Annotated in this window: 49 protein-coding genes, 1 tRNA gene and 3 pseudogenes (1 of these 53 cut by a window edge); 20 read left to right on the top strand and 33 right to left on the bottom strand. The window is 67.5% G+C overall.

The window, feature by feature from the left end:
• Both AB0M47_RS08890 and AB0M47_RS08885 read left to right on the top strand, forming a co-directional pair.
• A protein-coding gene (locus AB0M47_RS08890) for a hypothetical protein (protein WP_363410732.1) crosses the window boundary here: on the top strand, positions 1-266 show its final stretch. The gene continues 1,057 nt to the left of window position 1, outside the view; 266 of the gene's 1,323 nt are visible here — the last part of the coding sequence; its start codon lies off the left edge, out of view; the stop codon is at positions 264-266.
• A 14-nt stretch (positions 267-280) separates the two neighbouring features.
• The gene (locus AB0M47_RS08885; protein WP_363410729.1) at positions 281-1,126 is read left to right on the top strand and encodes a rhomboid family intramembrane serine protease; all 846 of its coding nucleotides are present in this window, start codon (positions 281-283) and stop codon (positions 1,124-1,126) included.
• Positions 1,127-1,263: 137 nt separating this feature from the next.
• On the opposite strand, the gene AB0M47_RS08880 is transcribed toward AB0M47_RS08885, so the two are convergent.
• Positions 1,264-1,746 carry a peptidase inhibitor family I36 protein gene (locus tag AB0M47_RS08880; protein ID WP_363410726.1) on the bottom strand — a complete coding sequence of 161 codons (483 nt, stop codon included), beginning with the start codon at positions 1,744-1,746 and terminating at the stop codon, positions 1,264-1,266.
• Positions 1,747-1,805: 59 nt separating this feature from the next.
• Entirely contained in the window at positions 1,806-2,729 is a 924-nt protein-coding gene (locus AB0M47_RS08875) for a hypothetical protein (protein ID WP_363410723.1), read from the bottom strand.
• A 117-nt stretch (positions 2,730-2,846) separates the two neighbouring features.
• Here AB0M47_RS08875 and AB0M47_RS08870 point away from each other — a divergent pair, with 117 nt between their 5' ends.
• The 3 genes and pseudogenes from AB0M47_RS08870 to AB0M47_RS08860 all read left to right on the top strand — a co-directional run bounded on the left by AB0M47_RS08870 (position 2,847) and on the right by AB0M47_RS08860 (position 7,711).
• Positions 2,847-5,555: a BTAD domain-containing putative transcriptional regulator gene (locus AB0M47_RS08870; protein ID WP_363410720.1), complete on the top strand. Its 2,709-nt coding sequence runs from the start codon at positions 2,847-2,849 to the stop codon at positions 5,553-5,555.
• 46 nt (positions 5,556-5,601) lie between these two features.
• A pseudogene (locus tag AB0M47_RS08865) lies at positions 5,602-5,697 on the top strand (IS5/IS1182 family transposase); the annotation flags it as partial.
• Between the two features lie 415 nt (positions 5,698-6,112).
• Positions 6,113-7,711 carry an MDR family MFS transporter gene (locus AB0M47_RS08860; protein WP_363410717.1) on the top strand — a complete coding sequence of 533 codons (1,599 nt, stop codon included), beginning with the start codon at positions 6,113-6,115 and terminating at the stop codon, positions 7,709-7,711.
• A 46-nt stretch (positions 7,712-7,757) separates the two neighbouring features.
• On the opposite strand, the gene AB0M47_RS08855 is transcribed toward AB0M47_RS08860, so the two are convergent.
• Complete coding sequence (locus AB0M47_RS08855) at positions 7,758-8,189, bottom strand: GNAT family N-acetyltransferase (RefSeq protein ID WP_363410714.1); 432 nt, start codon at positions 8,187-8,189, stop codon at positions 7,758-7,760.
• Between the two features lie 32 nt (positions 8,190-8,221).
• On the opposite strand from AB0M47_RS08855, the gene AB0M47_RS08850 reads away from it, so the two are divergent.
• Positions 8,222-8,965, top strand: a complete 744-nt coding sequence (locus tag AB0M47_RS08850; protein ID WP_363410711.1) for an anti-sigma factor — start codon at positions 8,222-8,224, stop codon at positions 8,963-8,965.
• Here the strand turns inward: AB0M47_RS08850 and AB0M47_RS08845 are convergent.
• Positions 8,952-9,467, bottom strand: coding sequence for a cupin domain-containing protein (locus AB0M47_RS08845; protein ID WP_363410708.1), 516 nt, complete (start codon positions 9,465-9,467; stop codon positions 8,952-8,954). The genes AB0M47_RS08850 and AB0M47_RS08845 overlap by 14 nt on opposite strands.
• 92 nt (positions 9,468-9,559) lie before the next feature.
• Positions 9,560-10,333, bottom strand: a complete 774-nt coding sequence (locus tag AB0M47_RS08840) for a maleylpyruvate isomerase family mycothiol-dependent enzyme (RefSeq protein ID WP_363410705.1) — start codon at positions 10,331-10,333, stop codon at positions 9,560-9,562.
• 76 nt (positions 10,334-10,409) lie between these two features.
• Between AB0M47_RS08840 and AB0M47_RS08835 the strand changes: the two genes are divergently transcribed.
• Positions 10,410-10,688: a hypothetical protein gene (locus AB0M47_RS08835; RefSeq protein WP_363410702.1), complete on the top strand. Its 279-nt coding sequence runs from the start codon at positions 10,410-10,412 to the stop codon at positions 10,686-10,688.
• A 97-nt stretch (positions 10,689-10,785) separates the two neighbouring features.
• Here the strand turns inward: AB0M47_RS08835 and AB0M47_RS08830 are convergent, their stop codons facing one another.
• The 3 genes from AB0M47_RS08830 to AB0M47_RS08820 all read right to left on the bottom strand — a co-directional run bounded on the left by AB0M47_RS08830 (position 10,786) and on the right by AB0M47_RS08820 (position 16,018).
• Entirely contained in the window at positions 10,786-11,592 is an 807-nt protein-coding gene (locus tag AB0M47_RS08830; RefSeq protein ID WP_363410699.1) for a helix-turn-helix domain-containing protein, read from the bottom strand.
• Positions 11,593-11,630: 38 nt separating this feature from the next.
• Positions 11,631-13,544 carry an NACHT domain-containing protein gene (locus tag AB0M47_RS08825; protein WP_363410696.1) on the bottom strand — a complete coding sequence of 638 codons (1,914 nt, stop codon included), beginning with the start codon at positions 13,542-13,544 and terminating at the stop codon, positions 11,631-11,633.
• Between the two features lie 77 nt (positions 13,545-13,621).
• Positions 13,622-16,018 carry an acyltransferase family protein gene (locus tag AB0M47_RS08820; protein ID WP_363410693.1) on the bottom strand — a complete coding sequence of 799 codons (2,397 nt, stop codon included), beginning with the start codon at positions 16,016-16,018 and terminating at the stop codon, positions 13,622-13,624.
• 195 nt (positions 16,019-16,213) lie between these two features.
• Here AB0M47_RS08820 and AB0M47_RS08815 point away from each other — a divergent pair.
• Positions 16,214-16,287: transfer RNA gene (locus tag AB0M47_RS08815), tRNA-Pro, on the top strand.
• A gap of 203 nt (positions 16,288-16,490) precedes the next feature.
• Here AB0M47_RS08815 and AB0M47_RS08810 read toward each other — a convergent pair.
• From AB0M47_RS08810 to pglX, 5 genes are read right to left on the bottom strand one after another with little or no spacing between them, the layout of a single operon-like run.
• Complete coding sequence (locus AB0M47_RS08810; protein WP_363410690.1) at positions 16,491-18,611, bottom strand: DEAD/DEAH box helicase; 2,121 nt, start codon at positions 18,609-18,611, stop codon at positions 16,491-16,493.
• Positions 18,612-18,617: 6 nt separating this feature from the next.
• Positions 18,618-19,931: a BREX system ATP-binding protein BrxD gene (gene brxD, locus AB0M47_RS08805; protein WP_363410687.1), complete on the bottom strand. Its 1,314-nt coding sequence runs from the start codon at positions 19,929-19,931 to the stop codon at positions 18,618-18,620.
• Positions 19,928-22,612, bottom strand: coding sequence for a BREX-2 system phosphatase PglZ (gene pglZ, locus AB0M47_RS08800; RefSeq protein ID WP_363410684.1), 2,685 nt, complete (start codon positions 22,610-22,612; stop codon positions 19,928-19,930). Before pglZ ends, brxD begins: the two co-directional genes overlap by 4 nt.
• On the bottom strand, positions 22,609-26,298 hold the full coding sequence (locus AB0M47_RS08795) for a phage resistance protein (protein WP_363410681.1): 3,690 nt from the start codon (positions 26,296-26,298) through the stop codon (positions 22,609-22,611). Before AB0M47_RS08795 ends, pglZ begins: the two co-directional genes overlap by 4 nt.
• A complete protein-coding gene (gene pglX / locus AB0M47_RS08790) occupies positions 26,295-29,792 on the bottom strand; it encodes a BREX-2 system adenine-specific DNA-methyltransferase PglX (protein ID WP_363410678.1) in 3,498 nt (1,165 codons plus the stop codon). Before pglX ends, AB0M47_RS08795 begins: the two co-directional genes overlap by 4 nt.
• 118 nt (positions 29,793-29,910) lie before the next feature.
• Between pglX and AB0M47_RS08785 the strand changes: the two genes are divergently transcribed.
• A complete protein-coding gene (locus AB0M47_RS08785; protein WP_363410675.1) occupies positions 29,911-30,126 on the top strand; it encodes a DarT ssDNA thymidine ADP-ribosyltransferase family protein in 216 nt (71 codons plus the stop codon).
• A 147-nt stretch (positions 30,127-30,273) separates the two neighbouring features.
• Positions 30,274-30,621: pseudogene (locus AB0M47_RS08780) on the top strand (DarT ssDNA thymidine ADP-ribosyltransferase family protein); the annotation flags it as partial.
• Between the two features lie 3 nt (positions 30,622-30,624).
• Here the strand turns inward: AB0M47_RS08780 and AB0M47_RS08775 are convergent.
• The 5 genes from AB0M47_RS08775 to AB0M47_RS08755 form a co-directional block, all read right to left on the bottom strand.
• On the bottom strand, positions 30,625-32,370 hold the full coding sequence (locus AB0M47_RS08775) for a DUF262 domain-containing protein (protein ID WP_363410672.1): 1,746 nt from the start codon (positions 32,368-32,370) through the stop codon (positions 30,625-30,627).
• A 9-nt stretch (positions 32,371-32,379) separates the two neighbouring features.
• Positions 32,380-33,225 (bottom strand): hypothetical protein, encoded by an 846-nt coding sequence (locus AB0M47_RS08770; protein ID WP_363410669.1) that lies wholly within the window; start codon positions 33,223-33,225, stop codon positions 32,380-32,382.
• Positions 33,215-34,477 (bottom strand): DUF3696 domain-containing protein, encoded by a 1,263-nt coding sequence (locus AB0M47_RS08765; RefSeq protein WP_363410667.1) that lies wholly within the window; start codon positions 34,475-34,477, stop codon positions 33,215-33,217. The genes AB0M47_RS08770 and AB0M47_RS08765 overlap by 11 nt, the downstream gene beginning before the upstream one ends.
• 59 nt (positions 34,478-34,536) lie before the next feature.
• Complete coding sequence (pglW, locus tag AB0M47_RS08760; RefSeq protein WP_363410664.1) at positions 34,537-38,643, bottom strand: BREX system serine/threonine kinase PglW; 4,107 nt, start codon at positions 38,641-38,643, stop codon at positions 34,537-34,539.
• Between the two features lie 232 nt (positions 38,644-38,875).
• Positions 38,876-39,103 carry a DNA-binding protein gene (locus tag AB0M47_RS08755; protein WP_363410661.1) on the bottom strand — a complete coding sequence of 76 codons (228 nt, stop codon included), beginning with the start codon at positions 39,101-39,103 and terminating at the stop codon, positions 38,876-38,878.
• Positions 39,104-39,188: 85 nt separating this feature from the next.
• Here AB0M47_RS08755 and AB0M47_RS08750 point away from each other — a divergent pair, with 85 nt between their 5' ends.
• A complete protein-coding gene (locus AB0M47_RS08750; RefSeq protein WP_363410658.1) occupies positions 39,189-39,806 on the top strand; it encodes a helix-turn-helix transcriptional regulator in 618 nt (205 codons plus the stop codon).
• A 126-nt stretch (positions 39,807-39,932) separates the two neighbouring features.
• Here the strand turns inward: AB0M47_RS08750 and AB0M47_RS08745 are convergent, their stop codons facing one another.
• The 8 genes and pseudogenes from AB0M47_RS08745 to AB0M47_RS08710 all read right to left on the bottom strand — a co-directional run bounded on the left by AB0M47_RS08745 (position 39,933) and on the right by AB0M47_RS08710 (position 45,555).
• On the bottom strand, positions 39,933-41,282 hold the full coding sequence (locus AB0M47_RS08745; protein ID WP_363410865.1) for a MucR family transcriptional regulator: 1,350 nt from the start codon (positions 41,280-41,282) through the stop codon (positions 39,933-39,935).
• A gap of 141 nt (positions 41,283-41,423) precedes the next feature.
• Positions 41,424-41,636, bottom strand: a pseudogene (locus AB0M47_RS08740) (MucR family transcriptional regulator); the annotation flags it as partial.
• 242 nt (positions 41,637-41,878) lie between these two features.
• Complete coding sequence (locus AB0M47_RS08735) at positions 41,879-42,391, bottom strand: hypothetical protein (protein ID WP_363410655.1); 513 nt, start codon at positions 42,389-42,391, stop codon at positions 41,879-41,881.
• On the bottom strand, positions 42,388-43,128 hold the full coding sequence (locus AB0M47_RS08730; protein ID WP_363410652.1) for a hypothetical protein: 741 nt from the start codon (positions 43,126-43,128) through the stop codon (positions 42,388-42,390). The genes AB0M47_RS08735 and AB0M47_RS08730 overlap by 4 nt, the downstream gene beginning before the upstream one ends.
• Positions 43,129-43,264: 136 nt before the next feature.
• A complete protein-coding gene (locus AB0M47_RS08725; protein ID WP_363410650.1) occupies positions 43,265-43,726 on the bottom strand; it encodes a hypothetical protein in 462 nt (153 codons plus the stop codon).
• A complete protein-coding gene (locus AB0M47_RS08720; RefSeq protein WP_363410647.1) occupies positions 43,723-44,478 on the bottom strand; it encodes a hypothetical protein in 756 nt (251 codons plus the stop codon). The genes AB0M47_RS08725 and AB0M47_RS08720 overlap by 4 nt, the downstream gene beginning before the upstream one ends.
• A gap of 58 nt (positions 44,479-44,536) precedes the next feature.
• On the bottom strand, positions 44,537-44,857 hold the full coding sequence (locus AB0M47_RS08715) for a hypothetical protein (protein ID WP_363410644.1): 321 nt from the start codon (positions 44,855-44,857) through the stop codon (positions 44,537-44,539).
• Entirely contained in the window at positions 44,854-45,555 is a 702-nt protein-coding gene (locus tag AB0M47_RS08710) for a hypothetical protein (RefSeq protein WP_363410641.1), read from the bottom strand. The genes AB0M47_RS08715 and AB0M47_RS08710 overlap by 4 nt, the downstream gene beginning before the upstream one ends.
• A gap of 468 nt (positions 45,556-46,023) precedes the next feature.
• Here AB0M47_RS08710 and AB0M47_RS08705 point away from each other — a divergent pair, with 468 nt between their 5' ends.
• Genes AB0M47_RS08705 through AB0M47_RS08695 form a run of 3 tightly spaced genes read left to right on the top strand, consistent with a single transcriptional unit; the run spans position 46,024 to position 48,319 of the window.
• Positions 46,024-47,166 carry a DUF932 domain-containing protein gene (locus tag AB0M47_RS08705; protein WP_363410638.1) on the top strand — a complete coding sequence of 381 codons (1,143 nt, stop codon included), beginning with the start codon at positions 46,024-46,026 and terminating at the stop codon, positions 47,164-47,166.
• Complete coding sequence (locus AB0M47_RS08700; RefSeq protein ID WP_363410635.1) at positions 47,166-48,119, top strand: DUF4192 domain-containing protein; 954 nt, start codon at positions 47,166-47,168, stop codon at positions 48,117-48,119. The genes AB0M47_RS08705 and AB0M47_RS08700 overlap by 1 nt, the downstream gene beginning before the upstream one ends.
• Before the next feature lie 2 nt (positions 48,120-48,121).
• The gene (locus AB0M47_RS08695; protein ID WP_363410632.1) at positions 48,122-48,319 is read left to right on the top strand and encodes a hypothetical protein; all 198 of its coding nucleotides are present in this window, start codon (positions 48,122-48,124) and stop codon (positions 48,317-48,319) included.
• A gap of 5 nt (positions 48,320-48,324) precedes the next feature.
• On the opposite strand, the gene AB0M47_RS08690 is transcribed toward AB0M47_RS08695, so the two are convergent.
• Both AB0M47_RS08690 and AB0M47_RS08685 read right to left on the bottom strand, forming a co-directional pair.
• Positions 48,325-49,062 carry a CbrC family protein gene (locus AB0M47_RS08690; RefSeq protein WP_363410629.1) on the bottom strand — a complete coding sequence of 246 codons (738 nt, stop codon included), beginning with the start codon at positions 49,060-49,062 and terminating at the stop codon, positions 48,325-48,327.
• 116 nt (positions 49,063-49,178) lie between these two features.
• On the bottom strand, positions 49,179-49,565 hold the full coding sequence (locus AB0M47_RS08685; protein WP_363410626.1) for a hypothetical protein: 387 nt from the start codon (positions 49,563-49,565) through the stop codon (positions 49,179-49,181).
• Positions 49,566-50,037: 472 nt separating this feature from the next.
• Here AB0M47_RS08685 and AB0M47_RS08680 point away from each other — a divergent pair, with 472 nt between their 5' ends.
• On the top strand, positions 50,038-51,516 hold the full coding sequence (locus AB0M47_RS08680; protein ID WP_363410623.1) for a ParB/RepB/Spo0J family partition protein: 1,479 nt from the start codon (positions 50,038-50,040) through the stop codon (positions 51,514-51,516).
• A 33-nt stretch (positions 51,517-51,549) separates the two neighbouring features.
• Here AB0M47_RS08680 and AB0M47_RS08675 read toward each other — a convergent pair whose 3' ends face one another.
• Complete coding sequence (locus AB0M47_RS08675; protein ID WP_363410620.1) at positions 51,550-51,966, bottom strand: hypothetical protein; 417 nt, start codon at positions 51,964-51,966, stop codon at positions 51,550-51,552.
• An 83-nt stretch (positions 51,967-52,049) separates the two neighbouring features.
• On the opposite strand from AB0M47_RS08675, the gene AB0M47_RS08670 reads away from it, so the two are divergent.
• Positions 52,050-52,511 carry a hypothetical protein gene (locus AB0M47_RS08670; protein ID WP_363410617.1) on the top strand — a complete coding sequence of 154 codons (462 nt, stop codon included), beginning with the start codon at positions 52,050-52,052 and terminating at the stop codon, positions 52,509-52,511.
• 376 nt (positions 52,512-52,887) lie between these two features.
• Here AB0M47_RS08670 and AB0M47_RS08665 read toward each other — a convergent pair whose 3' ends face one another.
• Positions 52,888-53,190, bottom strand: a complete 303-nt coding sequence (locus tag AB0M47_RS08665; protein WP_363410614.1) for a hypothetical protein — start codon at positions 53,188-53,190, stop codon at positions 52,888-52,890.
• 340 nt (positions 53,191-53,530) lie between these two features.
• On the opposite strand from AB0M47_RS08665, the gene ssb reads away from it, so the two are divergent.
• The 3 genes from ssb (at position 53,531) to AB0M47_RS08650 (ending at position 54,640) form a co-directional block, all read left to right on the top strand.
• Positions 53,531-53,983, top strand: a complete 453-nt coding sequence (ssb, locus tag AB0M47_RS08660; protein ID WP_363410611.1) for a single-stranded DNA-binding protein — start codon at positions 53,531-53,533, stop codon at positions 53,981-53,983.
• A 71-nt stretch (positions 53,984-54,054) separates the two neighbouring features.
• Complete coding sequence (locus AB0M47_RS08655) at positions 54,055-54,435, top strand: hypothetical protein (RefSeq protein ID WP_363410608.1); 381 nt, start codon at positions 54,055-54,057, stop codon at positions 54,433-54,435.
• Positions 54,425-54,640: a hypothetical protein gene (locus tag AB0M47_RS08650; RefSeq protein WP_363410605.1), complete on the top strand. Its 216-nt coding sequence runs from the start codon at positions 54,425-54,427 to the stop codon at positions 54,638-54,640. The genes AB0M47_RS08655 and AB0M47_RS08650 overlap by 11 nt, the downstream gene beginning before the upstream one ends.
• A 21-nt stretch (positions 54,641-54,661) precedes the next feature.
• Here AB0M47_RS08650 and AB0M47_RS08645 read toward each other — a convergent pair whose 3' ends face one another.
• The 3 genes from AB0M47_RS08645 to AB0M47_RS08635 all read right to left on the bottom strand — a co-directional run bounded on the left by AB0M47_RS08645 (position 54,662) and on the right by AB0M47_RS08635 (position 56,320).
• Positions 54,662-55,300: a hypothetical protein gene (locus tag AB0M47_RS08645; RefSeq protein WP_363410602.1), complete on the bottom strand. Its 639-nt coding sequence runs from the start codon at positions 55,298-55,300 to the stop codon at positions 54,662-54,664.
• Between the two features lie 114 nt (positions 55,301-55,414).
• Positions 55,415-55,852, bottom strand: a complete 438-nt coding sequence (locus AB0M47_RS08640) for a hypothetical protein (protein ID WP_363410599.1) — start codon at positions 55,850-55,852, stop codon at positions 55,415-55,417.
• A gap of 39 nt (positions 55,853-55,891) precedes the next feature.
• A complete protein-coding gene (locus AB0M47_RS08635) occupies positions 55,892-56,320 on the bottom strand; it encodes a hypothetical protein (protein WP_363410596.1) in 429 nt (142 codons plus the stop codon).
• A gap of 364 nt (positions 56,321-56,684) precedes the next feature.
• On the opposite strand from AB0M47_RS08635, the gene AB0M47_RS08630 reads away from it, so the two are divergent.
• Positions 56,685-57,097 (top strand): relaxase domain-containing protein (locus AB0M47_RS08630; protein ID WP_363410593.1); only part of this gene is annotated, 413 nt, incomplete at its 3' end.

The following is a 57,097-nucleotide window of genomic DNA, read 5'->3' as shown; positions in this document are numbered from 1 at the left end:
CCATCGAGGCCATCGCGAGCCTGTTGTCGGTCGTCGGCCTGCCGATCTTCTTCCTGCTCGCGTACTTCGGAGTGAACGCGCGTGAGGTCGACCAGGACGCGTCGATGTTCAGCGGACGATACTGGCCCGCGTACGCCGGGGCGGCGCTGCTCGGCCTGCTCGCCCTCGCGCTGATGTGGCCTCGGCTGCGCCGAGCTGCCGGTCGAACCGTCGGCGGCGGACGCCGGTGGTGGCCCGCTCGGGGGATGCCGCGATCGCGGCGATAGGGCACAGTGAATCCATGGTCATCCCGATCTATGACGTGAACCCCGTCCGGCGTACGCCGTGGGTCACCTACGGGTTGATCGCCGCGAACGTGTTGGCGCTGCTGTTCACGCCGGTCTTCGCGAACATGGGGATCGGCAGCGAGGCGGTGTCGGACCTGTGCCATCAGACGGCGTTCTTCCAGCACTATGCGGCCATCCCGAAGGAGCTGATCACCAACACCCAGTTGCCGCTGGTGGCGACGGGCGCGGTCGGGCGGATGGCGAACGGGCTCGGCTGCGTCGTCGACGCCCCGAGCTATACGAAGCAGCCCGCGCTGTCGGTGCTGACCTCGATGTTCCTGCACGGTGGCTGGCTGCACCTGCTGGGCAACATGCTGTTCCTGTGGGTGTTCGGCAACAACATCGAGGACCGGTTCGGGAAGATCGGCTACCTGCTGGTCTACGTCGCCTCCGGGTACGCCGCCGCGTACGGGTTCGCGCTGGCCAACCCGGACACGACCGAGCCGCTCATCGGCGCTTCCGGGGCGGTGTCCGGCATCCTCGGGGCGTACCTGGTGCTGTTCCCGCGTGCCCGCGTGTGGAGTCTGGTGCCGATCCTGTTCTTCATCCCACTGCGGCTGCCCGCTTGGATCGTCCTCGGCACCTGGTTCGTGCTGCAATGGCTCTACTCAGCCGGGCTGGCCGTCACCGGCGGGGGTGAGGTGGCGTACCTGGCGCATGTGCTGGGCTTCCTGGTCGGGGTGCTGGCCGCGCTGCCGTTCCGGGGCCGGCGGCGGGGGCCACCGGTGCCACGCCAGTTGGCCGGGTACGCCGAACCGCAGGTCATGTGGCGCAAGACCGACCGGGGCGGCTGGCGCTGACGAAACCCTACCGGCAGGGCCCCGGCCGCCGACAGCAACCGGTGACCGGATCACCGAATGATCGCTTCGATGAAGTCCAGGTCGGGAAATCGAGCGGTACACGGTGCCGGACTTGGTCCGGCACCGCGCGGGTCGCATCAGCTACAAGTGGTGGCCCACTTGTGTGAGGCGGCGTCGTTGGTCAGGTACTCGCCCCAACCAGGGGCCCCGGTGCCGCCGAAGTTGAACGACGCCTCGTCGGCCGAGAGCCAGTACGTGCCGCGGTGCAGGCAGGCCCACGCGCCGGTGTGGTTGCTGCCCCAGTAGATGCGTACGTTGTTGTAGCCGTTCGGGTCGTTGATGCCGTTGTTGTACAGCGTGCGGTCGCGATTGGCACAGTTGGCGCCCCAGTAGCTGCTGCTTTTCGGGGTGGCGAGGCAGCGGGTGCCGCCGCCGTTCGGCAGCGTCCAGACGCAGAAGTCGCCAGATGGGCAGCCTGCGGGGGCGGAGAGCGGGGTGACGATCGCGCTGGACACCGAGTTCGGCGCGGCGGACGGTGCGGCCTGGGCTGTGGTCGAGAACGCCATGGCGGTGACGGCGCCCACCAGGGCGATCGCGCACGCTTTGAGCAGTCGGGACATGGACTCTCCTTGGGCGGATGGTGTGGCATCGCCGGATTCGCGCGGCGATGAGGGCGGGGTCAGGCCCGCGCCCCGTATTTCAGGACGGCCTGCGCGCGCGGGATCGCGTCCTGCGCAAGCCTCCGGTATTCGTCGAGCTGTCGGAGGTCCGGTGTGGACATCCGCGCTCGGTACGCCGCGTCGAGCTGCCGGGCCAGGGCCGCGAGACCGGTCTGCTGTGCGCAGGTCGCCTCGGCGACGGCCGCGCGTACCTGGTCGGGGGTGGGGTCGGTGCCGCTCGCGTACTGGCGGGCGGTTTCAGCCGGGCTGGCCACCTGCAGCCCGGCCGCGCTCATGCAGTCCACCCAGGTATGCACCCCGGCCGTATACGCGGGGTCGGCCACAACCTGTCGCTGCCGGCGGGAGATCAGGAACTGGGCCGCGTTGGTGGCGGTGAACCACGCCGGGAAGTCGCCGTACAGCTGCCCTTCGGCTGTCGCTTCGCAACCGTTCGTGCTGTGCCCGAGTACGTCGCCGCCGGGCAGCGTCACCTGCACGTCGGTTCCGCCAGGACCGCCGTTGAGCGCCTGTGCGTACGCCGCCCGGCGGCTGTCGGGCATCGCGGCGAGCACGGGATTGGCAGGCTCCGCGCTCGTGCCGCCGGCGAAGTAGGCGTGTGCCCGGGCCCAGGCCACGTCGTCGAGGACGTAGGGGAACAGCTGGCTCGTTGTGGCCGGTGGTGCCGCCGCCACCTGATATGGATAGCCCTGCGCCGCCATGCACCGGCGGATCAGCTCCTCGTTCGCGGCGTAGAGCAAGGCGGCGGTCTGCGGCGGCAGCGTGTCGCTCTGCGCCTCGGCCGGGCGGGCGGCGTCGTGGGCGTGGCGTCCCTCGCCGACCGCGACCGCGATCAGCGCGACGACAGCGGCGATGCCGGCCAGCCCCGCGGCAATCCGCCGGCGCACGATCGCATCCGGCTTGACCAACGTCGACAAGCTGCGCATCACTGCCCCCGGTGGACTCGTCTGATGAGAACGCCGCGGCTCCCGCCCGGCAGTACGAGAATTTCGACGGCCGCCAAAGATCTGCTAATCGGGCACCAATCGCGTACCTTCGATCTGATGGATTTTCGAATCTTGGGCCGGATGGACGTGCGTAGCTCCGGTGCGGCGATCGACGTGCGTCAGCCGCAGACGAAGTTGGTCTTGGGTTTACTGTTGCTCGAGGCGAACCGCATGGTCCCGACCAGCAGCATCGTCGACGCCCTGTGGGCGCAGGCGCCCCCGGCCACCGCCAAGGCGATCATCCAGAACCGGATCGCGGAGCTTCGCCGCCTGCTCGCGGAGTCCAGCGCCACGATCATCACCCACCATGGCGGGTACGCGCTGAGCGCCGACGTGCGCTCCATCGACGTGTGGGTGTTCAAAGACCAGATGGAGCAGGCGCGCCGGGAAAGCGATGCCCGCGTGCGCGTGAAGCTGCTCGACGGCGCGCTCGGCCTGTGGCGAGGGCCACTCTTGGCTGACGTGGCGGCAGGCGCCGACGGATACGCGCCGGCGCTGGAGGAGGCGCGGCTGGCGGCCGAGGAGTGCCGGGCGGAAGCGCTGCTGAGCTTGGGCGAACACGAGCCTGTCGTCCACCGGCTGCTCGGCTTGGTGGCCGATCATCCGGCACGTGAGCGGCTGGTGGCCAGTCTGATGACGGCCTTGGCGCGGGCCGGGCGGCTGGGCGAGGCGCTGGAGGTCTACCGGCGTACGTGGCGATGGCTCGACGCGGAACTGGGCATCCGGCCAGGCCGTGATCTCGCCGAGCTGCACGACCGCCTGCTCACCACAAACGCCGACGCGCCAGCCGTCCCGACAGTGTCGGTGCCCGCGCAACTGCCCCGTGACCTCAAAGCGTTCGCGGGCCGCGCCGACGCGCTCGCGTGCCTCGACGAGGCCCTGGCGACCGCGCAGATCGTCGTCGTCTCGGGCACGGCCGGAGTGGGCAAGACCGCGCTGACCGTCCACTGGGCACATCGCGTCAAGGACCATTTCCCCGACGGGCAGCTATACGTGAACCTGCAGGGCTTCGATCACACGCAGGTGCCGATGCGCCCGGAACAGGCGTTGCGCCAGCTGCTGAGCGCGCTCGCCGCCCACCTTCCGCTGCCCGGCGACTACGAGGCGCAACGCCGGCGATACCACGACATCCTGCACGGGCGGCGTGTGCTGATCGTGCTCGACAACGCCGCCGGCGCCGACCAGGTCCGCCCGCTGTTGCCGCCGGCCTCTGGCTGCCTGGTCATCGTCACCAGCCGCTACCAATTGCCGAGCCTGGTCGTCACCGAGTCCGCCCATCCGGTCGAACTCGACGTCCTGCCCGCGCCGGAGGCACGACTGCTGCTGACGTACCGGCTGGGGCGCAAGCGAGTCGACGCGGAACTCGACGCCGTCGACGACATCGTCGCCCGGTGCGCACGGCTGCCGCTGGCCCTGGCGGTGGCGGCGGCGCGGGCGGCCACCTATCCGGCGTTCAGCCTGCGCACGCTCGCCGAGGACCTGTCCGACAACCTTTCCGCGCTCAGCGGAGGTGAGCACGACACCGACATCCGCGCCGTTCTGGCCACCTCCTACCGGGTGCTGAGCGCCGACGCCGCGCGGCTGTTCCGGCTCGTCGGGACGCATTGCGGCGCCGATTTCACGCTGTGGGCCGCGGCCAGCGCCGGAGGCCTGCCGGTCCGCGCGGCGCGTCCACTGCTGGCGGAGCTGACGCGGACACACATGATCATCGAGACACGGCTCGGCCGGTACACCATGCACGACCTGCTGCGCTCCTACGCGCGGGAACTGTGCGACGGCCCGCAGCCCGACGTGATGCGCCGCCTGCTCGACTATCGGCTGCGCTCGGCCCTCGCCGCCGATCGGAGCCTCCTGGCCGACCGTTACCAGGTGGAACTCACCCCGCAGCTCGACTCCGTGACATCGGAGTCGTTCGCCGGGCTGACCCAGGCCGTCGAGTGGCTCAACGCCGAGCGCACGTCGCTGGTGTCCGCGGTGACCTGGGCTGCGGACAACGGCTTCGACGCGTACGCCTGGCAGCTGGCCTGGGCGCTGCGTACGTTCCTGGAATGGCGGGGGCACACCCCGGACTCGCTGGAGGCCATGAACGCGGCGTTCAGCAGCGCGGATCGACTCGGTGACGCCACCGCGAAGCTGCACCTCCACCGCGCCCTGGCAATCGCGGCGCAGCGGCTCGGCGATGGGACCACAGCGTCGGCGCACGCCGAGCACGCCCTCCGGCTCGCGCCCACGGTGGACGATCTTGGGATGCTCGTGCGTACGCACCGCGACGTCGCCCGCTTCTTTGAAGACGCCGATCGCCTGGAGGAGGCGTTCCGGCACGCACAGCAGGCGCTTGACGCGGCGCGGGCAGGCGCCGATGACTACATCGCAGGCCGGATGCTCAACATGGTCGGCTGGTTCCACTCGGCGCTGGGCCGCCACGACATCGCGCTCATCTACTGTCGACAGTCATTGGACATGCTCGGCGAGACCGGCCGGGAAACGCAACGAGCCTGCACTCTCGACAGCATCGGCTTCGCCCTCCATGGCTTGGGCGACTACGCCGAGGCGGCCGCGTACTACGAGCGCGCAGCCGACCTGAACCATACGATCGGCGACTTGCACACTGCGGCGTCGGTACTGGTCAACCTGGGCAACACGTACGAGGCGTCGGGCGACCTCGCCTCCGCGCACAACGCGTGGCACCGGGCCGCGGCTATCTTCGACGAGCTCCGCGACACCCGGTCCACGGAGGTACGCGACCAGATCGCCCGCTTCCGCTGAGCCGTCCAGCGGTCCCGGGCGGCCGGCCCGTCGTCGGCCTTGATCGATCAGCAGAAAGTCGCCTGGCGGAGTCCACGAGGAGCCCTCCGATCACGGCCTGGGCCAGTCCCGCGGTGGCCTGACGACCAAAACGCGCCTGGCCTGAGTGGCGCAGCCCGCAGTTCTACCCGTGCTGAACGCTCCGGCGAGCCGGCTGGTCGTTGGCCGGCCCACCTGCGCTCACTGGCCGACACCGGCAGATAGCGATCGCCGCAAAGCCACTCGCGGTAGCGGGCCCAACAGACGCGTGAAAGCGCCTTGGCCAGTGTTCGGTTCTAGGAGCCGACCGCCGGTTGGAAGTGGGCCATGGCCGTGACTCCATCTGCGAGCGGCGCCTGCAGCCGCCGCGCGCGAACCGTCCAGGCCCTCCGGGCGGGATGAATTCCGACAGAACTCCCTGGAATGTGGACCAGATGCGATGAGTTTTGTCGGTGGGATCAGTCAGTCTTGGTATGCCAACGAACATGAGTACGACCGCTGACCGTGACCGTCTGTCCACCAACCTTGATCGAGGTACCGTGTCTGTCCAGCAAATAGAGTCACCTGCCGAGTCCGCGACCCAAGCGATCTCGGGTCGAACACCGCCCGTCATCCGGCTGCTCGTGCTGGCCACGTTCGTCGTCATTCTCAATGAGACGATCATGATCAACGCGATTCCGAAGTTGATGAGCGCGTTGAGCATCACCGAGCAGACCGCGCAATGGCTGTCGACCGCGTTCATGCTGACCATGGCCGCGGTCATCCCGATCACCGGCTGGTTCCTGCAGCGCGTGTCCACCCGCACCGCGTACGCGACGGCGATGGGGTTGTTCCTGCTCGGCACGGCGGTGGCCATCGTCGCGCCGACCTTCGAAGTGCTGCTGGGTGCTCGCATCGTGCAGGCGTCGGGCACGGCCGTGATGATGCCGCTGCTGATGACCACACTGATGCACGTGGTGCCTGACCAGCATCGGGGCAAGGTCATGGGCAACGTCAGCCTCGCCATCTCCGTCGCGCCCGCCATGGGCCCGGCGATCGCCGGCGTGATCCTCAACTTCGGGTCCTGGCGCCTGCTGTTCGCGGTCGTGCTGCCGATCGCCGCGCTGATCACCTGGGGCGGCTTGAAGCAGCTCAAGAACGTGGGGGAGCCGCAGGTCAGCGCCATCGACTGGGTCAGCGTCGGGCTGGCCGCGTTCGGCTTCGGCGGCCTGGTCTACGGGCTCAGCCGGTTCGAGGGCGGCCACGCCGGAGTGGCCACCGCGATCGTCGGCATCGGGCTGGTCGCCATCGGCGTCTTCGTCGTACGCCAGCTGATGCTGCAGAAGCGCGGTACGCCGCTGATGGACCTGCGTACGCTCAAGCACCGCACCTACACGGTCGCGCTGACCCTGATGTCGGTCGCCTTCATGGCGATGCTCGGCTCGATGATCTTGCTGCCGCTCTACCTGCAGAACGTCCGCGAGCTGAGCGCCCTGCAGACCGGACTGCTCGTGATGCCCGGCGGCCTCGCGATGGGCCTGCTCGGCCCGACCGTGGGCCGGCTGTTCGACCGGTTCGGCGGCCGGGTACTGGTCATCCCCGGCGCGATCGCGATCTCCGTCTCGCTCGCTGGATTCACCCAGGTCTCCATGACGACGCCGTTCTGGCAGCTCCTGGGCCTGCACTCGCTGATGATGGTGGGCCTGGCCGCCACTTTCACCCCGGTCTTCACCCTGGGGCTCGGCGCGGTCCCGCCGCACCTGTACTCCCACGGCAGCTCGATCCTGGGCACATTGCAGCAGGTCGCGGCGGCCTTCGGCACCGCGCTCGTGATCACCGTGATGGGTGCGCGAGCCGACGCGCTGAAGTCGCAGGGCGTCGCCACCGTGGCCGCCAATCTCGACGGCATGCGGCTGGCGTTCGTCGTCGGCGCGGTCCTGTCCATCGCCGTGATCGTCACCGCGTTCCTCCTGCCGGCCCGCGCGGAGAACGCCGCAGGCCATGGCGACCACGCCCCGGCGGGTGCGGAGAACGCCGCGGGCCAGGGCGACAGCCTCCCGGCCAGGGCAGACAGCGCTGTGGCTCACCGCGACAACCGACCGGCCAGAGCAGGCAGCCGCACGGCCGGCACGGACAACGCCGCAGGCCACGGCCACTGAATAACGGAGACAGACCCGGCGTCGTCCAGGCGGCGCCGGGTCACCCTCAGCGCGGCTGTCGGACCATCCACACGTCGACCGCGTCCTCGGCGTACGCGGTGAACCCGTGCCGCTCGTAGAGGCGGCGGGCCGGACTGCCCTGAAGGACCTGCAACCGGACAGGTGAGTCGCACTCGGACAGCACCTGTTCCAGCACGGCCGACCCGACGCCGCGGCCCTGCACGGACGGGTCGAGGTAGAAGTTCTCCAGCCAGTGGCCGTCCTCGTCAACGCGAAGCGCCACGTTGCCGGCGAAGACCCCGCCGACCTCGATCACCTGGTTGTCCTCGGGATTCCAGCGCTCCCGCAGGCGTTCGCGGACGCGGTGCTCGTCGTAGCGGCCGACCCGTTCCAGGTCCGGTCGCAGCACCACCGCGCGCAATTCGGCGACGGCATCCACGTCGCCTGCCGTCGCCGGGCGCAGCGTCCAGTCTCCCATGATCACGATCCTACGGCGTATCATCGTCTTCAATGACCGCGGACCTGCACGCACTCTCCGGGGCGTACGCGCTAGACGCCCTGGACGATGCCGAGCGCACGGCGTTCTCGCGTCATCTGGACGAGTGCGAGCCGTGCCGGACCGAGGTGGCCGGGTTCCACGAGGTCGCGGCGAATCTGGGTGAGCCCTACGAGGCGCCGCCGGCGAGCATGCGAGCCACTGTCCTGACCGCGATCAAGCACACGCCGCAGCTGCCCCGCCAGCGTCAAGCCCCGATCGTCGTCCGCATCCCGCCGGTGAAGAGCGCCGAACGGTGGCGGCGTGCTGCCCTGGCCATCGCCGCCGTGGCCGTGCTGGCCGTCGGCGGCCTGTACGCGGTGCTGAACCACCAGCTGTCGCAGCAGCAGACGCAGGTCGAGACGTTGAAGTCCGAACGCGACCGGATCTACGCCGTGATGAACGCGCGCGACGTCGTCATGAAGGGCGCGGACATGCCCGACGGCGGCCGGATCGCGGCCGCGGTCTCGGCCTCCGAACACGGCGGGGTCGCCATGCTCGCCGGGCTGACCCGGCCGCCCGCCGGCCAGACGTACCAGATGTGGGTCTTCACCAACGGCACGCCGACCTCGGCCGCCATCCTGCCGGTGGGCATCGAGGGCGGGACGCTGGCCTTCGACTGGCAGCCGGGATCCACCGCGTTCGGCATCACCCGCGAACCCGCCGGCGGCTCGCCCGCCCCCACGATGGCCCCGCTGGCGACCGTCAACTTGTCGTGATCGGCGCCTCGTACTGGTCGTGCCGGGCCCACAACTCCACCCACTCGTCGTGGGTCAGCTCGCGGCCTTTCGCCGCAATGTCGGCCAGCTCCTCGAAGTAGGCCTCGCGCGGCCCGCCGGGCGCGAACAGGATCAGCATCGACGCCGGCTCGCCGGACGTGTTGGCGAACGAGTGGATGCCGCCCGGCGGCACATACAGGTAGTCACCCGGCGACGCATCGACCCACTTCTCCCCGTTGCCGAGCGCCACCGTGCCGCTCAGGATGTAGAACGACTCCGCCATCGTCCGGTGGAAATGCCCGCCCGGCAGACTGTCCGGCGCCGGCACCGCCTCCAGATCCCAACGATAAAGCCCGAACATCCCGTTCGTCGTCTCGCCGGTCGCGAGGAAACTGACCTTCGACCGCACCCCGATCGTCAGGTCCACGGGCGCGTCGCCGCTGCGCAAGGTGGCACTGACGGTGGGGGATTCGGCGGTGTACTGCTGCGGTGGATAAGACATGCCCCGACCGTAACGGGCCAAGTGGCCCAACCGGGAGATCCAATCGCGCGCCGCCCAGCTGGACCATTTCCCGGTATGAGGGACCGCGTGCGTTACGCGTTCGGGTCCCAGTCGGCGAGCTGCTCCATCGGTTCGATGTCGCCGGTGGTCTCCAAGCCGTCGAGCGGGACACGCGCGTAGAAGTAGAGGACCAGTTCGCTCGCAGTGCCTCGCACCGCCATGTCGCCCGGCTCCGCATCAGCGGCGAGGCCGTCGCAGCGGACGCCGTCGGCGTTGAGCGTCAGGCGCCAGGAGCGGCCCTCGGTCGTGTGCAGGTCGATGGTGGCCGGCTTGAACGGCCAGGGGACGGTCGTCGCCGAGACGGTCGTCAGGAACTCGTCGACGCCCTCGACCGCGACGTCCGTCGGCAGCGGCTGTGCGGCCCCCTGGGTGAGCTGGGCGTCGTAGGTGTGGACGGCGAACTCCTGGATCTGATGCCGGGCCACAGCTCCGCTGGTCTGCGGGGCCTGCGAGCGGCCCCACCAGGTCCAGCAGCCGCGGTCCGGGCCGGCCTCACGCATCGCGTCGAGCATCAGCTCGGTCGACTCGGCGAGCCAGGCGTCCAGGGCTGCGCGGTCGCGGGGCGCGGTCGGGGCGCCCTTCGGGTCCGTCCTCGCCGGGGGCTCAGCGCCCGGGCCTGCCGCGACGATGGCGGCCTGGCGGCGACGGCCGTCGCCGAGGTGCTGCGCCAGTTCGCGCAGCGTCCAGTCCGGGCAAGTCGGCACCTGGACATCAAGATCGGGGGCGGACGCGATCGCGGCGCGGAACGCAGCCGAGCGGTCTTCGATCAGCCGCAGGACCTCGGGGAACTCCAAGTTGTTTTGCACGTCGGCTGTGTATCACGGCGCCCCGGCCGCCGGGTAGCGAATTAGCCGGGCGGGACCTGCGGGTTAGCTTGTGCACGTGAAGGTCTATCCCCTCTGGCACATCAGCCACCAGAACGAGGCCGGCCCCAACGGCGAGACGATTCACCTCGACGACGAGGGCGTGTTCATCGACGAGCAGGACGGCGACGACGTCAAGCTGCTCGGCGTCTACTCCACCGAGGCCGCGGCCCAAGAGCGGATCGGCCGCGCACGCCTTCTACCAGGCTTCGCCGACGAGCCGGACTGCTTCCAGATCGGCGAGTACGACCTCGATGAGGACCACTGGACCGAAGGCTTCGTCCGCGAACCGGTCTAGCCCTTCGGGTGAGCGACGGCGCTTTTCGACCTCGTCGTCGACACCACGGCCGACCAGCAGATCGCCTAGCTCTTCGGCTTCCCGGTCTGACGGCGACTTACGGCGCGATCGTCGCCAGGTCCGCGAGCAACAGCTCACGGTCGTCATCGGCCGCGATGTCGTCGGCGGCCAGCCGCGCGCGCTCCAGCCAGCTCCGCGCCTGCTCCTTCTCACCAGCCAACGTGTACGCACGACTCAGCGCCTCGTAAGCGAAGGCCAAGTCCCAGTCGCCGATGCCGTTGTCGCGACAGATGTCCAGTACGAGGTGGGCGTGATACAGCGCCGGCTCGGCTCGCCCGACGACGGTGTAGACGCGGGAACACTGCCAGTGGCTGCGCGCGAAGTTCTCCGGCGTACCCACTTCCAGCCAGTGGTAGGCCGACGCGTGCGCCATGTGGATCATCCGGGCATCGTCGGCGGGGGAGCGGTCCTCCTGCTCCATCAGCCGCCACACCTCGTTGAACAGCGTCTTCGCGAAGTGACGGTGCTGGTCGGCCACGTCGGCGTACTCGGGGGTCGTCATCGATGGTTCTCCGTCATCGGTCAGAGCATGATCGATCGCGTGCAGTACGCCGCGCAGCCGGGTGATCCGCGCATCCACCCGCTTGCGGTGGTCCCGGAGTGCTTCCCGGACGGCATCGGGGTCGGAGGCGAGCAGTCGGCGTACGACATCTAGGGGAAGGTCGAGCGCGCGAAGCTGGCGGATCCGGCGGGCCTGGTCCACCTGATCCTGCTCGTACCGGCGATAGCCGGTCGCGGGATCGACTACCGCGGGCCGCAACAGCCCGATGGCGTCGTAGTGCCGCAGAGCCTTGGCGGTCACGCCGGCCAGGCGCGCCGCCTGCCCGATGGTCAGCAACCGCATGACGGCGACGGTAGACCTTCCTGCTGCGGGAAGGTCAATCACCTGACGTGCGACAACCCTCGACGCTGCGTCGGGATCGTTCCGGCGAAGGTGTCCTGCAGCCTCGCGTGCCGGAACTCGTAGGCCAACCCCTCATGCCGTAGGACGCCGCGCCGATGGGCGTCACGCAGGAAGGCGTTGATCGACCACGGCAGCCGGCCGGTGACGGCCAACCACGATCGAGCGACCAGCCATTCGCCCCACGTGGTGAAGAAGACGAACCACACCGCGGCGCCCGCCAGCATCCACATCCCGATCGGGGCGTCGTTGACCTGCGCCGCGTACGCGACCGGCACGGTGGCGACGAGGGTCTGCACGATGGACCTCGTACGCGCAGCGGCGAGAGTTCGCCACCGCCGCTGCCGGAAACTGCGGGTGACCCCGGCGATCAGCCAGCCCGCCAGCACGACGGTTCCCGAACCCGCCGCGAGCTGCCCTGACCCGGCCTGCGCCGCACCGGCGAACGCGACGACCAACGCCCCCGCGATCGCGACCGTCTTCGAGGCGAACCGCCAGCTGCCGCCGACGCCGACCAGCGCCCCGGCAGCAGCCCCGATCAGTAGACCGCGCAGCTGGCCGAGCGCGTACCCGGCTACCCCGCCCGCGACCGTGCCGAACAGCGTCGCCGTGACCAGCGACAACGAACCGGGCAGCAGCGACCACGCGAGCGCACCGCCGCCCTCTGTCATCCGGTCCGCGACCGCACCCAGCCATCGGCGAGCCTTCGCCGGGGTCCACCGGGGCCGTACCGGCGCCCGCGCCCGGTCGTAGACCGCCGGCACCAACCCTTGAAGCAGATGCAGCTCGATGGCTTCCCGGCTGCCGCGCAGCTCCGGACCCAGCAACTCCGACGGATCAGCATCGCGGCTGCGATAAACGGTGACCGCCAGCCACACCATCAGCGGGGTCGACAGCGCCTGCGCCAGCGGACCGTCCGGATGCTCCCGCAACTCGTCGAGCACCGTACGCCACTTCGAGCTCTGCCCACCGGAGCTGGCCCGCAGATGCCGGTCGACATCGCCCGCCGCGAGGTCTGCCAGCTCCACGACGGCCGCACCCGGCAGCGGCCCCTCGACCGCCACGGCCGCCTCGAACTCATCCGGCCGCGACGTCACCACGACCTCGTCCCGCCGCCGGATCGACCGGGCGATACCGGATAGCGCGCCAGGGCGTACGTCCTCGGCGATCTCGTCGAACCCGTCCAGCACCGGCAACACCAGGCCGGCGTTCACCAGCGTCTGCGCCACGGTCGGACGGCCCCGCGCTGCCGGATCGAACCGCTCGGCCGGCGCGGCCAGCGACGGCGCGATCTCGGTGATCCGATCGGCCAGCCACGTCTGCAACCGCTGCTGCGGATCCCAGCTCGACAGCGCCAGCAACATCGGCACCGGCTCACCCGGCTGCCGTCGGTCGAGCAGGTCGGCGACCAGCCGACCGGCCAACGAGGTCTTGCCCGCCCCGCCGCGGCCGAGCACCACCAGCCGCCTCGGCTTCGGCAGCCGCGCGTACACCTCGGCGATGTCGCCGAACCGCCCGGCCAGATCCACCGGCGACTCGTCGTCTGGATCTCCGCGTACGCCGGCCCACCCGACCATCACCGACTCGGCATGCTCCGTCGTCGCCCACCGAACCGGCAACGTCAGCATGCGCGTACTGCCCTCGGCAGCCGCAAGCTGCGCCGCCACCCGCTTCGCCAGCTCATCGGCGGCCTGTTCCAGATCACCATCACGGTCGGCGGCATTCTTACCCACCCAAGCGCCGAGCGCGGCCAACACCGCCAGCACGCCCGGAACCACCGTCCACAACAGGCTCAACCCATCGGTGGCCGACCGCCGCCAAGCCCACACCGACACCCCGGCCAGCACAGCGGCCACTGCGACCGCGACGGCGGTACGAAGCCAGACGCGACGCATGGCGACCATCATCCCGCACGTCGTCTAGTCGGTGTGGACGGTTCGCCGTCGAGTGATCCGCGTTCACCATGGACGCTTCAGTCCGGCCGCGCGGTCGCGCGGCCCTGCGGCGCGGGCGGCCCGGCCACCGCGATGCGCGCCACTTGCGGGAGCAGCCACGGTGCGATCACCTGTTGTACGCCGGGCGGGGTGAAGTGCAGTCCGTCGCTTCGGATGCGCAGCCCGCCGACATCCCAGGCGAACCGGCCGCCGGGGCAGGTGACGGCGTTGAGGTCCAGCACGCTGACCTGGCCGGGAAATCGCAGTGCCGTGGCCTGCAAGAGGTGGTTCCACGCGTCCACCCGGATCGGCTCGTCCTCCGGATACAGGCCGCCGTCCGGGCGCTCGCTGCGCCGGGTGTACGCCGCGGTGAGCAGCACGATCTGGGCGCCCCGCGACTTGGCGATGCTGATGCCTTCGGTCAGCTGCCCGCTCAAGTACGTGTCGAACGCGGGCTGACCGACGTGCTGGTAGCCGCCCTGGATCCTTCGGTCCATCAGCTCCCAGCGGTTCAGCAGGATCACCGCGACGTCGGGATCGTCGAGCCGGATCGCCGACCGCCACCGATCCGGCCAGTGTTCACAGTTGGGATAGTTCGTATGCGGCGAGCCCTGCGTGAGGATGTCCGGAAGCAGCGCGATGCCACATCCTTGGATCGCCCGGGTGGTGACGGTCAGACCCGGATGCTCAGGCAGGTACGTGCCGACCGTCCAGGCGACCGAGTCACCCAGGATCGTGATGCGCGGCTGCCCGCCGGGTTTGCGACCGGCTCGGGTCATCGGCCCGTGTGCTGCCGACGCGCCTGCCGAGGTTGCGCCGCTCGGAAACACTACGACCGGCGCGGCCGCCGTCACCGTGGCTGGGCGCGTCCCCGACATCACCGCGGCGACCGTGCCGGCGACCAACACCGTGACGGCCAGCGCACTCGCCATCGCCGCTCGGCGACCCGCGAACCAGGCCGGCCGGCGTACGCCGCGCCGCACCGGCCGTTCGATCAGCCAGTAAGACGCGATAGCGACGGCCAATACGACGGCCAGCCGAAGCATGATCAGCCGGGTGCCGGTCACGCCGGTGCGGTCGGCGTCGAGCAGTTGGAACAGGGGCCAGTGCCACAGATACAGCCCGTAGGAGATCTGACCGATCATCACGAGCGGCGCGACCGAGAGAACCCGGCTCAGCGTTCCGGCCGGCACGACGCTGACGTGCCACAACACGGCGACGACCCCGAGCGCTCCGAGCGTCAGCCCGCCCCGATACAGCCAGGCTTGGGTTCCATCGGCGTACGCCCACAGGAACCCGGTGACCACGAGCCCGAGTGCGGCGGCGACGCCGGAGATCCGTTGACCCCTCCGCCGGAAGCCTGGTTCCCGGCCGCTCAGCACGAGCGCCAGCGCGCAGCCGATGAACAGGGCTTGCGCCCGTGTGTCCGTCCCGAAGTACGCCCGGCCGACGTCCCCTTCGCGATAGAGCAACGCTGCCGTGATCGCCGACGCGAGCGCTCCCGCCAGAACCAGGGCCAGCAGGATGCCTCTTCCGAACCGCTGGGTTCGGCTCGCTTGGCGCGGCCCTGCTTCTTCGTGGGCTGGGCCCGCCGGTGTTGTGCGCGCCCAGCGTGTGTGCGCTGGGCGCGTCGAGCGTGTGTGCGCTGGGCGCGTCCAGCTGGTCTGCGTTCGACGCGCTGCGTCTGGCCGTGTTGGGCGCTCCAGGCTTGTGGGTGTTGGGCTTGCCAGGCGTGTTTGCGTTGGGCGCCTCCAGCGAATCGGAGTTCGACTTGCCGTTCGCGGTTGTGTTCGGCGCGCTGCGCGTGGCTGCGTCGGGCGCTCCAGACGTGTGGGTGCTGGGTGCGCCCAGCGTGGCCGTGTTCGGCGCATCCAGCGTGTGTGTGGTGGACGTGCCAGGTATGTTCGCGCTCGGCGCGTCAGACGCGGCGCGAACACGATCACGGCGATCGCGATCACCGGCCAGCACAGGTAGAACTGCTCCTCGATGCCGAGCGACCAGGTGTGCTGAAGCGGAGACGGCGCTGCGTTCTGCGCGAAGTAATCCGTCCCGCGATAGATCATCCGCCAGTTCGCCACGTACGCCAACGTGGCGAGCGCGTCACCGCGTACCAGGGCCAACTCCTCGCCACCGGCGAGCGTCCGAGCGAGCAGCGCCACTACGACGAGCGTAGCGAGCAGTGCCGGCAGCAGCCGCCGAGCGCGCCGCATCCAGAACGCGCCCAGTGCGATCCCGCCCGTCCGCTGCAGCTCGCCCAGCAGCAGAGAGGTGATCAAGAAGCCGGACAGGACGAAGAACGCGTCGACGCCGAGGAACCCGCCGGGCAACTGCCGAACGCCGGCGTGAAACAGCAACACGGCGAGCACCGCCAGCGCGCGTACGCCGTCCAGCGGCGGCTGATAACGCACGTTCTCCCGCCCGGCGGCCCGTGACACCGCGTCAGTGTGCCCACCGCGCAGTCCTGAAAACTCGCCACGAGCCGGTGAGCTTTCGCCCGTTTTAGAATGATTTCAGGTGATCACTTGGCTGAGTGCGTCCGCCGCGAAACGGACACCAGGGGCCTGCGCGCAAACTGGTGGCCGGGTGCGCTACGCTGTGTGGGCTGCCGCGCGGAGAGATCCGGGCGGCAACGGGCTGTAGCGCAGTTTGGTAGCGCACTTGACTGGGGGTCAAGGGGTCGTCGGTTCGAATCCGGCCAGCCCGACTTCGAATACGCAGGTCAGAAGCGGTCTTCCTGAAGGTGGGGAGGCCGCGTTTTTGATCTCTGACCCTCATTTGACCCCGGACGGGACGTCACTCAGCGTCAAAAGATGGCACAGCCCCGGCCGCTACCTCCGCGTGATTGGAGTGCAGGGTGGTCCCGCCCGAACGGGGTTCTGAAGCGCTCGTGACCTGTCTCGAAGTTGCTCACATAGCTGAACTAAAGGTGACAAGTCGGTGCTGTTCGCTCAACACCGCTGCGGCTCCCGCAACGTTGGCCAGCCGCGCTGCCATCGTCGCCATCGCAAGACCCTTCGGCAGTGCGTCGCTGAACTTGAGCTCGACGAGTGCCTTCTCGTTGACCTCGGGCAGGCAGATGCGATCGGTGGCATCAGCGAGCTCGGCCCGCCACATCTCCGGTGTTAAGTCCGCGCGAAGGCGAACCTGCCGGTCGTCGAATCGCTGCAGGGGATCGACGACGCCGCCCAAGGTCGCCGCCAGAGTGGCGTTTGCGCGGTAGCCGGCCCACGTCCACCAGCGCGCGTCGTCGCTGTCGCGATCCCGGACGATCACGGTCCCCCCGGGGTGCACGAGCCGGACGTGTTCTTCCCGAGCAAAGGCGAGCCGGTCAAGCGCTCGCCTCGTCAGGCGTACCGGTGGGTCTGATCCGAGGAGAACGTCCCGCATGGCGCGGGTGACCTCGAAGGACAGCCCGGCGAGGCCCAAAGCCGTCCAGCGGGCGCGGCCGCCGCTGTCGGCGGGTTCGACGAAGCAGCGTCGTCGGCGCCAATCTACGTAGGTCACGGTCCAGCTGCGGCCGCCGAGCAGGAGGCGGCGCGGGCCTTGGACCCGGTCGGTGAGAAGGCTCGGGTCGATACGACCAAGCTCGGTACGCCCGGTGAGCACAGTGAACTCGGGTGGCCCGGTGAAGACGGCGGTCATGTCCATGAAGTGACGGCGGCCGAAGCGTAGTTCCGCGGCCGGGCCGATGAACAGCATGCCTTGGTCGTCGTCGAGGTATCCGTGTTCGGTGAGGTAGCGCAGGATCGGAGCGGCATTACTTCCGAACGGTTCCAGGCCGTTCCACCATTTGTGCCAGCTGTTGTCGCCGATCCGGGACTCCTGCAGGCACAGCGCAAGAATTTGCTGAGCGATGATGTGCCGCGGCTCGGGTGGCGGCGCGACAGGTTCGACCCAACCGCTTCCCCAAAGCCGCAGCAGCGCGGCGGCTTCAATGAGGGAGTCGGTGTCGACCGCGAGGAACAGGTAGTTTCGCGTGGTTCCGGGACGACGGCCGGTGCGCCCGAGGCGTTGCAGGAAGGATGCCACTGTGGACGGTGCGTTGATCTGGATGACGCGGTCGAGGTCGCCGACGTCGATGCCGAGTTCCAGGGTGCTGGTGGAGACGATGACACAGTCACGGGCTTCGGCGAACGCCTGCTCGGAGCGGTGTCGCTCGTCGGCGGACAAGGATGCGTGGGACAGGAAGGTCGTCACACCTCGTTCACGCAGGAGCTGTCCGAGTTCCTCCACGGTCTGGCGGGCTTCGCAGAAGACCAGCCGCTTTTCTCCGTGATGGAGCGAGGCGATGACCGTCGCGGCGTTCTGCAATGAGCCGACGTAGTCCAGCTCGATGTCGCCCGGCGGATTAGCCCCGGCAGCTGCTGCTGGGGTTTCGGGGGCGATGACGCGTCCCGGCCGGGCTGGAACGCCCGAGCCTTGAAGCCAGGTGAGCAGCCGGTCCGGATTGCCGACGGTGGCGGACAGGCCGACTCGCTGGATCGGCCGGCCGATCAGGTGCGTGAGCCGCTCGAGTACTGCGAGCAGATGCCAGCCTCGGTCGTCGCCGGCGAACGCGTGCACCTCGTCCACGACGACCGCTTGCAGGCCCGCGAAGAACATTGCGTGATCGACGTTGATGCTGACGAGCATCGACTCCAGTGACTCGGGGGTGGTCAGCAGGATGTCGGGGCGCTCGCTGAGGATCGATCGGCGCTTGCCCTGGTGGACGTCGCCGTGCCAGAGCTCTGCGCGCCGGCCGAGCCATCCGGCGTACTGCTCGATCCGGGGAAGCAGGTTGTTGAGCAGCGCCTTGAGCGGGCACAGGTAGAGGACGGACGTTCCCTGCCAGCGCTGCGCGGTCATCCGGGACAGCAGTGGGAAGAGGGCGGCTTCCGTCTTCCCTCCTGCGGTGGGTGCGAGAACGAGGGCATCCTCGCCAGTGGCCAGCGGCTCGATCGAGGCGACCTGGAGTGGGCGTAGATCGCGCCAACCCAGGGAGTTGACGATGTGGTGCACCAGGATCGGGTCGAGGTTGTCGAGCGCCATCGGGTCTCACATCTGCAGTTCGACGTCGTCGGCGTTGGTGGCGTTGCGTTCGACGTCGGTCAGTTCGTCGGAGCGCAGCGTCAGCGCGTAGTGCTGCCGCGGGTCGAAGTCGTCGAACTGCTCCACCCGGTCGAGGATGTCGGCGACGAGCTTCTTTAGGAAGATGCGCGGTGCGACCCCTACCCGCCCGCCGAGCTTGCCGGTGACCGCAACCGCCAACTCGCTGACGTAGGCGCTGTCGACCACCGTGGCAATGCGCGGGTTGGCGTACGCGTCGGAGTAGAGCCTGCGCACCTTGTCGCCGAGCTCCACCAGGGAATCGGTAGTGAATCCTGGCAGACGCAGTTGCGTCGCGCGTGGGTTGTCCCAACGCGGGTCGGGGCCGAAGTCGGTGGCGAGCCGCTGAGCCAGTGGGGCCAGCCGTTGGGCGCCTTGCTGGCCGTCGTAGAACGCTGGGGTTCCCGTGATGACCAGATAAAGGCCGGGGAAACGTCCGGCGTGCACCTCGTCGACGAGTTGGCGCAGAGCATTCAACGCCTTGTCTCGGGCGTCGGAGCGTACGCGTTGGAGCGTCTCCACCTCGTCCAGGACCACGATGAGCCCCGGATGGCCGGCATCGCGCAGGACGGTCAGCAGCCCTTGGAGGAAGCTGAGCGCCCCGAAGTGGTCGAGGTCGCCCTTGACTCCCGCGTACCGGCGGATGGACGCGGCGACGTGCGGTTGCCCGGCCAGCCACGCAGCCAGACCGTCGGCGGTGGCCTGGTCGCCGGTCGCGGCAGCTCGACGGTAGGCGCGCAGGGCTGCTGCGAACGCCGGGGTGCTGCGGGAGATTTCCGCGAGCCGCCGTTCGAGGAGGTCCCCGACGGCTTTGTCGAGCGCGGCAGCGTCGTCTTCGGCGGCAGCGCCGCTGGACAGCACGTCCTCCTCGAGTGCGAACATCCATCCGTCGAGCACGGGTCGCAGCGCGCTCGGCGGGAATTGCTCGGTCGACAGGTGCTCGGCGAGCCGCCGATAGACGGTTTCCATGCGATGCAGGGGCGTTTCGGTCTCCGAGATCTGTACCTCGGAGGCGGCGAAGCCACGGCGTTTGGCGCGTTCGGCGAGCCATCGGGTGAAGAACGTCTTGCCGGAGCCGTATTCGCCGCGGATCGCCTTTAACACGCTGCCGCCTGCGGCTACCCGGTCGAGGTCTTCGTCGACGGCGGCGGTGAATCGGTCGAGGCCGACGGCGAGGACGTCGAGTCCGTTGGTCGGGACAGCCCCACGGCGCAGGGCGTCGATGATGTCCCGTCGGCGGCGCGCCGAAACGTCGATGGTCACGGCTTGCCCAGGTGGAACTGGAGCGCGAGCAGGTCCGCATCGAGAATGATTGTCTGGCCGTCGGGGTCGGCGGACAGCACGGGATAGCCCTCGACTTGCAGTAGCTTGCGCAGGGCCACGATCGTGCCGTTGATGCGGTGCGCCGGGATGCCCGCGTGGGCGGCAAGGGTCTCCAGGGTGGCGCGGCCGCCGTTAGCCAGCAGCGCGCTGAGCATGGCCGCGACGCGGTCGTCGGGTAGCGGCGCCCGGGTGTCCTTGCGTTGCCGGTAGAGCTCGCTGGCGAGCAGGGCGTCGACGAGCGGTGGACGGGCGGGTGCGGTCGGTCCACTCTCGACGGGCTCGGTGGACGGTAGATCGAACAAGGTCGTGTCCTGTCCGGCGGCCCGCTGCGGTCGCCGACGCGACGGCGCCGGTGTAATAGAGGGCGCGGGGACGTCCGCGACGGCCTCCCGCCACCAGGCGGGTGAGGCGACTGGGGCGCCGGACCAGCCCGGCACGGCATTCTCATCCGTGGCCAGGACCAGCAGCGGAATGACGGCCTCGGCTGCGCTGGCGCCACCGTGGTAGCCGGCCTTGCGTGGCCCGTATCGAATGTCTTCGCGCCAGGGCACCACGACCGCTCCGTCGCCTTCGGCGACGCGTTGGCCTCGAATTTCGATCTCCCCGTCGACCGCCGCCGGTGTGGCCGGGCGCCAGCGGTTCTCCCGCGACGGTGAGGAGAACGTGACCGCATCGGGACCACGGTCGATGACGTGACCGTGGTCGGAGACGATCACCACGACGCGGTCACGCGCCAGTGCCAGCAGGTCGCGTACGGCGCGGATGGTCTCCTCACTCCAGACGGTGGTGCCGGGATCGCTGCGATCGAGCGCGTCGTCGATCGTGTTGATCACCGCGGCGACGATCGGCTTGAAAGCATCCTGCACGGCGGATACCACGTCGGGGTCGAGCGCGGCTCCGGCGGAGGCGCGCAGGTCAGCCTTGTGCAGCAGAACGCCTTCCGGGAAGCGCTGGGCGAAGGCGGCCCGCTCCTCACGCTGAGCGCCCACGGCGATCCGCCCGGACAGCAGACTGCAGCGGCTGACCTCAGTGATGGTGGGCAGGGCCGCCAGGACTCCCGTGCGTGGGCCACCCTCCGGGGTCAGCTCCAGCCACGTGCCGGTGCGAGTCACCGACTCGGCAAGCTCGGTGGCGGCCGCGACGCCCATCCCGTCCAATACCAGCAGGAGTACGCGACGGCGCTTGACGATCGGTGCGACGACCTTCTCCAGGACGTCTTCTACCCGCAGCATCGAGCCCGGTGTGGCGTCTGCCGCGGTGTCGGCGGCGAGCAGGTTCGCGAACTGCTGGTCGTGGCGCCGGCGGCGAGCGTCCACGGCCTCGTGCAAGCGCGCGTACGCGTCGGCGAGGACCCTGTCGACGTCGCCGGCAAACAGATCGAACCGAGCCCGATCCACCCAGCCATCCTCGCGGATCTGCCGATGCAACGCTTCGAGCAACGTCGTCGGGGCAGGGGCGTCTGCGGTGCCGAGCCAGCGCAATGCGCGTACCGCCATGCTAGCGGTCTCGACACGGGCTGCCTCGGCCGCGCGGTGGACCTCCACCGGTTGGAGGGCACGCTGCGCGGCGGCGATCAGATCGGGCGCCGCGGTTTGGCCGGGCAGCGGCGAGGCGAGCCGGACGGCCTCGGCGAACGCGTGGAGCCGGTGGGTGAGGCCGGACAGCAGCACGTCGGAGGCGATCAGCAGCTCGCCTGCGTCGATCTGCTGGGCGATCTCCTCGGCCCGGTCGAGTGCCCGCTGCGCCTCGGCCCGGCTGGCGGAATCGAGCGTGCGGTCGAGCCACGCCTCGGCTGCTTCCATGAAGGCTGCGGCCTGCTTGCCGGCGAGCCGTGCTCCGCCGAAAAATGGTTCGAGACGGGCCCGCGCGGCCGCGATGTCGGCGACGTTCGCGCGGCTCGGTGACCACAGAGCCCCGGCGAGTAGTCCCAAGGCGATCGCGTCGACGCCGTGTCCGGCCCGGACTGCGGCCATGATCGGCACGGCGGCCGGCCCGGCGACCTCTTCGAGGAAGCCTGTCACACCATCGACGACCCTCGCCGGCAGCTCGATGAACCGCAGCTGCCCGTGGGGGTCCGTGGTCCATTGCAGCAGACCCGCGCTGTCGAGACGGTCACCGCCGAGTCCCAGCAATTCGCCGGCCAAAGAGCGTAGGACGTGTTCGCGGGTGAGGACAGCTCCGGGCGCGGCGGGCCAGCCTTGTGTGGGTGCGTATTCGGTGAGGGCGTCGGCGATCCAGTGGCCGCCGCCGAAGCGGCTGTCCGTGATCGTCGGCGGGAGTTCCTTGAGCCGGAACATCTGCCGCACCAGGTCCCACGGGCTGACACTGCGAACCGTGCATTTGCTGAGGTGCGCGAGCAGGCCGTCGCCGAGGTCCACGTCGTTCAGCTCGGTCAGCAGCACGAGCCGTTCGCCGTCAGACCGATCGTGTATCGCGGCGCGGACCGCCAGCGGAGTCGTGCATGGCACGACGCGGACCGTCGTCCCGCCGACCTTCCACACCGGGTCCGCATTCCACACCGGCCTGGTGCGCAAGGCGATCGCCACCTGCCCGTCGTCGTCGGCGAGCCAGTCGTCGACCTTGCGGCGGATGGCGGCCGGTTGTGCCGGGTCGCGGCTCACTTCACGATCTCCCAAGAGATGCGGGCCACGTGACCGGCTGCGATCTCCTCCTCGAGATCGGCCAGGAACTCGCGCAGCTCATCCGAACTGGAGACCTCTCTCACGTGCGCAGCCGGCCGTCCCACGGTCGATGTGCTGTCGACGACGACCTCAGGTTCCTTAGCAAGTGCCTCAACGGCTGGACCGGCTGGCGCGTTCGCCGTGGGTGGCTGCGCGACGATCAGGCCGGTCGCGGCACGCGTCGCGTCGGCAAGGCCTTTAGCCAGGTCCGCGGCCAGCTGATCGTTCGCCGCGGTCACCCGCAGCTCATCCAGAATCACGCGAGCGTGCTCGTCGGTCGCGGCTCGTGAAGCGACAGCCGCCAGCAGGTCCCAGTTCGCGCCCGCCAACGCGTCGGTCACCGGCTTCGCCTGCTTGTACGCCGCCGCAGCGACCGGATCGTCGACGTCGCCGACCTCCGCATCGGCAACGGTCGCGACAACGACGTCGTCGTCTTCTTCCATCGCCAGGTCCCGCAGCAGCTTCGCCACCCGCCGAGCCGTCGCCAAGCGGCCCGAACGCGCCTCCATATCGAGACCGAGGAGGGGAGCGTGGCGGCTAAGCTCCTGGACCAGCACCTCGGCCTGGGTGTAGTACGCACGCGCCTCCGCACGGACAGTCGCGGCGAACTCGGCCACCGCCGTCGGGCTGCGATACTCCGGCAACGGTTTTCCGATCAGTGACCGCGCTCGGCGTACCGCCTTGTCCCAGACGTCCTGGCCGGGCATCGGGGGATGCCGCAACTCCATCTGCTCGGTGATCTGCGCGAGCGAGCCCAGCTCGACCTTGCCACCCTGATACCAGGCCAGCTGCTGCTCCAGGGCGAAGACCGCGAGGATCAGATTCTGCAGGTCCCGGTCGAAGCCGCGCGGCAACGGCGTGTCCAGCAGCTCCCGCAACAGCGGCACACGGAACCTTTCAGTCTCGCCCTTCTGCGCCGCGGCCTGCGACAGGTGACCACTCCAGAAGCAGGTGGCGGCCGTCAGCACGTATCGGTGCTCACGCAGCTCGCCGAGGCGCAGCGGGTTGCAGATCCGCTGCAGCAGCCTCCGGTCAGGGCCGTCGACGTTGACGCCGTGCGTCGGGTCGGCGGCGGCCGCCTTGGCATAAGTCCACACCTTGGCCAGCTCCGACCGGGTGATCGGCTTCTCCTCCTCGGGGAGCGCCGGCATGCCGGGATAGGAGAAGCGCAGCAGCTCCGCGGTCAGGTTGTCGAACGCGGCCTTGAGTGTCCCGCCACGCGGGTCACCGAGCTGCAGATCCTCCTTCAACGTGTGCAAGACCGGGATCGTGTCGTGTAGCACGTCGGAGGCCTGCGGGCGGATCACCCCGTATGCCTGACGCAGGCTGTCCAGCAACGACGACCGAAGCTGCTGCTGACGCTGCTGGAGGTAGACCTTGCCCTGCTGCCGGTCGGCTGCCGACCATTCGTAGGCCAGCGTGTTGATCCGCTCCCCGGCACCGCCGATGCCCAGCAAATAGTTGATCTTCGCCAGCTGGGTGATGCGTGTCATCAGCTCGTCGGTGAGGAAGAACGGCAGCCAGAAGACCGTCCGCGAGTCCTTGTCCAGGTTGTCGATGCGGGCCTTGTCGTCGCGGCGGCTACGACCCTGGACGTCGAACGGGTAGTCGAGGATGATCCGCCACACGTCGCCGGCGGCGTACACGGCGTCGTCGGGCAGGCTGTCCCGGTCGCGGATGTTGCCGAATTTGACGCTGATCTGGTGCCGCCGCCCCCGCCACTCCCGTGCGTGCGCGAACTCGCCCAGCACCTCGTCGGCGCTGCCGAGGCCGAGTTCGGCACAGACCAGATCGCGGACGAGCTGCTGCTTGACACCGTCGGCGGTTTCGTTGTTCGGCACCAGTTCCAGCAGCTTGTCGTAGTCCACTGACGACAGGGTCAGCGAGAAGACCGGATCGGGTCCGTCGGTCTTTCGCAGCTCCCCGGCCGCTCCGGCGAGCCGGGTCAGCCGGTCGATGACGATCTGGTTCTCGTAGCCGGGGATCGGCGCGGTGATGCTGCCGAAGTTGAGCGCGTGCAGTCGAGCAGCCGTCAGGTTGTGCAAAGCCGGTACCTCTGGCACCAACGCGCCCAGCAGGAGAGTCTTGATCAGCTTGTCGTCGAGCTGGAACTGCTCCTGGGTGTCGGCCTGCTCCGCCGTGATCCCGTTGATGGTCAGCAGGATGCCGCGCAACTTGTGGTACGTGTCGCGGGCGGCCTGGAACTGCTGCTTAAGCTTCGGCCGGTCTGGAAGCTCACCGTGCATCACAAGCGGGTCGAACAGCGACGCCACCCCGATCAGGTCGTTGACCGCGAGCGTGTCACGGCGGGCGACCAGCAGCTCCGTCATGATGCGAATCGCGGTCCGTTCCCGCTGCAACGCCTGCGACAGTGCGACCAGAGTCGCGACCAGCGCGGGCGAGAACGGATACAGCCGCCGGAACGCCGCCGCATCCGAACCGATGCCAGCATCTCCGTACTGCGCGCCCAACAGCAGCGTGTCCCACACGTCGCGGCGCCCGCGTACCGCGGCGAACGCATCGTCGATTGTCCGCCGCGCGTCGTCGCTAACCGGACGCAGCAGGCGCTTCTCGGTGATCTCTGGAAGGTTCGTGTCCTCCAGCACGATCTCGCCGAGCCGGCCCTGAACGCTGCGCATCACATGCGCCAACGCCTCCCGCTCGGTGCCGCCGACCTGCGGGCCGAGGAAATCCTCCAAGTTGCGCTGCCGGGCGACGAACGACACCAACGGCATCGGCCGCGCCGCATCTGAGGACTCGACCAGCTTGTTGAGCTTCGCGCCTTCGGTATTGACGAACGTGTGGTCGGAGATCTTCCCCGACAGCCAGAGGATCAGCTCGTCGAGGAACAACACCGCGACGTCATAGCCGAGGCTCTTGGCGTGACGGGTCACGACCTGCAGACCCGTGTCGAGATCCAGGTACTCGCCGCTGCGTACCGCACCGGTGAAGAATGTCGCGGTAAGCGCGCTGACCAGCGCATCACGCTTGTCCACACCGGGAGCCGCAGCCGCTGCGGCGTCATAGGTCTCGGCAGTCCACCCCTGGGCGCGGACGATCAGAGCCGCCAGATTCGTCCCACCCGTGACCGGTCCGCCGCCACCGGCGAGCTGTTCGAAGAACTTCTCGTCGCCCAGCGTCGTCCGCAGTTTGGCGGCATCCTCCAGCAGAGCGTCCGATCGGTGCACGGCCGGTGGGGGAGCGTCGGGGTGCAGGGCCATGATCTGGTTCAGGTAGCCCTCGAGGACGGCCTGCTCGACAGACTTCGCTTCCAGCATGTGAAAGGTCAGGCACAGCACCTTGCGACCGGCCAGCCACTCGTCGGCCTTCGCGATCGGCTCGGCCAGGCCGCGGACGGCGCGCGCCTGAGGGTTGTGCTTCAACACCTCACGCAGCACCGACATGAAATGCGACTTACCGGAACCGAACGAACCGTGCAGGAACTTGGCCTGCGACCGGCCGGTCGTCACCGCATGCCCGACCGTCTTCAATGCGTCGTCGAAGCTTTGCCGCAGCTGATCGGTCACGACATAGTTCGCCAGGTCGGCGCCCTCGGAGGCACGGATGACGAAGTCACCCTCGCTGACCGACGTCGGGATGGTGATCAGGTCACGCAGCAGCGTCATGCCAACTCCTCCACGCCACGCAGCTTGGCCAGTGTCGAACGGTCTGAGCCTAGAGCGGCCAGCTCTGTGTCGATCAACCCGGTGAAGAACGACGCCGGGGTCCCCGGGTAACCGGCGGTGAGCTCGTCATGCCACTGCTTCAACCACGGCTCCAGCTCCGCCAGGCCCGCAAGCAGAGGCAGCAGCCGGTCGGCCCGCCAGCCGCCCTGCGTCTTCCGGTCCAAATAGACGGCGGCCAAGGCCCGCGCCTGCCCCAGGTGGTCCCAGCCAGCCCAGCCCAGCAGCTCCGTGCTGTCTCCATCCCGGCCCATCTTCGGGTACGCGATGAAGCGCTCCTTCGGTACGTCGAGCTTGCCGCGATTACGCCAGTACGACGCCTTGACGAAGTCGGCGGAGGCATACTTCGGCGGAACCGCGATGTCGACCTTCTCGCCGGCATCCTCGCGGCGCTGCAGCGCCCAGGTTCGCTCCCACTGGGCGCGCTTACGCAGCCCGGACGGCTTGTAGCGATCGACAGGCAGATAGGGCACGAACTCGTCGGCGACCAGCCTGCCGATGGACTTGGTGAGGTCGTGCTGGTCGTTGCCAACCCACAGGTCGAGGACATGACGGAAGTCGTCGTCGTGGCGTACCCGGTCGGCGATCTGTGCGACAGACAAGGGGAGTGGGTCGCTGCGCCAAACGGCGGGCGACTCCAGCCGGTCGAGCAGCCAGTTCTTGAGCGCCTCCTGCTGCATCGCGTCCCAGCCGTCAGTGGCCCAGCGGCGCTTGCACTCCGGACGCTCGATGAGGCCGATGTTGCGATCGGCCTCGATGATCGCGATCCGGCGCTCGACGAGCTGCTTGTAGTCGTCCGGCCAGTGTGCGGGAAGCTCGGTGATCGGTGTCGAGCCGTGGCGGGCGAACCACTGCGTGTCTGCGTTGGAGCGTGCGAGGACGATCTCGAACGCGCGCTCGCCGAGTTTCAGCTCCGGCGGTGTGGCTGCCGTGAGGTCGTCGTCGAGCAGGCCGTAGAGGCGGTAGACCTCCCAGTCCAGCTCCTCCTGCAGCGCGATCATCTGCGCGCGGACCGACTCGTACTCGGCCCGTGCGGCGGCGAGACGTCCGCGGGTTGGTGCGGCTTCGGCGGCGATCGTCGCGGGGGTCAAGATCGCGAGGCGCTGCGCAAGCTGGTCAAGGGTCCGGCTCCGGTCCAGCGGGTACGCCGAAGGCAGCGGAAACTCCTGCAGCTTTGTCCCCGTGAACTCGTAGAACCGCTCCCACATTTCCGTTTTGATGCCGGACTGGTAGCCCTCGTTTCCCTTGTTGTGGCTGACCTGCTTGAGCCAGAAGCACGCGGTCGAGCTGTTGAGCAACCCCAGCAGCCGCAGGTGATCGTCCTCCGTAGCCCCCTCCGGTAGCTTGATCACCGGCGCGTGGCGATTGCATACGCTTCCGACCCGGTCGATCACGAAGTGATTGTGTGTGGAGACGACAGCGAAGGCGATGGATAGCGGTGACTTCAGCTTGTCTCGGCTGATGAATCCGAACTCGTACCAAGCCATCCCCGGTATCGCTTCGATGGGCTGCCGGAACCAGACACGTCGTTGAAGGCCGCGTCGGTTTATCCACACATACCTCTCGAGTGCTGGACTAGACGTCAAATCCACCGGCACTAGTGTTACTTCGTAAGGCCAGACCGCTGCGTTACCTGGCAGAACTTCAAGATCGCGGATCTGATCTCCGGTGAGAGCCGACCTTCCGGGCAGCCCCAATCTCTGAATCACGCGTTCTGGGGAGAAGAACACGTCGTCCATTGCAGTCACGGCAACGATACCGACTTGGTCGATCAATTGTGTGAGACGTGTTCGCGTGTCATTCACGTTGACCATGAGGTCCGCCGCACCGCCGCCGCTGAGGCTCCACGGGTGCATGGCGAGTTGGGCTCGGTCGAAGTCGGAGACGCTGATCCACTCGGACTCCGAGCCCGGCTTGTCGATCTGGCTTTCGATCGCCGTCCACACGAGACCGTGCGCAGGCACCTCGGGCTGCGAGGGCTCCCCACGAATGCCAAGCACCGATCGAATTGTGAAGCTGTAGCGCGGGCTCACCATCCGATTGCGTCCGACCAGAATCACCGTGGGTGTCCCGTGACCAGGGATGTATGCGCCGGACGTGTCGATGACCTCGTCCAACTCCACCTGATGCGCGAAGTATTCGTTGATCAGCTTCTTGCCGAACTCCCGCTTCATGAACGAGTTCGCCGTGATCTGGCCGACGAGGCCGGCCCCATCGCCGTCGCCGTCACCGCGCGTCGCCAGCTCGAAGAAGCGCTGCGTGAACGGCACAGTCATGGCGTACTTGCCGCTGCACGCTTCGTACATTCCGCGGTAGAGCTCGTTGAGCGCCTTGTCCTTGACCGTGATGTAAGGCGGGTTGCCGACCACCACCGTGTATTGGCCGGGTCGCAGGTACTCGGCGAGGAGGTCCGCATCCTCGGTTACGTAGGCGAATGCCGGTCGTTCGTCCAATTCGGCCAGCAGATCACCTTGGTGGCGAGCGGTGACTCCCCAGTCGAGCAGCGAATCGCCTGTCGCTACGCGTACCGGATAGGAGTTGTTGAGGTTCTTGCGACCCGTGGCCCGGAGCGCGGCAACCACCAGGCGGAACCGGGCGATCGCGACGGCGAAAGGGTTGATGTCAACGCCGGTGACCTGGGCGAGCGCCCGCTCGACCAGGATGTCGACTGCGGTCGCGGGTTCCCGCTCCTGCCATTTCCGAAGCAGATTCTCGAACGCTCCGATGAGGAAGTGCCCCGACCCGCAGGTCGGGTCTATGAGTTTGACGTTGGCGAGCCCGAACTCCTTGACCGCGGGTTCGAGCGTCCGCTTGAGGATGAACTCCTCGACGAACTCCGGCGTTTGCAGCAGCGCGTAGGTGGCGCGCGCGTGGGCGGAGAGGTCCTGGTAGAGCTGGCCGAGAAAGCGGGTGTTGAGGTCGTCAGACTGAAGTGAGCGGAGCCCCGCGCCGCGCCGGAAGAAATCCGAGAGTCTCTCGGCCGCCTCGCCCGAGATGTCGAACCGCCACACGGGGTTGTGCTCATCGAAGATCTTGCTAGTGGCGCGCACGCCAGCCAGGTGCTTAAACGCCTCGCGGAGCCAGTCGCGGTCGTTCTTCAGCGGGTCGGCGATGATGTACGCCTGCCGCGCCTGCATGGCCCGCGCTACGGGAGCCGAATCGTCGGGACCGCCGATCCAGACCCGGTCGACGAGACCGTTGTCTTCGCAGAACCGCACGAAGACGTAGCCGAGCACCCATGCGACAGCGGCCTGGTCGAGGACGTCCTCCAGCCAGGTCTCGAACGTGACGCCGACTCGCTTCGCCTCCGTCGCCGCCGACCACTCCTGACGCAGCTCGGCACGCAGATCGGCATTTCGAGCGAGTTGTCCTCGAAGATCCTCTACGAGGTGTTTTACCTGGCCCTGGAGGGCGGCGACGTCGATGGGCTGGGTCACACCGAGATCTTACGGGTGGAGGCGCGTCACGGTCACTCCGTGTCATCGTCCGTATGTGCGATCGTCGCCCGCGAAGAGGTATCTTTCTCGGCTGTGAGCTCAACGGTTCCGAAAGCCGATGTTGATCATGCACTTCACGCACATCGACCATCTGCCGACCATCGTGTCGCGCGGGCTGTTGAGTGATTCCGCTGCTCAGGCGTCCGGCAATCTGACCAGGGAGGTCGGCAACCAGGAGATCAAAGAGCAACGCCGGCGGCGTGCTGTCCCGATCGCACCGGGTGGCGTGGTCGCCGATTACGTGCCGTCTACTTCGCGCCGCGCAGCCCGATGATGTACGCGATAGCGAAAGGCAATGTCCCAACTACCAGGGTGGATGTTCAAACTTAGTATACGTAGTTAGTAGTGTCGAACGGATCTCCGAGTTAGCGTTGCCCTCGGTGGTGACTGACCGCAACGCGGTGCTGGGACATACGACGTTTCGGATGACCTCTCCGATCTGGCGACCATGATCGACTGGCAGTTGATGCAGGATACGATCTGGAGGAACACGGAGGCCGAGCCGGACAGAGTTGAGCGGCGGATGGCCGAGTTCCTGGTGCATGGTCGAGTACCATGGGAGGCGTTCCTGGGAGTGGCCGTGCGGACTGAAGAGCATCGGGTCGCGCATGCGGAGCACGTGGGTGTCTCAAGGGCTGCCGATGCGGCCAAGCTCGTGGGGGAGTGGAGTCCGCGGAAGGAGCGGCTATTCACCGGGCCGCATGTGGAGACGGCTTGGCGCGCTCTCCAAGCGCACGGTTGGCTACCGTCGCGGAGTCCCACCGCATGACGGCTACTCGGTGTCGTCGTCGGAGTCGCCCTCGAGGTCGGGCAGCAAGGGGATGTCCAAGCTGCCGGCGAACTCCAAGATGCGCTCATTGAGGTAGGCGGCCCTCGCCGCCACGAAGCCATCGCCGTCCCCTTCGACGAGGCGGTCATAGGCGGCCTTCGGGATACCATGGCTTTGCAGGACGCGACCATGGTCGTACGCCCAGAGGTCGGTCAATGCCTTGCGTGCGGACATGCGCGGTGGCGTCGGCAGGATCAGCCGATTCGCCGGGCGGGAGTCGCCGTCGACGACCGGCCGATAGATCTGTGAGAGGGAGTCACCTGCGGCGACGGCCTTGACGGCGTCGAACGTGATGCCGGACGGCGCGAGGCGGGTTGGGAACTCGATCAGTTCCCACGTCAGGTACGCCCTAGTGCGGGCGCTGTTCAGATTGAACGTCTCCGGCACCGGCTGCACATTGTCGTCCTGGATGTGCAGGTCAGCGCGGCCGGTGGCGAAGTCCTTCATGTTCGCCAGGGAGCGGCGGACGATGGTCGTGTTGGCGCTCGCGTAGGCGTCGGTCCATGAGGTGATCCAGAACCAGCGGTTGAGGGCCAACAGCTGTTCGACGGTCGGCGACGGCTGGGCGTGGAAGAAGCAGGCGAGAAGCGTGAGCTGGTGGGCGTAGGGCAGCAGCTTGGCGACGCGCAGTCCGACGTCGAGTTTCAGGAATCGCACGGCGCGGCGTAGCGCGTCGTCGGCCGCGGGAACGGCGTCGTCAAGCTTCGGCCCGAGGCGACTGGCGACCGCTTCCCACCGCGGCGACATGACGTCGGCCTCGCCTGCCACGGCGAGCAGCGTCCGGAATACGACCGCCCGCGGGATCGGCCCGAAACCGACCCTGCTCGTGGCGGGCTCCGGCCGCCGTGGTCCTGTCGGGTTCAGCAGATCCATCAGGGAGGTCGGATTCGCCTGGCTCTCAGGCTCGGGTTCGGTCAACCCGATCTCCGCGACTCCTGTGACGATGTCGTCGATGCGGTCGGAGAGCGTCTGCTTGTTGTCGTGGTACGCGAGTGCTGAGACCAGCTGGTCCGATTCGATGCGGATGCCCTTGCGATTGAGCCGGGTGTAGATGTCGACCGCTCGGTCCAGGTCGCCGCCGAGGATTTTCACAAGCGGGATCGGATAGTTCTTGATCTTCTGGGCGACTGCTTCGGCTTCCCGGATCAGGTCGGAGACCTTCCCGTGGTCCAGCCTGGTCAGCTCGGCCTGGCGGGAGAATGCGAGAAAGTCCATGGTGCGCGAGACCGCCCGGAGCGGCAGGAAATGGGATGGCGGCTCCCCGTCGCGACGATGGTGAATGTAGCGGTCGGGTGAGTCGGGCCGCAGATCCCGGTAGATCCGCCACTTCCACTCCGCGGTGGACGACGGTGCCGACGACGGACGGCGCAAGGTGCCGAAGAGTGTCGACACACGCTGGTGGCCGTCGAGCAGATAGCTGATCAGCCGGCCGTCGGCGACGTCCGGCAACTCGACACTGCCGATCCTGGACAGGCTCGGATAGACGCGATCGGTCTGCCAGACGAGCAGGCTTCCGATCGGATAGCCGCGCTCGATGCTGTCGAATAGGTCGAGCATCTGATCCGGCGGCCATACGAACGGTCGCTGAAACGCCGGCACTCGCAGGCGCCCGGCCTCCACCTCGTTGAGGAGGGCATCCATCAACATCACCGTCGCGTCGAGGCGCACGTCGTTTGCGTCGCTCAGCACATCGCCACCCTAGAGAATGCGCTCGATCATAGACAGCACCTCTTCGAGTTCGGCACGGACGTCGTCGTCGAAGTCTTGGGAGGTGATGGCGTGCCCGGCGGGGAACATCCGCTCGGCTTTCACGCCGCCGATCTCCGACTTGATGTCGGTGTACATCCGCTGTTGAGGGACCTTGAAGATCGTTGCGATCTTGGCTTCGTGGCTCGGGTGGTGATGGCGAAGGATCGCGATGGGGAGGTAGTTCTCGGACTCCCGTCCACGCCAGACGTGGAGTTCTCGGAATCCGTCGATAGCTCGCATGCGGTCGATGACGTCGCGGTTGCTGCGTGGCACATCGTGCTCGTCCTTCTTGTCACTGTCGATGAGCGCCGCCACGCGATACAGCAGCTGAAACTGGGCGAGCCGATTGCGGACCGGGATGTCCATGACGTCCTTGCCGCCCGCGTTCTCGAACACCAGCCACGGCGGTCGGCACTCTATCGCGAATGTGATGTGGCTACGGCCAAGGATGCGGGCGACCTCGCGGAGGAACGTACCCTCCCAGCGGCTGTTCTCGACGACGACGTACGCCGGTTGGGTAAGGTCTGCGATCAACGCGTCGAGGTGGGTCACCGTGATCTTCACCGTCCACGGCGGTGCGGCTCTTGCGTAACCTGCCTCCTCGACTGCCTTCGCCGCCAACTCTTCGAGCGCCGGGATCGCAAGCCGGTGCCGCTGAAGGAATTCCTCTACGGCAAGTGCGGAGGGCAGCGTGACATGCCAGCGATGCTGGCCTCTGCCGATCAAAAGGATAAGCTGCATCGCGTTCGTCGGCTCGCCGTCCGACATCACCTGGGGATCGATGTCAAGCAGCATCGCCGCTCCGTCGGATCTGGGCGGCCGCGATCGCGCGTACCTCCTGGTAGTCCTGGGAGAAGTAGCCCTCGGGCCACTCATCCGCCAGGTTGCCGAGTTCGTCGATGTGGACGCGGCGGACGACGGCGTCACCGTCGTCCTGCTCGACGACGTAGACACCGACCATCTCCGGTGCGCAGGCGCCTTCCGCGATGCGTCGGCGTAGCCGCAGCAACAGCGTCTCACTGTGCGTTTCGATGAGAAACCGCGTGCCGGTCTCCGCCGCCGTCTTCAGATATAGGTCGGCCAGGGCGGCGTGGGCCTTGGGGTGCAGATGCATCTCAGGCTCTTCGATGACCTGGAGTGCACCACCGGATCCGTTGATCTGATCGAGCGCGCATTGGACGAGGATCGGCAGCATCTGCGCCACGCCCGTGCCGGCGTCGGCGAGGTTGACGGTGAACGGATCGTCCGGACGGCGGCGCAGGACGGTCTCGAAGAACGAGCCGTTCTCGACCTCGTCCAGCTGCCACCCCTCGACGATCTCTCCGAGAATCGCGTTCACTCTGGCGAGGACCTCGCCTTTGCCGCGGACGCGATCGTGTGCAAGCAACGACGAGACCCCCTGGCCATAGCCGCGGATGGGCTTGGGCTGCCCCATCGGGAGCCGGTGGACACGGGCGACCGGCTCGCGGTAGGAGCTCAGATAGCGGACGGGTCCGACGCTTCGTTCCTGTGCGAGCCACGTCCTCAGCCGAGGGATCGATTCAGGAGTCGGCAGCAGGCCATGGAACTCCACGAGTCGGGTCTCGACCAACGCGCCGTCGACGAAGATCTGATATGACTCCGGCGTACCCGGCTGGAACAGCGACTGCTCCCAGTGGAGCCGGAGCTGGCTGTGGCCGTCGTCAAGGATGAGGCTGGAGACGACCGCCTCGCGGGCCTCGTCGATGTATTGCAGTGTCACGTCAAGGTCGAACGGACGCTCACCGTCGACCGTTAGCGAGATACCGATGTTTCCATGAGGACTGTGCTCGAAGATCAGATCGGTGAAGTCGTCCGTGACGTCAAGCCCGAGATCGACGAGCGCGTCGATGTCGATGGGGGCGCTGGATTCGGCCGTCAAGCCGCTCGCGAAGATCAGAGGGCTGCGGACTAGCGCGCTCTTTCCGGCGTTGTTGCGTCCGAAGACGACGGTGACCGGCAGGATCTCCATCTCCTGCCGGTCCCGGAAGCACCTGTAGTTCTCGACCGCGATCCGCTGCAGAGGCACCCGACAGTCCTACCACAACAGACCAACGCTGTGTGCCCCCAAGATTGCTGCCCGTAAGATCAGGCGACCCTGTCCAGCCATGCGTCAGGCAGCCACAGCGTCTGCGTACCTGGGGATGTGAGTGGGACCTGAACATGGTCGAGCATGGCGGGGTCGGGCCGCCGGGAGGGCAGGAGCAGGATGCGTGCGGCGGGCCTGGGCCTCGTCGGGTCCGCGAGCTCCTGCAGCACCCGAAGTGCGCCGTAGCGGGCAAGCGGCGCGGCTTCGGTGATCAGCAGAGGGTCTGGTGCCGACAGTGCCTCCGCAAGTGTCGGCACGACATGGTGCTGGACGAGTTCCGTCAATCCGCGGAAGTCGGGATCTTTGGGATTGCCGCTGTCTGCTGCAATGATCGCCTCCCACGGGAAGCCGAGCGCGCGCAGGCGTGCGAGGAGGACTGCGGTGACGTCCAGCTCTTGCATGTCGAGACGTGCCAATAGCTCGCGACGTGCTCGGTCATGGGTCCGCAGGGACGTGAGGAGCGCAAGATACCGACCCTGCTCAATCGTCACGGCGAGGCGAGCGCCGACCTCGTCGGCTCCGGAGCGGGTTGTCAGCGGCTCGCTGAACGTCGCCATCCGGGTCGACGTTGCCGAAGACTGCATCGTCTCCGGCGTGAATGCTCGCGCGACGGCATCCCACTGCAACGGAAGCCCGATGGCGGTGACGAGCCTTCCAAGCTCAGGCATACCGGGAAGTGGCTCTGCAAGCGGGAAACGCGCCTGGACCCGCGATTGGAGATCTTCGACGGGCAGCCGGGGGACCACGAGTGCGTTCGCGGCGAGGCGTAGCGCCCGATCGGCGGGCATGCCGACCGGATACAGGATGCCTTGGGCGCTGAGCGCGGCCTCGTTGTTGCTGGCCGCTACGGCGATCTCGAGTAGTCGTTGGTCGGTCATCGCCGGGAGTCCGTCTGGACTGGGCACCGCCCGGAGGTCGTCGACGGCGCGTTGGCGTGACGGCAGCGGGTCGATCGCGGCAAGACGTTTCGCGCGTTGGCCGAGCAATGCGGCGTAATCCAACAGGCTCGCGGCGGTCGTGAGCGATGCCGGGTCGTCGGGCTCTCGGCCGATCAGAACCGTGTCGGACGATTGGAACCGGCGGATCGCGACCCGCGCGTCGCCGCCCCGTGCAAGCTCGGCCTCGACTGCGGCTCGGACGAGGCCGATGGCCTGCGGCAGGCGGAGGGCATCAGCTGCGTAGGAGCCGCGGGTCGCGAGGAGCGCCTCGGCGACCTCCTCCGCGCTCATGATCGAGCCGCGCGTGTCGAGCAGGGCGACGATTTCGTCGCGGACCTGGGCCACAGCGGCGTTCTCGAGCCACTTAGGTGCGTATTTGCGCAGCCAGTTCGAGATCTGAGGTTGGCTGTGACCAGTTGAACGAGCGGCCTCGGACTGCGCGGGCCAACAAAGATAAACACCGGCGGCCGTCGGCTCCTGCCCCAACAGGACCCGCATGGCCAAGTGTTCCTTGCGGCTGCGTCCGTCGAGCAGGGTGGCGCACACCGCCTCGATCCCGTGGGCGGTCACCGTCTCCGGCGCAGGCACGGGCCGCTGGTTCCCGATCAAGGGCCTGAGGGTACGCGCGAGGGCCAGGATCTCCTTGCGGGTCGCGTCTGGTACGCCCTTTGCCCGAGTCAGCGCCGACGGCTCGTAGGCAAGTAGTTCCCCGACGGTGTGCACACCCAACCGTTCGAGAGCGGAGCGAGCACGCGCGGTTAGGTCGGTGGCGATCAACTGGGTGTCGAAAGTGACTGCGCCAGAGGGCTGGGTGACGGACGCCGCCGCGTCGGGAATGTCCCGGAAGATTGCTCGCCAGGCGTCGGTCATCTCTTCGACCGTGTCGAAACGCGCATTCGCGTCGCGGGCCATAGCCTTGGCGAAGAAGTTGATCAGCCGGTCGGCGACGGCGGTATCGAATGCCGACGCCTCCAGCGTGACTTCATTGGAGACTGTCGCTGGATTGGCGTTGTCACCCCACCGTGGGACGGTGCCCGTCGCCATCTCATAGAGCGTCACCGCAGCGGCGAAACGCTCCGCGGCTGCGTCGTATCGGCTTCTGCCCGCCTCGCCGAGGAACGGATCCAAGTATGGCGGCGTGCCGGCGGTGACATGGTCGGCGGGCGTCGACGCCAGCGAGAAGTCGAAGACACATAGATGTAGCTGCTTGTCTTTCGGACGTGGCCGTGCGGCGAGGTTCGTCGGTTTGAGATCGCGGTGCCACACACCTTGACCGTCAAGGAAGCCAACGACGTCCAGCAGGTCTCGGCCGTAGCGCTCCAGCAGGTCAATGGCGAGGCGGCCCTTCTGCAGCTCCTCGGCCAGCGTGCGTGGTCCGGCGCTTTCCAATAGCAGCGCGGTCCGGCCGCCTACAGTGACCGGTCCGTCGACGAGCGCGGCGACCTGCCAATGTTTGAGCTTGCCCACGGCCTGCGCCTCCGCGGTGAGGCGATCGGCATGCTGCTCGTCTCGGGCGACCTTCAGCACCAACTCGCGGCGTGAATCACCGTCGCCCCGGGTGACCAGGAGCGCGGTGGCGGTTGCTCCGGATCCGAGCCGCCGTTCGACGCGCAGGCCACCGTCGAGGATGTCGCCCTTGACTGCCTCCAGCGGATCTTTGACCGGTTCCGGCTCTGGCGCGGTGAGCTCGTCCCAGACATCCTCAAGCCCGCGTCGGAAGTCGCCCACACTCGCTAGGCGCTGCGCCGGGTCGCCGTGCGTCGCGTCGTACAACAGCTTGACGAGGTTGTTCGGCATGCCGTCGACGACGCCGGCCAGATTCAAACCGCGGTTGCGGACCTTCGCCACGAGCTGGTCGGCGCTGTCTGCGGGTGGGCGGCCAGCGAAGATCCGGTACGCGATCGCGCCCAGTCCGAACACGTCAAGCTTGATGCCGGGGACCTGGGCGCTGGTGAACGCCTCGGGCGCTTGATACCGGCGGATCTCGTCATCGAGGAACAGCTCCAGGCCCGCCCCGTCGCTTGACGAACTCAACCGAGTGATCTGTGTAGTCCCGACCAGACGGCCGCCAGTCTGCCAATCGGTAATCAACAGCGCTGGTCGGGATCGGTCTGGTTCGGTGACGAAAACCGCTCGGGGATGCAGGGCCCGGTGAGACAGCCGCCGTGAGTGTGCATAGTCGACGATCTCTGCGAGGTCCTGCACGAGGTGTAGCTTCTGCGCGACGGTGAGCTGGCGCTCCCGCTCACGCTGGGTCAGCCACTGATCGAGTCTTACCGACTCGCCGGCATGATCGAAGATCAGCGCGGGGCCGAACGAATGCTCGGCCTTGTCGACAGGATGTGCGATACCAGGGTGGTGGATGCCCTGAAGGAGCCGGAACTCGCGTTCGGCGCCACGCTGGATGATCGGGACCTCTTCGGCCGGTGCTCGGCTGGTCAGATAGAACCGGACTCGGCGGACCAGACCTGGATCAAGCTCATGGCCTGCCAGGAAGTCTTGCCAGCCGACTCCTTCCGCGAACGGGGCGGGGTGCAGGATGAGCTGCAGAATCCGCCGGTCGGCGACCGATGGACGGATTTTGGCGCCGCGGACTAGATCGACGATCTGTCGTCCCCGGTCCGCGGTGATCAACCATTCCGGCCGGGCTGGTCCGGAGAGCAGGAACTCTTGCAGGCTCGGTAGCCCGCCTGGGTGACCACTGGGTCCGAAGACGTGCTGCCGGCCGATCTCGTCAAGCCGGGATCGGAAATCGGGGGCGTGCAGATAGACTGCCGCTCCGACGAACGGGCTATGCGCCTCCTTGCCCTGCTGGCGCGCATAGAATTTGATCACGCTGGCGAGGCGCTTGGCCTTGCGATTCGCCAAGATGTACGGGTTGTCTTCGGGCGTTAGGCGGCCGTTCGGCGGTCGGCGTACCCACTGGATGCCGTCGCCGCCAATCTCGCCCGACCAATGCTTCAGCTCCAGAACGAACAGTCCGCGCGGCGTGAGGACGAGAGCGTCGACCTCATTGATCGAACCGTCGGTGCCGACGAACTCGACATTCGCCCAGACGTGGTAGGGGTCCGTGTCGGGCAAGTACGAGGCGAGCTGACGTAGGCCGCTCTGCTCGTGCACGAACTGGCTGGGATTGATGTGCTCCCAGCGCGGCGAGTCCTCGCGCACGAATGCCTCCTGTACTCCGATGTCGCCGGAAGCGGGCTCGGACCCGCGCCAGCCAGATCATAATCCCGCAGAGCCTGCGACTCGGCGACCCGATAGACCAGTCGGACAGGTTGCGTGATGCGTCGTAGACCAATCGGAGGATTTCTTGGCCAGGAAGCATCGCAGGGGTCCGCAGTACAACCGCCGAGAAGGAGCAGCTGCGCTCTGATGCGGGAGCGCCATAGAGCGCAAGTTAGGGCCTGGCGAAGAAGTCAAGGATGGCAGGAACCGACGCCACCCACTTGCGGCCCACGCGGTAGATCTTGACCGGGAACTCGCCCTCCCTGGCCATTTCGTACGCCTTCGTCCGCCCGATGCCTAGAATCTCCCCAGCCGTCACGATATCGGTCTGTGAACCGAGCGCCCGGATGGCATCGATCGTCCAGGCGCGGTTCGTCGGTGCGGCGAGCTGTGTTGTCATCGCGTCCTCCCGTGTGTCGTAGCGACAGGAGCATCAGCTTGTAGGACCAAGGCCCGCAGGTCAAGGTCTCTGCTAGTGTGTATTCATGACACATTCGCAGCGACCAGGGGAGATCCTTGCCTCCCGGCTACGCGAAGTGCGCGCGGCCCGAGGATGGAGCGTCGCCCAGGTGGTCGAACGCTGCATCGAGGCCGGGGCGACCGCGATGACTCGCGACAAGATCAACAACATCCTTGTACGCGGCCGTCCAGCCGACGTCGACGAGCTTCTTCTACTGGCATATGTCTTCGACGTGGCGCCGGCGCATCTGCTTGCGCCAGGACGAGACGCGTCCGTCGCGATCACCCCAAACACCGTGGTCCATGACGGTGTGGCCGTCGAGCGGTGGGTTCGCGGCGAGCAGGCGTTGCCGGGTTCCGATGCGAGCCACTACTACGCCGAGTCGTACGAACGCCTTGCTGAGTCCGATCCGGACAATGCGGTCATGCAGTACGCCCGGATGAAGACCATTGAGCAGGCGAGGCAGTTCGCCATCCGGTTCAATGCCGCGGCGCGACAGCAGATGTCCACGACGATCGAAACGCTGGCGACGATACGCGCGATGGTTGACAATGGACAGTCATCGGACGACATCGTCGCGCGCATAGACGCCGCCGTTGTCAACATGCGGGCACCAGCGTCCACCACGACCGGCGAAGCTTGAGAACCCGACCGGACTAGCGGATCGCGGTCTGCTGTCGGACCTGGTGGCGCAGCCGGTAGGCGCTATGCAGATGCATCCCGAGCAACGACGCCAACTCGTGACCGGACAGGTGGGACGTCGCATTGATCAGCTGCTCGAGGCTGTGTAGCCGAGTTCGCGCGCCTTGGCGGCGTGCCGTGCTGCCGCTTCAGCCGTACGCAGCTCGCGCAGGTGCTCCTTGTTGCGCTCGGTGGCGATCCGACCCCCGGCTCGGCGGCGGCTTTCCGCCCGAGCGACGGCCGCAGCGCGAGCCCGATCGGCCTTGCGCTGCGGGTCGGCCGCAGCCGCCAGCATCTTGTCCCGAACCCGGTCGAATCGTTGCCTCCCCAGTTCGGCCTGTCGCTCGCGGAGGTCGGCAGCCTGAAGCCGTTGTCCCGCCGGGAGCTCGTGGACCGCCCGATATTGCGCCGGAGTCAGGTTGTGCACGCTGCGTACGTGCTGGCCGAGGCCGCGTTGCCACTTCCCGCACTCCAGGCAGACCAACCGGCCGTCGCGCTCGGGTTGGGTTCCGACAATCACCGCAGCGAGCTCGTCCGCGGTGAGCGCCGGTGACGAGGCCAGCCGTGGCCGCGTCCAGTCGTCACAATGCTGTCGGCGCAACGGATACACCGCCTGTACGGGCACGTCCAGCACCGCCGCGACGTCTGCGGCCGGCGCGTCGATAATGGCGTTGAGCAGCGTCGCCAGATCGGCATGTCCGGCGTCATGAGCTCGCTGCTCCAGAAGCGCGTTCCGATCCGCTCTGGTCTGCTCGGCCCGCTCTCTGCGGGTTGGTCTTCGGCTCGGATCCTGTGCCCGCTGCTGCGCTTTCGCCGCGTGCAGCTGCCGCGTTGCCGAGCCGAGTAGCGACAGATCCTCCGGCAGTCCGTATCGATGCCGGTAGGTCGTCGGATCGAGTTGGTGCTTCATGGTCAGGTGCTGTCCCAGAACTCGGTACCAACGACCGCATTCGCGACACAGCAAACGACCGTGGTCTTCGGGCTGAAGCCCGCGGCGCAGCGCGGACAGCTCGTCCAGTGGAACCGGACCGCGGCGCGGGTCGGCGGCCCGGTCCCCGGCGGTTCGCTCCAGCTCGGTCGCGTCTGACGGGTACGCCCGCAGGTAAGCGTCCAGGGTCATACCATGCTTCAACGCGATGTGCTGCCCGAGCCCGCGGTAGAAGCCGCCGCACGCACGGCACTGCCGGGTCTGGCCGGCCGCAAGACCGGGTGGACGTCCCGCACCACCGGAAACGTAACCGTGGCGGCGACGCAGTGCCCACATCCGGCGAACTGCGACCGACAACATTCCCGCCACCTCCCGGGCGGGCAGATCACTGGTCGCCGCGAGCATCGCATGAAGGTCGGTGAAACCGGCTGCAACCGCGCGGCTGTGAAGATCCGACTCCGAGGCAGCCCGTGCAGCCGCACCCACCACAGCTCCCCGCTCCTGCGCCAACGCTTTGGTTCCCGGCCGTTGCGCCGACTCGCGCCGGGCCGAGCGTGACATAGCGAGCCGCTGCTCGGCGGTCGTACGCGTAGGAGTCAGCCGCGCCCGAAGCGCCTCGGGCTCTCGCTCGAAAAGCTCCCGGCCGCGCTGGGAACGCCACCGACGCAGCCAAACCGCCTCCAACGGCGTACTACGGGGCAAACCGAACTTCAGCCGGTATTCCTCACAGCTGATCTTATGGGCTGCCGTCACGTGATGACCGAGGCGGATGTACGTGCGCCCGCACTCGAGGCATTGCAGCCGGTCACGATCCTCCGGCTGGACTCCTTCGGGAGCCGTGCGATCAGAGCTGGGTTCGAGCATCGGCCAAAGATATGCCATAGATGGCGTACCCGAGCCGCTGGTCCAGCAGCACTGCCCGCGGAATGCACGCCAGCGTGTCGTGTACGCCCCGGCACCGGTTTCTGCTCAGGCACTCAGCTACCACCCTGAGGCCGCCCACCGCCACGCCGAAGACGCCTGCGGAACGTGGATCCCGTTCACCCCAGGCGATCACACAAGGTCACCACGCAAGCAGGAAGATCCAGGACCGCCGACCATTTGATTTATCGGAGCCTGTCAGTTTCTGTCCCGGCGATGCCGAGGGCCTCGGTGAGTTCGAGGATTCCGTCGCCGAACGGACCAGGGCTCGCCTCGAGAGCGGCCGTGAGTCGGTCAGGGCTGGCGACGAGGCTTGCCCTCTCGGCCCAGGCCAGCAGTCCGGCGGCGGCCTGGCTGTTGAGCGGCTCGAAGCTGTCGTCGTCGACCAGGCTCCGGACGATCTGTTCGTTAAGATAGAACTCAAGGGCCCCGCCGGAGGTATCGGCCGCCGTGGCAAAGGCGCAGTCGCTGTCGAAGACCGATAGCGCGATGGCCGGTGCCGCCGTCTCCAGCGCGAGGTGGTTTGCCAAGCGGTTGAGTGAGGTGTCGTCGATCGGGCCGAGGAACCCGATCCGCCAGCCGCCGGCGCGTACGTTGTCAGTCACGGCCACGAAGAGGTCGTGGACGCACGCCAGCTCGTCGAGCCGCGTGTCGCCGGTGCGGGCGATGATGACAATACCGGAGTAGCCCACGATCATCCCTGCCGTTCGGCGAGGCGCTGGTTGGCGAGGGCCAGGACGCTCGCGACCAGCGAATCGGGGCCGCTGTCCTGCCAGCCCGCAGTCTCGGCCGCGACCGCGTCCACGTCACCGCGCTCCGCATAGGCATAGGTGCGGATGATGCCGTCGTTCCAAGTTCCATCTGGCCAACGGCCAGCCTTCCACTGCCCGGGCGCGACTTGCTCTGCGCGGGCCCGGGCGGATCGTTCGCGGTCCTCCTCGACCGCGGCGAGCATCGCGTCGAAGTCACCCAGCCAGCTCTTCATGCGGGGTACGTTCCCCGCCAGCCAGGCCCGCACGATGGTGGCAGCGCGGTCTACGTCGGATTCCGACGACAACGAGAACCTGTGGTCGGGCAGCGTCGCGGTGTCGCCGGTCGCCACCAGGCGATGGCTCCAGACGCCGTGGTGCGGCATAGCGTCGCGGCGAGGATCGTTCTCGCCGAAGTAGTACCGCACGTGCGCGGCGAGCAGCACCCCGACGTTGATGAAGAACTCGACCTCTCCCCACAGTGCAGTGGTGCGCTGGATATCGAGGGCAATGCCATTGCACTCCGGGTCGAAATACCGGAATACCGGCCCACGGCGGACAAACCCGACCGCCTCCAGGTCGGCTTCGATGAGTTCGACGAACCGTCGTAGTAAGGCGTTCACGAGGCGGCACCGTACCGTGCCCATGACCGGCCGCACATCCGGCACCCGGTTGGTGATCTCCACTTGCCTGGTGGCTACGCGCACCGTCCGATATGCCCGTGATGATCACACAGGGTCACCAGTCAAGGCGGAAGAACCAGGCTGCTCCGCTCGCGGTACTCGCGGACGCATCAGTCATGACGGGAGCGCAGGATCGTTGTCAGACAACGCTTCCGACCGCTACTTCACGCTCGAACCTCACGATGTGGCGCAGCTGCCATGCGATCACACCGCCGCACACGACGAACGAGATCACGGCTGCATAGATCGCGATGCCCAGGACCCCCCAGCTGTGCGCCTGACGCACGTCAAGAAGTGACACCGCCGGCCCCGCGACGACTGTTCCGACCGCACAACGCAAGGCCCACCGGATTGCGGACCGGGCGGAGTCTGGCGAGCCGGCCAACAGCCGCAGCGACGACCATGTGGTGAGCGCGAGTGCCACCGTGGCCATCGCCAAGATCACCGGTAGACTCCATGCTTCCACCATGCGCCCAGCTTCGACCTCGACCGACCGATCTGAGAACGCACCTACAGCCCCGTACGCCAATATGAACGTCAGCAGCGACGTCACGACGACGTGGACGACGAACGAGGGGTGTACGCCAGCCTTCATCGTCATCCCTTCAGGTTCCAGTCGGAGGCGTCTCCGTCGGACAACCGCCCATCGGCGAGCTCCACAGTCGGTCGCGGCCAATGGCCGCCCGGATAGGCCGCGTTGTCGTGCAGGTCCTGCTCCAGGTCTTTGATCTTCGGCACGGTGTTGACCATGATGAATGTGTAGAACGCGCTGAGGATGGCCAACGTAACGCCGACGAACTTGGCCACCGCGGCAGCAGCACCACCGGCCCCGGCCGGTGCGCCCACACCCGTCGAGGCGGCTGCGACACATGCCATGATGATCAGGACCACCTCGACCAGGGCGGCGAGAAACGCCAGCCAGAATGCGCCGATGGCAATCGCCATGCTGGTCAGCACGTCGTCGATGGTTCGTGCGGATGCCGCCAGCGCGGACATGGCCTCCTTCTGTCGGGGCAGGCTGTTCTTGTACGCGTCCGCGGCCACACCAGTCCAGAAGTCGTCGACCCGCATCTCGTCCAGCGTCGACCTGGAGATCTGGCTGCTGATCTGGCCCGCGATCGGCGGGCCTGCCCAGTCGCTGCCGTGGCTCCAGAGTGTCCATGGCACGCCCGGGTTCAGGAAGAACTCGGTCACCAGGTTGCCGGTCTGGTCGATCTGACTGTCGATCTTCGACAGCATGGCGTCGAGTCCTGCGCCCTGCGGTCCGAGCGCGACCGTCCACCGCCGGACGATCGCAATGAGGCGGCGGCCCTCGTGCTGCATCTGCTCGGTGCGATCGCGCGCATCCGCCACGACCTTCTCGAACTCTGCCGCACTCATCATGGTCACGACGACGCACCTCCCCGCGGGCTCACTGGGTGCCCTGCATGCGATGTAGGGCGGCCGCATCATCGGCCGCATAACCGTTAGCGGCAGTCTCCAAGGACGCTGCCATGAGTTCGTGGGACTGTACGGCTTCGCCCATCAGGGCAATCATGCGATCTTGAACGGAGCGATAGAGCTCGACCATGCCCAGTTTGTCGGCGATGAACGACAGTTGCAGCTCACCGAGGTCAAGCCGCTCAGCGACTTGTCCGGCGCTTCTGAACGCCGCCGCCATGTCGCGCCACTCCGCCGCGTCATGCCGCATCGCAGCAAGCGAGGCGGTGACCTGTGACTCCGGTGAACTCATCGTGCGCTCCGTTCGCCTAGTCCCAGATTGGCAAGAAGCTGCAAGGGATCGGCCATCAGTGTGCGGAACTCCGCCACCCGTCCAACGGCGTCCATCTCGGCGACGGCGCTGGAGATTCCGCCGGGCTGCAAGCGCCTCAATACCCGCGTAAGCTCGCGGCCGATCTCCTTGTTGTCGGCTTGCCGCAGCCAGGCGACATCCACATCCACCGTGATCAAGTGGCCTGCTCGAGCCTTCGCGACGATCGCTCCACCAGACCCGGTCTCTATCCGCTCCTCACCGGCGGCGCGAAGCGCTCGTGCCTCAGCTTCCGGCAGCACGTTTTGGACGTCGGCGAGCAAAGACCGCAGGTACGAGGCGAAGGCTGCCGGGTCTGCATCGGCGCTCGTGCTGGTCGGTTCCGACGGACCGGCCGTTGGCGCTTTTTCATCCGTAGCCCGCCGCGTCACGACCTGACGGATTGCCGTTCGATGTGCCGCAGATACAGCTGAGACGACAGCAGCGCCAAAGTCGCCCCCGGCCAGACGTCGTTGCCAGTCAGGGTGCACGTGCAGTTCGCGTATGGCGCCGTCGACACTCACGACGGCCGCGACCGGTCCGTCCACGCCAGCAGTGGCTGTCTCTGCTGGGTTCCACTGTGCAGCCGTTTCAGCCGCCTCGCCATACTGCTCACGCAGCCGTGCCAGTTGTTCGTCCATCCCCCGCACCCTCATCGACGAATGCCGAGAGCCTAGCGGCCGCCACTCCGGCCTGCCAAGGGCCGAGATCACCGCGAAGCCGTCATGTAGGCGACGATCAAGGCCACGGCCGACGGCAACCTGGGGACCACACCTTGCCGCGTCCACAAGGACCTCCGACGTGCCGAAGCCCTTCGCCTCGGACACGCCGCCTGCCGGGGCTGGGTGAGTCCTTCCAGCGATCCGCCGGGCCGCGTCGCCGTCAAGCCGTCGCCCGCCGGGGCCGTAGCGAACATCATGACCGCTGCGCGGATCAGTGATCTTCGCCCGGCCGGTTCCGGCGGGCGGGCTTGAGCTGCGCCTGCGGTCTTCGGCGGTACGCCGGACTCGTCCCAGCCCACAGCGGGCGGGATGCCTCGACGCCGCCGGTTCGGCCTGGCACCGCTGGGCCGGCGGCGCGAGGGACGTACGAGTCCCGTGGAGCATCACATGACTATCGCGATCGCGGCCGAATCTGTTGGCCGCAACATCCCGCTCGACCAGCTGATGAAGCTGCTGCAAGACCAGTCCACCCGCAAACTCGACGTGATCGCCGGGTCCGCCTCCCTGCGCGCGATCGGCGGGAACCTTGTCCTGGACGGCACCGAACCGAGCCTCGGCCCGGACGGCGTCACGATGACCTCCGGCACCTACGCGCCGAACGACCTGTGCCGCACCGGGTTGGCCGACAAGCTCGGCATCCCGTCGGCGTACCTGCGCAAGCTCGCGGGTGAGCACGTCGATCTGTTCGACGACAACGTCAACGGCTGGCTGCAGCGCACCGACCGCCGGTTCCTCGTCCGCGTGGTGCGCGACGACGCAGGTGGGGGAGTGGCCAGGGCGTTTCTGTCCGACCGTTACTCGCGGATCGATAACCTCGACGTGCTCATGGCGGCGCTCGACGGCGTCCGCGAGACCGGGTTGCCGGTTCAGCTCGACGGATGCGACCTGACGGACAAGCGCATGTACCTGCGCGTGTACGCTCCTCAGGTCGCGGCGATGGCACCGGCCCTGCTTGACCGGTATCGCAGTCCGTTCACCGGCGAGGCCGGCCGGGATCTTCCGGTCGTCTGGGCTGGGTTCATGATTTCCAACTCGGAGACCGGCTGTGGTGCGTTCACCCTCGCCCCGCGGCTGATGGTCCAGGTGTGCCGTAACGGTCTGGTCGTCAACGCGAGCAAGCTGCGGCGTTCGCACATCGGCGGCCGGCATGAGGATGACGGTGTGGTCGCGTGGTCGCAGGCGACCACCACGAAGACGCTGGAGTTGATCACCTCAAGGACAAGGGACGCGGTCGCCGCGTATCTGGATGAGGACTTCGTCTTCCGAATGGTTCGCGACCTGGAGCAGGCAGCGGGAAAGCCGGTCATCGACCCGGACACGACGATCAAGATCGTCGGGCGGCGGTTGCGGTTCAGCGACGATCAGCAGCGTGACATCCTCGCCCACTTCATCAAGGGCGGCGACCTGTCGGCTGGGGGAGTACTGCACGCGGTCACGTCGGTCGCGCAGACCGTCTCCGATGCCGACACCGCGTACGAGATGGAATCTGCCGGTGTCCAGGCGATGCACATCGCGGCGGGAGTCCACTGATGGGCGACGACGTCACGCACATCCGCCTCGACGGGCCCAAGGAGCTGCTGAGCATGATCCCGTACCTGCTCGGCTTCCACCCGCACAACGACATCGTGTTGTCCGGGCTGTCGGACCGCCGGTTCGTGCTCACCGCACGGGCGAGCCTCGACTGGCCCACTCACGACACGGTCGACCAGCTCACCACCGCGCTCGCGCAAGTCGATCGGCACGCGGAGGCGATCGTGACCGGCTACGGCCCGGCCGCCGTCGAGCCGAAGATCCTCCAGATCGCCGACGGCATCAACGACCACGGCTTCCGTGTCGGGCAAACGCTGCGTGTGCACGACAGCCGCTACTTCTGCCTGCGCTGTGGTCAATGCACTCCGGCGGAGGGTACGCCGTTCGACGCCCGCGGGACCGTGGCGGCGGCGCACGCGACGATGCTCGGGATGGTGGCCCGTCCTCGCCGCGAAGACGTCGAACAGCTCGTCGCGTACCACCCGGAAGACAGCCTCGCCGACAGAATCGCGCAGATCGGGCCGGACCTGTTCACGCTGACCCGCACCGCGGCACGCCTCGTGATCGACAGCGCGATGCGGGTCGCGCGCAGCGGGCGGCGGCTCAGCGACCACCGTGCGGCCGGCCTGGTCGTGGTCCTGCAAGCGATCACCTGGCGAGACCATGCGTGGCTGGCTACGACCGGGAAGACGTGGCAGCTGGACATGTGGCTGGATTTGACCCGGCGGTGCCCGCCCGCGTACGCCGCACCAGTGGCATCGCTGGCTGCGTGGTGCGCGTGGCGGTCTGGCGACGGCATCCTCGCCCGCGCCGCAGTCGAGCGCGCTCTCGAAACCTCGCGCAGCTACCGGCTGGCACGGATGGTGAACGAGGCCCTGGATAGGCATCTGCCGCCGGACGAGTTCCCCTGGCCACCAGACGACATGACCTTCTCCCGATCGTGGGAGGTCTGATCGTGCCGCGTCCGATGCGCCGCTATCAGCCCAGCATTCTCGCCGAACTCCAGCGCGAATCAGCCGAACGGTGCGCCGCCGGTCGGCTCGCCTTCGGTGGCTGGAAGACCGGCGAGGACGGCCATCACTATTGGGACTGCCTGAACTGCGACTACCGCCATGTCTGGCCTGAGCCCGCGCCCCGGCTTGATGACGTTTGACGTAGTCAGGTCATGTCGAAGTGCCCGCGGACCTTGTCGCAGAGTCGGCATCGGAACACGTAGAAGCCCCAATCCGCATCCTGGGTAGGGTTCGCGGGCATGAATTGCAGTACCCACGGCTCGGCGTCGTCGAAGACCGCCATGAACGTGGTCGTCAAGTCATCGTCTGAATGTTGACCGAGATCCGGTTGGGACCATTCTCCGATGTAGACCATCGGGTGCCGACAGCAGAACAGCCACTGCTCACCCTGCCAGGTGTTGTAAGTCGGCGTCCGCACCAGGTCGAGCAGGATCGCTGGGTCGACCAACACGCTGGTCCAGTCGTCTTCGGTGGGAGCGGTAGGCAGGCCGCCGGTGGTGAGGTGGCCAGGCACACCGTGGGTTCGCCCGGCCATCGCATCCTCCCAGCGGACCATGCCGAATTCGGTGTCCTTGGTGATCGCCACCTTCCCCGCTCGAAGGCATGTGCCGCAAGCGACCGGGTCGGCCGGCAAGGCGTTGATGGCCAGCGCCTGCTCGCATCGGACGCAGAAAGCATCCTCGGCGCCACCGCCAACCGATGCGAGGGCGGTCTGCTCGCCACAGCTGGCGCACGTGCAGATGATTGCCGTGCCGATGCCAAGCCGGAAGCAGACCACCGCGTGCTGCGAGCAGATCATGCACTTCCCGGTATCGGCGAACTGGGCCGTCGTGGTCAAGTCAGCGGCGTATAGCGGAAACGTGATCTCGGGCTCGGTCGGCATCGCCACAAGGTACGCCCACCTGGCTGCCTCGGCGGTCGCTGCCTCTGTTGGCACCAGTGGTCGAGGCGATTCGTCCTGAACCGGAGCGGCGGCACCGGTCCTCGTCTGGGCTGGGGTTACGTGGATAGATTGCGGGCGGCTGCGATGAAGTCTTCCCGAGCCTGGGTAACGGCGTCGAAGGTCGGCTGAGAGTCCTTGGGGATTTGCCGTCCGTCATGGACGACGTAGTTCCAGACGTGTCGGTCCATCTCCTGGGCATGCCGCACGGTGTCGTCAGCGCGCGCGCAGGCAGTCGGTTCGGCTGCGAGCTGGAGCGCGGCGTTCGCGGCGAGAAGCTCGGCCCGGCCGGAGGCATATGTGGTTCGCAGGTCTTTGGTGGCCGAGTTCGCGTCGCGTCCCGTGCGGAGGGCTTCCTTCCTCGCCCAGACCAGCTCGTCAGTGGTCATGAGATACACGTCCAGGCTGGTCAGAAAGCGGGCGCACGCGGACCGATGCTGTTCCATGAGGGCACGATCGCGTTCGCTTCGAGTCTGGGCTTGCTGGGACCGCTCGGCCTGGCGTCCGCTGAGGAGAACGCCGCCAGCCCCAATTACAGCCACAGGACCGCGGCGGCCGCAGAAATCAACTCAGAACTCACCCACCTATGCGATCAGAACCCGGGCACATTTCGCTGCCCGCCAACGACCATCTGAGGAACATCGTTCCGTCCTGGACAGGCGCTCGAGCGAATCGCACCCGTGCACGCACAGCTCGCGGTCGGTGGGAGCCTCCGCGTCTGCCGGTCGCGATCGCGGGCCGCATTCCGGGCCGGACAGCCTGCCCGCCGAGCCCGCCCCGGCAAGGCGCAGAAGATCTTGCCTTCGGCACAGATCGTCTGCTTGCCTCCTTGCCTGTTCGGGCCCCGCCGGGCTGCGTGCCGGCCATCAGAACGCGGAACACTTCCGCGTCGCCTCGATCCGAGAGGACGGCACGCTCATGACCCTCGACGTAATGCCCATTGACGTCGACGCCCAAGTCGACGACCTGCCTGAGCTGGCGCTCATCGCCCAGTATCGGGACGGCGACAGCTCGGTCCGCTTCGCTTTCCTCGACCCGGCATTGTTGATGCCCAGCGACATCAACCGGACGTTCGACGAGCCAGGCGCTCTCGACGACCTGCTCGCGTCCATCCCTGTGGTGGGCATCCTGCAGGCGCTCGTCGTCACCCGAGTTGCGGACCGCGAGGACGCGTACCGGATCCTGATCGGACACCGCCGCCACGCAGCCGCACTCAAGCTCGGACTCGCCATCGTCCCATGCCTGATCGTTGCCTCCGACGGTGCCGCGCAGGAGATCTTGTCCATCCTGGCGGAGAACGACGACCGGCTCAGTCTCAAACCGTCGCAGAAGGCCGAGCTATATCACCAGCTCACCCTGCTTGATTGGCAACCGGCGCAAATCGCCAAGGCCCGCGGCGTCCGAACGAGCGAGGTACGCGCCGCCCTGACTCTTCACCAGCTGCCAGCAGCGGTTCACGAGGCCGCCGATGACGGTCAGCTCACCTTGGACCTTGCCGCGGAACTGGCCGAGTTCACCGACGACCCGAAAACACTCGCCAAGATCATGGACAAGGGGCGGGGCACCTGGGGCTTCCGCCACGCGATCAGCGATGCCCGCGACCGTCGGGTACGCAACGCAGCAGCCGATAGGATCTTCGCTGAGCTCACACTGGCCGGGGTGAAGGTCGTGCCCACGCCGCGCGACTTCGGCTACGGGTCGAAGCAGGCCGCACTGCACACTCTGCTCGACGCCAACGGCGCCCCGCTGGACCCGGAGACGGTCAAGACTCAGCCTGGCATCTTCGCCTACATCGACAAGCAGGCATACGGCGGACCGCAAGCGATCCTGTTCTGCTCTGACCCGGAAACCTTCGGCTACGTGCGGCGGGTCAGCAACGGCTACGTCTCGGAAGCGGAACGAGCCCGGCAGGCGGCCGAGGCCGAAACCCGTGCGGCACGACGCGCGGCGCTTGAGCTCGCGGCCGACGTCAGGAGAGAGTTCCTTGTCGCCACCTTCGCCAACCCGAAGGCGGCCAAGAAGCACCACGTGGAGGCTCTGCGAGACGCGATGGTCGATCCTGGTCGGCTCACCTATCCGGGCCAGTTGGCCGAGCTCGCGGACTCCATCGCCGGCGCCTCCATCGCAGACACTGCGTCTTCAGCCGGAGCAGATCGGTTGAGCCGGATCCTGGTCGCACGGTGGATCACCAGCCGCGAGCACCAACTCGCCGAACTGTCCAACGGCCGCACCTGGGCAGCCGACACCACCTACGTCGCTGCGCACTTGACCCGGTTGGTAGAACTCGGCTACGAGCTGTCGGAGGCCGAGCAGAGCCTGCTCGCCGAGATCCAGCCGCATGACGATGGCACCGGCGACGACATTGAAAGCGACGAGAAAATCGAAGACGACGAATAGATGTGGACATCTCTGGGCGGATCGCGAACTCGGCTATCCGCCCAGAGATCGGAAGACAGGACCAACGCGAGCGCGCAGCCGCGCGACCAGCGTGGCGTCAGCCGTGACGAGGCGTTCCTGCTGCGGATCGAAGCACACCAAGCCGTGCTCGGTGGCCACCCGTGCACAGTAGACGATCGCGTTGTCGGCCATGCTCGGACGCAGCGATGTGTAGAAGAACGGGCCGGTGGCATTGTTGAGGATCGGACCGTCGGCCCAGGGACTGCTGTCTGTCTCGTCATCGTCGATGTCGGGCCATCGGGCCAGCAGCGCCTGCACGTACACCTCCATCCGCGTGGTCGGGGCGTCCCACGACGACGCGGCTGCCTCATGCATGGCGAGGAAGACCTGCATTGCGGTGGCGTCGTCGGCCGGTTTCGGCCCGTCCCAGACTGCGATGTTGTACGTCATAGCGACGATCATGTCCCACGCTGGCGGGCGAGGACAAGATCGATCCGTCCCCGTGTCGGCGGATGGGGCCGTAGAGTCACTCCATGTCCGCCGATCTGCGCCCGTTGTTCACGGCTGATGTCGCGGCAGTTGTGCACAGCGGCTCGCTGATGGCCGAGGTGCCCCGCATGCCATCGCTCAAGCTCCATGCTGACACGCTCAGCCTCCTTCGAGATGGCCTGGGACACCACGAGATCGAGGTCAAGTGGCTCGGCCAGCTGGACCAGCAGGGGACCTTGCGACTCTGGCGGTCCTGGACCGGTCATCTCATGTATGAAGCAATCGTCACCATCGCGGACGCCGGAATCGGCACCGTCACCGTCACCGGGCTGAGGGTCGAGCGGGACACGAGTCGCTACACCGGTTCGATCGACGACGAGCCGGCCACGTTTGAGCGAGTCATCATTGGGATGGTCAATCTCATGCGTCAACTTCGTGCTGGCCATGGATCATGCGGCCCAGTCGACGGGGCGGAACCGTTGCCGAGCCGATGGACCGGAGCATGAACCGAGCGTCCAGCAACGACACTCCGCGCAACCGCTGTCGCATCTTCAGGCTGGCGCGGGCAACCGGGGCGCGGACGGGCGCCCGCGGGGGTGCTCGGCAGCAGGGCCGGACCCTCGAACACCTACGGCGCTGCCCCTGCGAGGGGTTTCGGCGTTGGTGCTCCCGCTCACACCGTGAAGACCGCACCCGGGGCACCAGAGCGATCCCCGGTTCCGCTCGACACCGTGTTGAGCGCTGCCTCGTCCAACACCGTGAGCTGGCGGCGGGGTAGCGCGATAGCCAACTGACCGGCACCGTCGGTCACGTCCGCGCCGGAAGCTTGTGCAGGTACTGCAGGTTGGTCCAGCTCGTCGCCCCGATGTGCCGCAGGAATCTTCACTGCCACGCCGTCGGCGGAGACGGTGAAGGTCGGCGAACGCCCCATCGGGCAGCTTCCACAGCGCCTGCGGCAGCGGTGAAATCGAGGAGCAGCACGCCCACCCCGATAGCGCCGCGCGTCACGGCACCCATGATCTGCTGGGCGTGCAAGCTGATCAGCGTGGCGCGCACCAGGAACGAGAACGCCAGCGACTGTCGGCGGCCCGACGGAATGAAGCCCAGCACGGTTGCGATCTTGCCATAGTCGTAGCGGTCGCGCGTCACGGTGAGCACGGCACGGTCTTCGGCGTGGATCTGCACGGCCAGATACCGGGGTGGCAGCCGGTCGGCCGGTAAACACCATCTCAGCGTCGACCGGTTGAGATGACGTGGTCCGTCGGGCCATGAGCCGATTCTGCGTACGCGGTGCGCCGGTTTGCCGCTGCTGACAGACCCCGATGTCATGCCCGGCCCGGCGACCGTTCGCAAGGGCCGGCAAACATCTTGGCCGCGCCTGCGGCGCCACTGCGTTCGCCCAAGATCTTTGCCTTCCTCCCTTGCGCCCGACCGCCTGAAGGCCGGGCCTGCCGGGTCACGTCAGCGCGACAGCCGCCACCCAGCGCGGGATCGCAACCACCGGCACCGGAAGGACCGACCCGTCATGCTCTACACCTTCACCATCGAAGGCAACCTCACCGCCGACCCCGAACTGCGCCACACCGACTCCGGGCTGGCCGTCGCCCAGTTCCGCATGGTCTACAACTCCCGCCGCCGCGACGCCAACGGCGAGTGGGTCGACGGCAAGTCCGTCTGGATCACCGTGACCTGCTGGCGGCAACTCGCCGAACGCGTCGCGACCCTGCGCCGCGGCGACACCGTCATCATCGACGCCGCCGACGATCTGCGCGCCGAAGCGTACGGCGGCGGTGCCAACCTGCGCGTCACAGCGAACAACGTCGCCCTGTCCATGCGCTGGGCCGGGGCCAGCAGCCACCGCAACGCCCGCCGTACGGAGCCGTCCGGCGACACGGTCGTCACCGCCGACGGTGAAGAGATCGACGCCGAAGCCTACGCCGACTACGCCGAGCAACGAGCCTTGGCGGCCGTCAACTGACGATCACGACCGGGCCGGTCGCCGCTTCCCCTAGCGACCGGCCCCTGATCCAGGAAAGGAAGGACAACGCCATGAGCACTCCGATCACCATCGGCCTGCCGCGCGGCGCGTGGAAGGCAGTCATCGCCGGGCTGGAGACCGCCGCCGACTACTACGCCGACCCCGGCAGCTGCTCGAGCTGCCAGCAGGCGGGCACTCTCTGTGACGATCATCGGCGCGACCATCATCGCGTAAGTCGATGGCGTGAGCTTCACGACCACATCCTGCAGACCATCGTGGGTCACGGACGAGATGAACCCGACTGCTGCGGCATGCCCCGCGACAGCAACCACGTCCTGGACTGTCCCGTGGCACTCGAGCAGACCTGCGACGACTGCGGAGCCCTGCCCGGCGAGGAATGCGCATGGTCGTGCTCGGCGTACTGGAACGGGACGGCCGACGATGCGCAGTGACGACGTCTACTACCTGACCGCATCCGGGACGATTCGGGGCCCGTACCGGAAGGATGAGTTCACCGCCCGCTTCCGCGCGATCATGCATCTGCTGGCGTTCGAGCCGCAAGCGACCGTGTACACCGTCCATGCGAACAGCGCCGATGAGGCCCGCAGGAGCCTCGCCATCTTCCTGGCGACGGCCGAGCAACAACTGCCGCCCTGAACCAGCCGTCGCCGTGATCGGCTACGGCGACGTCGCCTCCGGCCCGTCGCTGACGACGACTACGCTGGCGATCGGCGCACCAGCCGAGTGTTGCTCCGGCCACAACTGGATCGAACGCCCCGCCGCCGTGGTGATCACCTGACTGTCGATGCTTGCCCGGGACTCGGGCACGTCGTGCGCGGGCCATTCGCAGACGAAGGTGACCGGACCGTCCGGAGGCAGCGGCCACACCCAGTACGTTGCGTCGAAGCGGCGCATCCCACCGCTCCCACCGGTTGTCGTGAAGACCAGATTGCCCTTGTCCGCTTCCACCTCAGGCGCGCTGGACGTGACGTCCAGGTTGGTGCCCGACCGGCCGTCGGCGAACAACACGCCGACACGCAGGAACGTGTCCGGAATCGACCCGTCGGGCTGACCGGGAAACATCGGGACGGCCTCATCCTCACGCACCATCGCCGAAACCATGAACTCGAACCCCGCCGGATACACGATCACTGACGACACCACGACCGCCACATCCGGGGCACGCGCGATAATCAGCTCAACGGGCGCCGCCGCGCCGATCGCCGCCTCTGGCTTCATCCACACCGGCCGAGGCCGCACGCGCCGCGGACGACGCTGCGCAGCGGACGCTTGGACGAGTTGATCGAAGAACCCCATGGCGACCATTCTGGCACCGGGCAGGACGCCGCGGAGGCACCTCCATACCGTACCGGCCGTCACAACACCCGTTGGCCACCGGGGAACCCTCCGGCAGCCGGACGGCACCCCCGGTCACGGACAGCACCAGCAGTACATACGCTCGCCGGCCGCCTGCGCTCGCCCAGCGAGCTCCACCAGGGCGCGTACCGTCGACGACACGTCGGCCATGGCAATCCCAGTCGAGGTTGGTGGAGCTTCCAATTCCACCCAGCGCTGCGCCAACACCGAGACCGACTCCGCAGCGTTCGCCAGACTGTCGCGAATCACGTCGTGCAGCTCCACGACAAACGAACCGTCCGGGTCATCATCCTCGACCCATACCTCGGGCGGCGAGGTGAGCGGCGAATCATCCATGGTAGGCAGGCCGACAATCGTCGTCAGCCACAGTCCGTACTCCAGCTTCGTCTCCACCACATCCGGAAGCGGACGGCCGCCGGCAAGCATCGCGGCCATCGCCGCCGAGGCGGTCGCAACGTCGGCCGCCCGGAAATAGTCATAGGTAACGCCCACGGCGATCCTCCGGAGCAACAATTGGTCGGACGGAGTAGATCACACGCCGCCGACAACCGCGCGTTCGCTGGCTACGGGTGTGCGAACGGCTGCGTCGTCGAGCGCCGCACGGACCTCTGCTGCAGAAAGTCCGGTCAGGGCGCTGATCGATGTTCGCGTCTCCCGTAGCTCCGCCAGGGTTCTAAGAGCGGCCCGCGTCTTCGCCTGTGGCTCCATGATCGCCTCCCTCATGTCGTCCAGTATCCGGGCCACCTTGGCCTCCGCCTGCGTACGCAACGCCTCGGCCAGCGCCGTCTGCTCGAAGAAGTCAGCCAAAGCCGACTCAACCGCAAGCTCCCGGCGCCGGGCGGCCGCATCGCGCTCCTGCTTCACCTGGCGTGCCCGGCGGATCGCTTCCGCCCGCACTGCCGAATTTCGTCGTGTCATGCGCAGAAAGTTAGTGACCCGAATGCTCAAAAGAAAGGTCAAGAGGCGAAGTCGATAGCACATGACGGGCCCCGACATAGTGCGACACGAAACAGCATGACGGCACTTCACAAAAGCGGCACAGAGGCCGAATGAGCAGCACGTATGCTCCACATTAGCCTCACATAGAAATGAGCAAGACACCTCTTGCACGTGCCGTGAACCGTGGGTCATAGTGGCACTCCACAATCCCGTGAGGAGGTGTCAAAATGGTGGCCGTATGCGGCGCGGCGCGCATTCTGCTCGGCCGTTCCTCGCGCCTCCAGGGTGCTGCGCATCGCTACGCGACGGCTACCGCCGCCCTTGACCCGCGAGCCTCTACGGCCCGTCTGGCCCGAAAAAGCGGGCAGCCCTGCGGCCTGCCGCGATGGCGCACGCCGCACCGCATCCGGCGATGCACATGATGACCATCCACAAGCTCACCGTTGGCGATGGCTACACCTACCTGACCCGCAACATCGCTGGTGGTGACGTAGACCGGCAGCACCAGCAGAGTGCGGCCGACTACTACACCGCGGAAGGCAACCCGCCGGGTCGATGGATTGGCAACGGTGCCCACTTGCTCGATCTGGATGGTCAGCAGGTCACCGAGGAGCAGATGCGAGCGCTTTTCGGGATGGGCATGCACCCCGACGCCGACACCATCGTTGCGAGGTACCACGGGGAACATCTTCGCGCGGGGATGAGCGACGCGCAGGCGGCGCGTGTCTTGGCCGATGCGCGGCGCGCTGCCTTGCTCGGACTTCCATTCCCGGTCTACAAGCCGCTGGACTCGTTCGA

The sequence above is a fragment of the Hamadaea sp. NPDC051192 genome (genome assembly GCF_040682475.1).
Classification (GTDB): Bacteria; Actinomycetota; Actinomycetes; order Mycobacteriales; family Micromonosporaceae; genus Hamadaea; species Hamadaea flava.
This window is presented reverse-complemented; position numbering and strand designations above follow the sequence as displayed.

What these genes read in the sequence shown, in the direction of transcription:
- AB0M47_RS08845 (WP_363410708.1), bottom strand. Translation starts at nt 9,467, where the DNA reads ATGTCTTATCCACCGCAGCAGTACACCGCCGAATCCCCCACCGTCAGT.
- AB0M47_RS08755 (WP_363410661.1), bottom strand. Translation starts at nt 39,103, where the DNA reads ATGACAACACAGCTCGCCGCACCGACGAACCGCGCCTGGACGATCGAT.
- AB0M47_RS08680 (WP_363410623.1), top strand. Translation starts at nt 50,038, where the DNA reads ATGACCCTCGACGTAATGCCCATTGACGTCGACGCCCAAGTCGACGAC.
- AB0M47_RS08670 (WP_363410617.1), top strand. Translation starts at nt 52,050, where the DNA reads ATGTCCGCCGATCTGCGCCCGTTGTTCACGGCTGATGTCGCGGCAGTT.
- AB0M47_RS08870 (WP_363410720.1), top strand. Translation starts at nt 2,847, where the DNA reads ATGGATTTTCGAATCTTGGGCCGGATGGACGTGCGTAGCTCCGGTGCG.
- AB0M47_RS08885 (WP_363410729.1), top strand. Translation starts at nt 281, where the DNA reads ATGGTCATCCCGATCTATGACGTGAACCCCGTCCGGCGTACGCCGTGG.
- AB0M47_RS08880 (WP_363410726.1), bottom strand. Translation starts at nt 1,746, where the DNA reads ATGTCCCGACTGCTCAAAGCGTGCGCGATCGCCCTGGTGGGCGCCGTC.
- AB0M47_RS08645 (WP_363410602.1), bottom strand. Translation starts at nt 55,300, where the DNA reads ATGGGGTTCTTCGATCAACTCGTCCAAGCGTCCGCTGCGCAGCGTCGT.
- AB0M47_RS08685 (WP_363410626.1), bottom strand. Translation starts at nt 49,565, where the DNA reads ATGGAACAGCATCGGTCCGCGTGCGCCCGCTTTCTGACCAGCCTGGAC.
- AB0M47_RS08785 (WP_363410675.1), top strand. Translation starts at nt 29,911, where the DNA reads ATGTTGATCATGCACTTCACGCACATCGACCATCTGCCGACCATCGTG.
- AB0M47_RS08725 (WP_363410650.1), bottom strand. Translation starts at nt 43,726, where the DNA reads ATGACGATGAAGGCTGGCGTACACCCCTCGTTCGTCGTCCACGTCGTC.
- AB0M47_RS08750 (WP_363410658.1), top strand. Translation starts at nt 39,189, where the DNA reads ATGACACATTCGCAGCGACCAGGGGAGATCCTTGCCTCCCGGCTACGC.
- AB0M47_RS08675 (WP_363410620.1), bottom strand. Translation starts at nt 51,966, where the DNA reads ATGACGTACAACATCGCAGTCTGGGACGGGCCGAAACCGGCCGACGAC.
- AB0M47_RS08795 (WP_363410681.1), bottom strand. Translation starts at nt 26,298, where the DNA reads ATGACGCTGCTGCGTGACCTGATCACCATCCCGACGTCGGTCAGCGAG.
- AB0M47_RS08770 (WP_363410669.1), bottom strand. Translation starts at nt 33,225, where the DNA reads ATGCTGCTTGACATCGATCCCCAGGTGATGTCGGACGGCGAGCCGACG.
- AB0M47_RS08810 (WP_363410690.1), bottom strand. Translation starts at nt 18,611, where the DNA reads ATGGCGCTCGACAACCTCGACCCGATCCTGGTGCACCACATCGTCAAC.
- AB0M47_RS08875 (WP_363410723.1), bottom strand. Translation starts at nt 2,729, where the DNA reads ATGCGCAGCTTGTCGACGTTGGTCAAGCCGGATGCGATCGTGCGCCGG.
- AB0M47_RS08705 (WP_363410638.1), top strand. Translation starts at nt 46,024, where the DNA reads ATGACTATCGCGATCGCGGCCGAATCTGTTGGCCGCAACATCCCGCTC.
- AB0M47_RS08690 (WP_363410629.1), bottom strand. Translation starts at nt 49,062, where the DNA reads ATGCCGACCGAGCCCGAGATCACGTTTCCGCTATACGCCGCTGACTTG.
- AB0M47_RS08710 (WP_363410641.1), bottom strand. Translation starts at nt 45,555, where the DNA reads ATGGACGAACAACTGGCACGGCTGCGTGAGCAGTATGGCGAGGCGGCT.
- AB0M47_RS08850 (WP_363410711.1), top strand. Translation starts at nt 8,222, where the DNA reads ATGACCGCGGACCTGCACGCACTCTCCGGGGCGTACGCGCTAGACGCC.
- AB0M47_RS08715 (WP_363410644.1), bottom strand. Translation starts at nt 44,857, where the DNA reads ATGAGTTCACCGGAGTCACAGGTCACCGCCTCGCTTGCTGCGATGCGG.
- AB0M47_RS08830 (WP_363410699.1), bottom strand. Translation starts at nt 11,592, where the DNA reads ATGCGGTTGCTGACCATCGGGCAGGCGGCGCGCCTGGCCGGCGTGACC.
- AB0M47_RS08735 (WP_363410655.1), bottom strand. Translation starts at nt 42,391, where the DNA reads ATGATCGTGGGCTACTCCGGTATTGTCATCATCGCCCGCACCGGCGAC.
- AB0M47_RS08855 (WP_363410714.1), bottom strand. Translation starts at nt 8,189, where the DNA reads ATGGGAGACTGGACGCTGCGCCCGGCGACGGCAGGCGACGTGGATGCC.
- AB0M47_RS08655 (WP_363410608.1), top strand. Translation starts at nt 54,055, where the DNA reads ATGAGCACTCCGATCACCATCGGCCTGCCGCGCGGCGCGTGGAAGGCA.
- AB0M47_RS08700 (WP_363410635.1), top strand. Translation starts at nt 47,166, where the DNA reads ATGGGCGACGACGTCACGCACATCCGCCTCGACGGGCCCAAGGAGCTG.
- AB0M47_RS08650 (WP_363410605.1), top strand. Translation starts at nt 54,425, where the DNA reads ATGCGCAGTGACGACGTCTACTACCTGACCGCATCCGGGACGATTCGG.
- ssb (WP_363410611.1), top strand. Translation starts at nt 53,531, where the DNA reads ATGCTCTACACCTTCACCATCGAAGGCAACCTCACCGCCGACCCCGAA.
- AB0M47_RS08825 (WP_363410696.1), bottom strand. Translation starts at nt 13,544, where the DNA reads ATGCGTCGCGTCTGGCTTCGTACCGCCGTCGCGGTCGCAGTGGCCGCT.